Below are 56,357 nucleotides of genomic sequence, written 5' to 3'. Positions count from 1 at the left end.
TGCGGTAGTCGACCCGCATCCCGGCCAACCGCTGCTCCGTCATGGACCCCCCATCTGCCCGGCCCGCAGCCGCGTATAGCGGCCGACGGACCTGCCGACAACACCGGTGACCGATGCCACCCGGCTGCACCGTTGCCTACCGCGGGTGGCGGAGGCAGGGTGACGCCAACCACGTTAGCCGTCACGGGCGGTCGTGGTCAGCACGCGATCCGGGCTGATTCGGCTCGGCACGTGGGCGATCCTGATCGGGCGGCGCCGCACCGGCCCGCCGGGCAGGTGCCGACAATCGGGGACCACGACGAGGAGGACGCGGTGACGACCGTGTCGACGCAATCGGGTACATCCGCACCGGGCGACGGGGCGGTACCCCCGCCCCCACCGGGATTCAAGTCAGGGCTCGAAGGACACGTCGCCTTCCGCACGGAGATCGCGGAGCCGGACAAGGACGGCGGTGCGCTGCGCTACCGCGGCGTCGACATCGAGGATCTGGTCGGCAAGGTCACCTTCGGCAACGTCTGGGCGTTGCTGGTCGACGGCCGGTTCGGCCCGGGGCTGCCGCCGGCCGACCCGTTCCCGATCCCGGTGCACACCGGCGACGTCCGGGTCGACGTGCAGGCCGCGCTCGCGATGCTCGCGCCGTACTGGGGCTACCGGCCGCTGCTCGACATCACGCTGGAGGAGGCGCGCGACCAGCTCGCGCGCGCGTCGGTGATGGCGCTGTCCTACGTCGCGCAGTCGGCGCGCGGGATCGGCGTGCCCGCCGTCCCGCAGAAACGCATCGACGAGTGCACGACGATCACCGAGCGGTTCATGGTCCGCTGGCGCGGCGAGCCCGACCCGGCGCACGTGCGTGCCGTCGACGCCTACTGGGTGTCGGCCGCCGAGCACGGCATGAACGCCTCGACGTTCACCGCGCGCGTGATCGCTTCCACCGGTGCCGATGTCGCCGCGTCGCTCTCCGGCGCGATCGGCGCCATGTCCGGCCCGCTGCACGGCGGCGCACCCGCGCGCGTGCTGCCGATGCTGGAGGAGGTCGAGCGCACCGACGACCCGAAGGCGCTGGTCACCGGCATCCTGGACCGTCGCGAGAAGCTCATGGGCTTCGGGCACAGGGTCTACCGGGCCGAGGACCCCCGCGCGCGCGTGCTGCGGCGCACCTGCAAGGAGCTGAACGCCCCGCGCTACGAGGTGGCAGCGTCGTTGGAGCAGGCGGCGCTCGCGATCCTGCGCGAACGCCGTCCCGACCACCCGATCGAGACGAACGTCGAGTTCTGGGCCGCGGTCATCCTCGACTTCGCCCAGGTGCCGCCGCACATGATGCCGGCGATGTTCACCAGCGCCCGCACGGCCGGTTGGTCGGCGCACGTCATGGAGCAGAAGCGCGAGAACAAGCTCGTCCGCCCGTCGGCGCAGTACATCGGCCCTGGCCCGCGCAAGCCCGAGGACGTCGAGGGCTGGTCCGACATCCAGCACGGCTGAAACCTCCCCACCGTTTTGCCAACCTGCACACCCTGGAACGTGTGCAAGTAGGCAAAACGGTGGGGAAGTTCGGGTCAGATCGCCGGCGCGGCGGGGTTGGCGGCCGCTTTGGGGGCGCGCCGGATCATGAGCGAGAGCAGGCCGGCCACCACCGCGAGCGCGCCGCCGATGTACCAGGCGGAGTCGTACGCGCCGAGCTCGTCGCGGACGATGCCGGCGCCGAGCGCCATCAGCGCCGCGCCCACTTGGTGGGAGGCGAACACCCACCCGAACACGACGGGCGCGGTCGCCGGGAACAGCTCCCGGCACAACGCCATCGTCGGCGGGATCGTGGCCACCCAGTCGAGGCCGTAGAAGATGATGAACGCCAGCATGTTGGCCTGGATGTCCGGCCCGAACAGCGCCGGCAGCGCGAGCAGCGAGAGCCCGCGCAGCACGTAGTAGGCCAGCAGCAGGTACCTCGGGTCGATCCGGTCGGTCAGCCAGCCCGACGCGATCGTGCCGGCGACGTCGAAGATCCCGACGAGCGCAAGCAGCCCGGCCGCGACGGTGTGCGGCATGCCGTGGTCGTGCGCCGCGGGGATGAAGTGCGGCTGGATCAGGCCCATCGTGGTCGCGCCGCAGATCATCATGCCGGCGGCGAGGTACCAGAACGGGGCCGTGCGCGCGGCGTCGAACAGCACCTTGACCGCGAGCCGCGCGGCACCCGTGCGCACCGGCTCGGGGTCGTCGGCGGCGGTGCCACCGTAGGGGACGACGCCGAGGTCGTGCGGGCGGTCGCGCAGCAGCCACATCACCAGCGGGGCGACGGCGAGCGCAGCCGCGGCGACACCGAGCGCGGCCGGGCGCCACCCGAACCGCTCCGAGACGATCGCGACCAGCGGCAGGAACACCAGTGCCCCGGCCGCCCCGCCCGCAGTGAGCACGCCGGAGACCAGGCCGCGCCGAGCCACGAACCAGCGCCCGGTCACCGTCGCGACCAGCGCCAACGCCATCGAGCCGGTGCCGAGCCCGACGAGCACGCCCCAGCACAGGACCAGCTGCCAGCTCGCCGTCATGAACACGGTTAGCCCGCTGCCGGCCGCGACGACGAGCAGCGCGGCGCTGACGACCTTGCGGATCCCGAACCGCTCCATCAGCGCGGCCGCGAACGGCGCGGTCAGCCCGTAGAGCGCCATGTTCACCGCGACAGCACCGGAGATCGTCGCGACCGACCAGCCGTACTCCTGCTGGAGCGGGTCCATCAGCACACCGGGCACCGCCCGGAACCCGGCCGCGCCGACCAGCGCCAGGAACGTCACTGCTGCGACCCACCACGCCGGGTGGATCCGGCGCACGCGCGGCGCCCTTTCCGGGGAACGGAGCTCTGTCACGGGTCCAGGTTCGGTGACGCCGCAGACCGACACCAGTGGCCGGAAGGCCATCATGTGCAAGAATTCGGCCATGGTCGACGTCCATGAAGTGGCGGTGCTGGGCCTCCCCGAGGTGATGGCGTTCGAGATCGGGCTGCCGCACAAGCTGATGGGCAACGCCGTCGACGACGAGGGCAACCGGCTCTACCGCGTGCGAACCTGCACGCTCGACGGCGGCCCGATCCGCACGTCCGCCGGCTACCGCGTGCTCCCGGACTACGACGGCTCGATCCTGTACGAGGCCGACACCGTCGTGATCCCGGGCATCTACCGCGACCGGGTCGTCGACGAGGGAGTGCTCGACCCGGCCGTCGCCGAGGTGCTGACCAGCCTCGACGCCCGCCTGATGTCGATCTGCACAGGCGCGTTCGCGCTCGCCGCCGCCGGGCTGCTGGACGGTCGGCCGGCCACGACGCACTGGATGCACGCCGAGCGGCTCGCCCGGCTGTTCCCCGCGGTGAAGGTCGACCCGGACGTGCTCTACGTCGACGACGGCGACGTGCTCACCTCGGCGGGCAACGCCGCGGGGATCGACCTGTGCCTGCACGTCGTGCGCCGCGACCACGGCGCCTCGGTGGCGAACCGGGTGGCTCGGCGCAGCGTCGTCGCACCGTGGCGCGACGGCGGGCAGTCGCAGTTCATCGAGCCGCCGCCGGACCCGGCGGGGCCCGGCACCGACCCGACCCGGGCCTGGGCGTTGCAGCGCCTCGACGAGCCGCTCACGCTGGCCGAGCTGGCGGCGCACGCGTCGATGAGCGTCCGGACATTCACGCGGCGCTTCCGCGACGAGACGGGCCAGAGCCCCGCACGTTGGCTCATCGCCCAGCGGGTGCACCTCGCCCGACGGTTGCTGGAGACGACCGACCTGCCGGTGGAGCGGATCGCCGTCGACGCCGGCTTCGGCACCACGGCGTCGCTGCGCCAGCACCTGCACGCGGCGATCGGCGTCGCACCGATCGCCTACCGGCGCACCTACCGCGGCGCGAACGACCCCTTCGGCGCGAGGGCGAAGGCGCCCGCGTAGAGCAGCGCTGCCACGATCAGCAGCCCGGGGAAGCCGACGAGCAACGCGAGGTACTCCAGGCAGCCGCCGACCATCGCGCCGAGCAGGTTCGCGCCGAACGCGGCCGTGCCGTCCTCGGTGTCGGTGAACCGCTTCGCGAACACGACGTTCGCCGCGAAGACCGGCAGGAACGCGAGCACGACGGCGGTGAGCGCGCGCAGCGGCACCGGCATCGCGAGCAGCCACGCGTCAGGCACGAGCCAGCTCAGCAGCAGCCCCGCGAAGAGCACCACGTACATCGTCTTCAGCGGGGGCGTGCGGAACCGTCTCGTCACCTCGACCGCCGCCAGCACGGCCAGCAGCACTCCGGCGAACACGATCGCGTTGACCACCCACGTCGTGCCGAAGAGCAGCGCGAACCCGGCGATGCTCTTCGTCTGCAGCAGCAGGAAACCGGCGCCGAGCAGGAACAGATCGGCGTACGGGCGCATCCGCCGGTACGAGCCGCCCCCGACCACACCCACCGCCACCACGCTGACCAGCAGGATCAGCCCGATCGTCACGAGGTACAGCGACGGGATCGTCGCGCCGTACAGGTAGAGGAACGGGCGCTGGTCGGTTGCGGGGTCGGGCGTGCCGGGAGCGGGGCCGGCCCACGTCGACGCGCAGGTCTGGTCGGCCGGCGCGAGCCCGGAGGTGATCACGGCCTGGCCGAGCGCGCCGCCGACCACGTCGACGCACGGACGATGGCCGAAGACGGTGGACGCGGTGTTCGCGAGGCGCTCGATCAGCCACGTCTCGCGGTAGTAGTTGTACATCGAGAACGCCCCACCCGGCGCGAGGTGCTCGCGCGCCGAGGCGAACGCCTGCTCGGTGAACAGGTAGCTCTCCAGCCGCAGCGAGCTCGCGCCCTGCACGAGCGTCAGTGAGTCCGGCAGCGCGAAGAGGATCAGGTCGTACTTCGTGTCGGTGCGGGAGAGGAACGCGCGGCCGTCGTCGACGTGCACGTCGACGCGCGGGTCGGCGTAGGGCCGGTCGGGGTGTCGCTCGCGCCCGATGGCGAGCAGCTCGGGGTCGATCTCGACGGCGTCGACGTGCTGGGCACCGTTGCGCAGCGCGATCGCCACATCGGTGCCGCTGCCGGCGCCGACGATCAACACGTTGCGCAGCTCGTTGCCCGGTGTGCGCTGGTAAGGCAGCCCGTACTGGGGTTCGAACCGCACCCGCGCCTCGGCCGGGATCGCCTGCTGGTGCGGCACGCCGTTGGCCGAGATGTCGACGATCGGGGTGCCCTGCCAGTCCCACGGCGTCGTCTTGATCTTGTAGTAGGGCGACCACGTGACGCCCTCGGCCGTCGACTCCAGCTGCAGCGCGCTCACCATCAGCGCCGAGGGCACCCCGATGAGCAGCACGCCGACCAGCACCGCGATCCGTTCCGGCGCCGGCACGAGCAGCACGGCGAACGCGAGCGTGACGATCACGCCCCACCACACCGGCGGCGCGCCGATGAACGAGAGCGCCGTGAACGACACGATCCCGATCAGGCTGCCGACCAGGTCGAACCGGTATGCCGTGAGCCGCGGCAGCTGTGCGAAGCACTGGCCGGTGAGCTCGGCGGGCCCGGCCGTCACGACCGCGGCGGCGACGAACACGATCGGCAGCACGACCCACGTCGGCGGCCCGGTCGTCGAGAGGCTCGTGAAGTAGATGACGGTCGGGTCGTGGCCGCGGTCGACCGTCACCGGGAAGGCCTCGACGAACAGCACGAGCGCCGCGAGCGTGATCGGCGAGTAGAACGGCCGGTGCCACGCACGTCCGGCGCGGAGGAAGCCGAGCCCGATCCCGAGGAACGAGCCGAGCAGCACGAAGTTCGAGAAGTACGAGAGGTGCACGACGTTCGACCCGGCCCACCGGATCAGCGCCAGCTCGACGAACAGCATCAACGCGCTCGCGACGACGAGCTTCGCCCGCAGCCCGAGCACGGTGTTCCCGGATGCGGCGGTGCTCGGCAGCATCGCCCGACCCTACGGGCGCCCGCCGCACCCCGCCGGGACCGCACCCGCCGCGGCGCGTCCCGACTTCCCCACCGTTTTGGGTGGATGCGCGCCTGCGGAGCGCGCAAGTGCACAAAACGGTGGGGAAGTTCGCGCTGCTTGTGATCCTTCCCATGGGCGACGGCCGGGCGCTGGCCGAGCGCCGCTCGGCTGCGACACTGGGGGCGTGACGGCATCGACCTCCACAGACCCGCGGATCCCCGCCGACCTCCTGCCTGCCGACGGTCGGTTCGGCTGCGGCCCCTCCAAGGTGCGCCCCGAGCAGCTGGCCGCGCTGGCCGGCGCCGGCGCCGCTCTGATGGGCACCTCGCACCGCCAGAAGCCGGTGAAGTCGCTGGTCGGACGGCTGCGGGCGGGGCTCGCCGAGCTGTTCTCGCTCCCCGAGGGCTACGAGGTCGTGCTCGGCAACGGCGGCTCGACGGCGTTCTGGGACGCCGCGGCGTTCGGCCTCGTGCGCGAGCGCGCGCTGCACCTGACCTACGGCGAGTTCTCGGCCAAGTTCGCCGATTCGACGCGCGGCGCCCCGTTCCTCGCCGACCCGGTCGTGGTGAAAGCGGATCCGGGCAGCGCGCCGGCGCCGACCACCGACCCGAGCTGCGACGTGCTCGCCTGGGCCCACAACGAGACCTCGACGGGTGTCTCGGTGCCCGTCGTCCGCCCCGAGGGCACCACGGCCGACCAGCTCGTGCTGATCGACGCGACCTCCGGCGCGGGTGGGCTCCCCGTCGACGTCAGCAACGCCGACGCGTACTACTTCGCGCCGCAGAAGGGCTTCGCCGCGGACGGCGGCCTGTGGACAGCCCTGTTGAGCCCTGCGGCGCTCGCCAGGATCGCCGAGGTCGCAGCGTCGGACCGCTGGATCCCGCCGTTCCTCTCGTTGTCCACAGCTGTGGACAACTCCGTCAAGGAACAGACGTACAACACGCCCGCGATCGCCACGCTCTTCCTGATGGCCGAGCAGGTCGAGTGGATGCTCGCGCTCGGCGGCCTCGACGGGTGCGTCGCCCGCACCGCGCAGTCGTCCGGCCACCTCTACGCGTGGGCCGAGAAGTCGGATTTCGCCACCCCGTTCGTCGTCGACCCCGCGCACCGCTCGCAGGTGGTCGGCACGATCGACTTCGCCGACGAGGTCGACGCCGCGGCCATCGCCAAGACCCTGCGCGCGAACGGCGTCGTCGACACCGAGCCCTACCGCAAGCTCGGCCGCAACCAGCTGCGGATCGGGATGTTCCCGGCCGTCGAACCGGCCGACGTCGAGGCGCTGACCGCCTGCGTCGACTGGGTTGTCGCGCACCAACAGTGACTGCCGCCATCCCTCTGTAGTCACACCGGTAACATCCGCATCAGCTTTATCTGACGACACGGTCATGGAACGCTGCGTGCACGAAAGCACGCGGTGCGCAGTTATCCGACGTCGGGCGGGGTGCGAAAGCCCCGGCGCGCCTCCGACGGCGGAGCTGCGGTGGCAACTACCGTCACCCGGACGGGGAGAAGAGAGCGGGGAGGCCGCCGATGCGGGCGCTGCGGGTCGTCGGGATCACCGAGGGCGGCGGAGAGATCTCCGTCATCCTCGAGGACCCGGACCGTCGCGAGCGCTTCACCGTGCCGGCCGACGAGCAGCTGCGCGCTGCCGCACGGGGAGACCGGACCCGGCTGGGACAGATCTCGATCGAGTTGGAGAGCCAGTTGCGCCCACGTGAGATCCAGGCACGCATCCGCGCCGGAGCGTCCGTGGAGCAGGTCGCGTCGATGGCGGGCGTCCCGCTGCAGAAGATCGAACGGTTCGCGTACCCGGTGCTGCTGGAACGATCCCGCACGGCCGAGGTCGCGCAGCGAGCCCATCCGATGCGCGCCGACGGCCCCGATTCACGCATGCTCGGCGACGTCGTCGCGCACACGTTCGGCCTGCGCGGCCAGGAGTACACCGAAGCCGAGTGGGACTCCTGGAAGGGCGAGGACGGCCGCTGGGTCGTCGCGCTGTCGTGGCGCGCGGGCCGCTCGGACAACCGGGCGCACTGGACGTTCCAGCCCGGCGCGCACGGCGGGACCGTCACCGCGGTCGACGAGCACGCCAGCGACCTCGTCGAAGGCCTGCCGGCGCGGCCGCTGCGCACCGTCGGCCCGGTGATCGACATCGCCCGGCAGGAGGAGCCGGCGCCGGCGCCCGAGCCGGACGCGCGCGAGGAGCTGCGAGCCACCGGCTCCGGCGCCGCGCCCGTCGTCGAGCAGGCGCGGGCGACCGCCCCCGCCGAGACCGCCCGGCCACCCCGGATCGAGCAGCCCCGCGAGGCGCCCGCCGAGCCGCCGCCCGCGCGCCGAGCCGCACCACCCGCGCAGCGCAAGGCCGAGCCGCGCACGGAGCCGCGCAAGCCGGCGCGGCCCGAGGCCCGCCCAGAAACGCGCGCCGAGACCCGCCCGGAACCACGTACGGAAACCCGTGCGGAACCGCGCAAGGAACCTCGCCGCGAGCCGGCCCCGCCGCCGCGCGAGGAGCCGGTCGCGGAGCAGGCGCCCGCGCCCGAGCCGCAGGACGAACCGGCCGCCGAGCAGCCCACCGAGCAGCCGGAGACCGCCCCCGCCGCCAACCGCCGCACCAAGAAGGGCAAGCCCGTCATGCCCTCGTGGGACGAGGTGCTGCTCGGGGTGCGCGGCCAACGCTGACAAACTTCCCCACCGTTTTGCCAACCTGCACACCTTCCAGGGCATGCAGGTTGGCAAAACGGTGGGGAACTTCTACGGGTGGCGGGAATGCCTCTCGCACCCATCCCGCGCACGGCCAAGGCATATGGCGGGGAGACCGCCCGGGCTTACTGGCTCGCCCCACCCGGCCACCGGGTGCGACGGGCGCGGAAGGTCAGCGCGGCGACGGCCGGGTCGACCGTGAACGTGCGGTGCACCGTGGAGCCGATGGCTGCCGCGATTCACTCCACTCCCGACCCGGTGGCTCAGCCCAGCATCCCGAGCAGCAGGACGACCCACCCGACGCCGAGCCCGACGGCGGTGCCGAGCGCGGGCCACCGCCAGAACGGCATGTCGTGCACCAGCCAGAGGGTGGGGGCGAGCCCGAACCCGACGAGCAGGTTCGCGGGTATCCACAGCAGCCCGAACGCCTCGGCGAACCCGTTGCTCAGCACGATGTCGGTGAACCCGACGAGCACGGCAACGAAGGCGGCGACGGTCAGCCCGGTCGTCCAGGGCACCGGGCCGGGGGTCTCGACGGCGAGCCGCGGGATGGGGCCGACGGGGCTCACCCGGACGGTCTCGATCGCGCCCGTGACCGGGTCGACGAACTCCACCGGCCGGCCCAGCACATCGGCGACGCGGGAGGCGAGCTGGCGGCCGCGGCGGCGGAGCAGGTCGACGTCCTCGGGCCGCCCACCGCCCGCGACGGCCGTGGAGAAGGCGCTCCATTCGTCGAGCGCGGCGCGCAGTTCGGCCGGCAGGGGTGGATCACCTGGCAGCCGTTCCCCGAGCTCCACACGATCTCCCGTCCGACCGGATAGCGGGCTAGCGTAGCCGCAAGACACCCACCGCATGCCTTCATGGCGTGGCGACCGCGTGGAACGCGACGGCGGCGGCCGTCGCGACGTTGAGCGAGTCGACGCCCGACGCCATCGGGATGCGCACGCGCAGATCGGCCGCCGCCAGCGCCTCCGCCGTCAGCCCCGGGCCTTCCGCGCCGAGCAGCAACGCGACCCGCTGCCCGTCGAGGCCCGCCCGACCGATCGGGACGGCGTCGGCAGCCGGCGTGAGCGCCGCAACACGCAGCCCGGCCGCACGCAGCACGTCGAGCGAGGCGGGCCATTCGCCGGGCAGCTCCGCGAACGGGACCCGCAGCACGTGCCCCATCGACACGCGGACGCTGCGGCGGTAGAGCGGGTCGGCGCACCGCGGCCCGAGCAGCACACCGTCGACGCCGAGCGCAGCGGCGTTGCGGAAGACCGACCCGAGGTTCTCGTGGTCGTTCACGCCCTCCAGCACGGCCAGCGTCCCGGCGGTGCGGGCGAGCTCGGCGGCCGCGGGCTGGACGGCCCGGTCGGCGACCGCGAGCACCCCTCGGTTCAGGTGGAACCCGACCACCGTCGCCATCGTGTCGGCGTCGAGGGCGAACGCCGGCACGTCCAGCGGCGCAAGATCGTCAGCCAGGTCGGCGAGGCGCCGCGGGACGCCGAGCACCGACCGCACCGGGAACGGCGAGTCGATGAGCCGGCGCACCACGACGACACCCTCCGCGATGACGAGCCCACGCCCGCCGGGCCGATCCGGACGGCGGTCCGCTGCCGTCAGGTCGCGGTAGTCGTCCACCAGCGGGTCCGCCGGGTCGTCGATCGTCGTCTCGAACGCCACAGGTCGAATCGTTCCAGGTTGTGATCAGCGCGATGTACCCGTCATCCGGACAGCCGTAGCGGCAAGGTCGACCGTGTGTCACGGTGGACAACCCCGACCGAAGGCCACCGCTCGTCACCACGAGCGTGGGCAGCCATGGTCCGGGTCAGGCCCGGGTCAGGGAGGCAGCACACGCATGGGCCAGGACGTCGACCGGACCACGTTCAGTCGGCGGGATCGCCAGAACTATCGGGCGAAGGTCCAGCGGTGCCTCGACGCGCTGGCCGTGATGTTGCGCGAGCACCCGTTCGCCAAGGACGAGCCGATGACCGGCATCGAGGTCGAGCTCAACCTCGTCGGTGACGATCTCGAACCCGCCCTCACCGGCCCGGACGTGCTCGCGGCCATCGGCAGCGACGAGTTCCAGTCGGAGCTGGGCCGGTGGAACCTCGAGCTGAACCTCCCGCCGCGGCCGCTGCCGGGCGAGCAGTGGCGGCACCTGGAGAACCAGCTGGTCGACGAGCTCCGGCTGGCTCGGCACGCCGCAGCCGAGTGCGGCTCGCGGCTCGCCGTCATCGGCATCCTGCCGACCATCGAGCGCCGCCACCTCGTCTTCGAGTCGCTGTCGTCCGACCAGCGCTACGCCCTGCTCAACGAGCAGATGCTCAACCTGCGCGGCGAGCCGATCCGGCTCGACATCACCGGCGACGACGCCTCCGGCCGGCATTCGGTCTCGCCCGACCGGCTCATCGCCGACTTCGACTCGATCGCGCCGGAAGCGGCGTGCACGTCCATGCAGCTGCACCTGCAGGTCCACCCCGACTCGTTCGCCGCCTACTGGAACGCCGCGCAGGTGCTCACCGGCGTGCAGCTGGCCGTCGGCGCCAACTCGCCGTTCCTGCTCGGGTCGCGGCTGTGGGCCGAGACGCGCATCCCCCTCTTCGAGCAGTCGTGCGACGTCCGCTCGGTCGAGCTGCGCAACCAGGGCGTCCGGCCACGGGTGTGGTTCGGCGAGCGCTGGATCACCTCGATCCTGGACCTCTTCTCCGAGAACGGGCGCTACTTCCCAGGCCTGATGCCCGTCACCGAGGACACCGACCCGATGGCGGACCTCGACGCCGGCCGGGTGCCGGAGCTGGACGAGCTGAAGCTGCACAACGGGACGATCTGGCGGTGGAACCGCCCCGTCTACGACATCGCGGGCGGGGTCCCGCACGTCCGCGTCGAGAACCGGGTGCTGCCGGCCGGACCGACGGCCGTCGACATGGTCGCCAACGCGCTCTTCTTCTACGGCCTGCTGCGGGTGCTCGTCGAGGCCGAGCGGCCGCTCTGGAGCTCGATGTCGTTCGAGGCCGCCGAGGAGAACTTCACCACCGCCGCGAAGCACGGGATGGACGGCCCGCTCTACTGGCCGGGCAGCGGCTGGATCCGGCCCGACGAGCTCGTGCTGCGCAAGCTCCTGCCACAGGCCGCCGAGGGGCTCGCGACCTGGGGCGTCGCGTCCGGCGTGATCAACCGGTACCTCTCGATCATCGAGCGGCGGTGCGTCACGCGCCGCACCGGCTCGGCGTGGCAGCTCGACGCCGTCGCCGCGCTGGAGGACCGCGGCGCCGACCGCGAGAAGGCGCTGGCCGGGATGCTGCAGCGCTACCTCCACCACTCCGAGGCGAACGAGCCCGTGCACACCTGGAAGCTGCCGTAGCGCGAGGCGCCCCGAGGGTTGCCTGGAAAGCCACTTTCCAGGCGCCTGAGGCCGGGAAGGTGGCTTTCCAGGCACACCCCGTGCGGACCTTCTGACGGCACCCGTTCGCTATCGCAAACGCTGTTCCCGTTTCCGGCACACGGCCTCCTAGCGCGTTCCTACGGTCGAGCCGTTCGCGGTGGCTACCGCCACCGCACCGGCATCCGGGGGAGCCCATGTCCGCACATCGCATCCGGCACCGGCGATGATCGCCGTGCCACGATTCCGCCTCTTCGGCCGCGCGCAGGCGGAACCGCCCGCGCCGCCACCGGGCTTCCCGGTTCGCGTCGGCCCACCCGGCCCGCCCCCACACCGACCGCCGCCGCCCCCGCCCGGCAGCGGCCCGGCAGTCCGCCCCACGAGGCCTGCCACACCGCACAACCCCTACGCCGACCCGCCGACCGACCCCACCGGCTTCCCACCCATCCCCGCGCCGCGCATGCCCGACGGGGTGGCGCCGAGGCCCGACCCCGCCGAGGCCGCCGCGCTCGCCGGTGCGTTCGCCGTCGACTACCTCTCGTGGGACGAGGAGGATCCGCAGCGCCGGGGCCGGGTGCTCACCGACCACCTCTCCGCACCCGGCAGCGACCCCGCCCGGCTGGGCTGGTCGGGCACCGGCCGGCAGCGGGCCGATTTTGCGCTCACCGGGCTGGTCCGCCCCGACGGTGACGGGCGGGTGCTCGTCGACGTGCGGGTGCGCGTCACGCCGTACCGCCTCGTCGGGAAGCGCGCGGAGCCCCCTGCCGAGCCGGAGCGCGAACCGGACATCGCGGGCGTCCCCGCCGTCGCGCCGCCGCCGACCGGACGTGGGTGGCGCAGCCTCGCGGCGTACTGGATCCGGCTGAGCGTCCCGGTGGTGCTCAGCGGCGGCCGGCTCGTCGTCGACGCCTGGGAGGAGACCCTCGGCGAGGAACCGGACCCGCCTCCCGCACCCGGCCGGAGCGACCACGCCCTGGCCGACGACGACCCGATCGCCGAGCAGCAGCTCGCCGGAGGCCCGTGGTGACGAGGATCCCGCAGGTGACCGGCCTCAGCAGGGGTTCCGGCGCCAGCACGCTCGCGGCCGCCCTGCACGCCGTCGACGCAGGCCATCGCGACCAGCACGCCGACGTGCTGGCCTGTGGCGCGCACCCGGAGGCGCTGCGCCTCGCCCGTGTGGTGGCTTTCCCACCGTCGGGACCGCGTCCTGTGCTGGCCGTCGTGCCGGTCCGCGGTGCCGAGGAGCCGTCGCTGGAGACGCTCAGCCACCGCTTCGGCGCCGTTGTGCTGCTGCCCCACATTCCCGAGTGGGCCCGGGCGAGCGGGCCGCCCGCGGACGCCGCGCTCGTCCTCGGCCGCGACGTCGCGACGCTCACCCCGCAGCTGCGGGTGCTGGCCGACGCGCTGCGCCGGATCGTCGCGGCTGTGCTCGGCTCCGGCCAGCTGGAGAGCGCCGTTCCGCCGATGGTGATCCGGCCACGCCCCGCGGTGCTTTGGCGAGGGCTGCAACCGGTCGAGCGCGAGCAGCCGGGACGGGCCGGGTGAGCGGCCGGTGCGTGTGCTCGCGGCCCTGGTCGCAGCTCTGGTCGCCACTGTGACCGGCCTGATGCCGCCCGGACCGGGCGGCACGGGCGTGGCGGCATCGGGCGTCGACTCCCCGAAGGTGCCGGCACTGGCCCGCGAGATGCTGCCGCTGATCGTCGAGCTGACCTCCGACGGGTGTCCCGAGCTGCCGCCGGTGTGGGTGGTGTCGCACGTGCAGGCCGAGTCGGGCTGGGACCCCGGCCTGCACGGCGACGCCGCAGGTCGACCGGCGGGGCTCTTCCAGTTCGGGCAGCGCACCTGGCAGGCCGCCGGGGGTACGCCGTGGGCGAGCGATCCGCCCGCGGCCGGCTCCGACGTGCTCACCACCGAGGCGCACCTGCGGGTCGCCGTGCCGTGGATCTGCGCGAACCTGCGCGCCGCCGCCGCGCACCTCACCGCTACGGGCAAGCCGGCCGACCCGCTCGACGCGATGCTCGTCTGCCACATCGCCGGCTGCGGCCGGGTCACCGGCAGCGCGACGGGCGTGCCGGTGGCCGGCGAGGCCGGGTGCTCCGCGCGCTGCGCCGCCGTGATCGCCCGGTACATCGGCGCGGTGCGGGCCAACGTCGAGCGGTTCACCGCCGCCACGGCACCCGCGCTGCATGCGCCATCGCTCGCCGCGCCGGCCGCCTGGACCGGCGGGGCGACGGGTTGCCAGCCGCCCGACCCCACCGGCGACGGGTGCCTCACCGGCGCGACGCGCCACGGTCTCGAAGCGGCCGAGGCCGCGTTCGGCAGCTGGAGCGGCGGCCCGGTGATCCGTTCGGCGGGGTGCTGGGACGAGCACGCGTGGAACCCGAGGAGCGACCACTCCCGGGGCCGCGCCTGCGACCTCTTCGCCACCGCGCCGGGAACGTTCGCGAAGGGTGCCGAGCTGGAGGCGGGGTGGCGGGTCGTCGGCTGGTTCCGGGAGCACGCCGAACCGCTCCGCGTCGGATACCTGATCTGGCAGGGCCGCTACTGGGACCCCGGCGTCGCGGACGACGACGGCGCGTGGGGCCGCCGCTACACCGGCGGCGGGGTCTACGACACCTCGAACGCCACCGGCGGACACTTCGACCACGTCCACGTGAGCTTCCGGGAGTGACGCCATGAGCCGACCCGTGCTCGCCGCGCTGACGGCCCTCGCCGTCACGATCGCGGCACTCGCGCTGCTCGGCGGCGCAGGTCCGGCCGAGCGGCCGCCGGTGGTGAGCAACGAGGACCGCGACGCCATCGCGGCGATCCCCGTCGAGCGCGGTGCCGATCCGCCGCAAGCCGACCCGGACGTCGACATGTCCGATCCCGAGGCGGTCGGGCGGGCGTTCCTCGCAGCAGCGCACACGGTCGAAGCCGCGGACCGCGGCCGTACCCATCTGCGCGGCGCCCCGTACGCCGAGCCGGGCAGCGCCGCCGGGACGGTCGGCACGGTAGTGCTCGACCCGCCGCCGCCAGGGACGCAACGCACCGCCACCGTCACCGCGATGCGGCTGGTCGCGAGCGACCCCGACGGCCTGTGTCGCGGCTACCGCGCCGAGCTCGGCACGGCCACCGGGCCGCCGGGCGGGCCCTACGCGTTCACGACGGCGGCCCGCCACGTCGTGCTCGTCCGGCAGCCGGACGGGCGCTGGCTCGTTGCCGTCGACTCCGCCGCCACCACCGACCTACCAGCAGGGGAAGGCTGACGATGACGTTCGACGAGATCGAGGAGCTGGTCAAGAAGTACCTCGCGACCGGGGTCGCCGTCGTGGTCGTGTTCGCCGGCGACGGGACGACGAACGAGGCCGGCGCGCCGTCGGTGGTGACGATCACCCCAGAACCATCGACAAGTCCATCCACAGGTCCATCCACAACGCCGACTTCACGTGGGAAGAAGCCTGATCGGTCGGAGCCGCCCGTCCGCAGCGGACCGCCGTCCCCCACGGCAGAACCGGAGCAGGACCACACCGGCGCCGCCGACACCGATCCCGCCGCCGCGCCGTCACCCAGCGGGGAGGAAGGTTCCACCGCAGCGGCGAAGCTCGGCTGGGGCGCGCCCTCCCGCGAGGAGACCTTCGACGCGGACGGCGGCGACTGGCGCCTCTACGACGGCACGGGGCACGCCGGGAAGGGCAAGCGGTCGCCGGCCGCGGTGTCGCGCGAGGGCGGGATCCTCACGATCACCGGCGACGCGCAGGGCACGACGGGCGGTATGGCGTGGATGCCGGGCCAGAAGTACGGCCGGTGGGAGGGTCGGGTGCGGGCGCCCGCGGCCGACCCCTCCTACAACGCGCTGCTCCTGCTCTGGCCCGACGCCGACGACTTCCCCTCCGGCGGCGAGATCGACTTCATGGAGATGCAGGATCCCGCCCGCCGCACGACGAAGGCCTTCGTGCACTACGGCGAGAAGAACGCGCAGGTCGACGGCTCGGTCGAGGTCGATGCGAGCACCTGGCACAACTGGGCCGTCGAGTGGGGGCCCGATGCGATCGTCACCTACCTCGACGGCGAGGAGTGGTTCCGCACCACCGACAAGGCGATCATCCCCAGCGGCCCGATGCACCTGTGCGTCCAGCTCGACTGGTTCCCCGGGGACGGCACCGCGGCCGTCAAGGAGTCGAGCATGCAGGTCGACTGGGTCCGGCAGTACCCGTTCGAGCCCGGCCAGGCGGCGCGGCCGGAGCCGACCCGGACCCCGCAACCTGAGACGACCGAACCCGGAACGACGGAGAGCGAGGCCTCCGATACCCCCGAGACCGAGGCCCCGGACGCCGAACCGGCGGAAGAGGCGGACGACGACGTCAGCGACACCGTGCGTCGCATCTTCTCGTGGCGCTAGCTGGCTACTGGGCGCGCGTCATGGGCAGCCGGGATACGTGCCCGCGTGCGAGGGCAGGAAAGCCACTTTCCGGCCCTCACAGGGCCGGAAAGTGGCTTTCCTGCCCTCCCCAACACCCTCGCGGTTCCGGCCCTCGACGCAGGTTCGTCCTAGCCCTTCCAGGCGCCCGCGACCTGGCGGGTGGCGGCGTTGAGCCGGTTCCACACGTTGACGGCGGCAACCGAGAGGATCAGGCCCGCGACCGACTCCTCGTCGAAGTGCTTGCGGGCTTCCAGCCACACGTCCTCGGAGACCGCGTCGCTGCGGCCGGCGAGCACCGTCACCTCCTCGGTCAGCGCGAGCGCCGCGCGCTCGGCTTCGGTGAAGAACGGCGCGTCGCGCCACGCGCTGATCGTGTCGATGCGCTCGGCCGGCTCCCCGGCCTGCCGCAGCTCGGCCGCGTGCATGTGGACGCACACGCTGCAGCCGTTGATCTGGCTGGCGCGCAGGTGCGCCATCTTGTGGATCACGTGCGGCACGTCACCGGCCTTCTCGGCCGACTTGGCCAGCGCGAGCAGTGCCTGCATCGCGCCGGGAACGACCATCGCCGGGTTCTGCATCCGAGCTTCCATGGTTCCTGTCCTCCCGTTGGGCCGGTCGATCCGGCCGTTACTGGTCTGACGGAACGCACGACGGAGATGTGACAGGCGCCGGAAACGCGGATCGGGGCCCTGGCCCGTAGGCCAGGACCCCGATACCGTTTCCCGAACTGACGCGCCGCTCCCACCACGAAGCGACGAGCAAAGGTTAGCCTAACCTCTCTTCTGATGGCAAGGGCTACGCGAAGAGAGCTTGGATCGGGCCGATCGCGAAGTACCCGACGAAGGCCACCGAGATCACCCACATCAGCGGGTGGATGGTGCGCGCCCGGCCCGTCGCGGCGGCGATCACGACGTAGGAGACGAAGCCCGCGCCGATGCCGTTGGCGATCGAGTACGTGAACGGCATCACCACGATCGTCAGGAACGCCGGCAGCGCGATGCGCAGCTCCGAGAAGTCGATCTCGGTGATCTGCCGCATCATCAGCGCGCCGACCACCACCAGCGCCGGGGCGGCCGCCTCGATCGGGACGATCGTGTAGAGCGGCGTGAAGAACATCGCGAGCAGGAACAGCACGCCGGTCAGCACGTTCGCGAGGCCGGTGCGCGCGCCCTCGGCGATGCCGGAGGCCGACTCGATGTAGACGGTGTTCGACGAGCTCGACGCGGCGCCGCCGGCGACGGCTGCCGCCGCGTCGACCATCAGCACCTTGCCGATGCCCGGCAGCTGCCCGTCCTTCGACATGAGCTCGGCCTGCTTGCCGAGGCCGGTGACGGTGCCCATCGTGTCGAAGAAGTCGGCGAGCACGAGCGTGAACACGAGCAGCAGCACCGTCAGCAGGTCGACGTGGATGAACGCGCCGAAGGAGAACGAGCCGACGAGCGAGAGGTCGGGCAGGCCGATGATGCTCTCCGGCAGCGTCGGCACCGAGAGCGACCAGCCCTGCGGGTCGGTCCCGCGCGACGGCCCGACCTGCACGATCGCTTCGACGACGATCGCGAGCACGGTCGTGATCGCGACCCCGATGAGCAGGCCGGCACGGACGCCGCGGGCGACCAGCAGCCCCGTGACCAGCAGCCCGACGCAGAAGACGAAGGTCGGCCACGACGCGATCGAGTTGGCGATGCCCAGCCCCACCGGGACCGTCGTGTTGGCGGCGTCGGCGATGCGGCGGACGAACCCGGCGTCGACGAACCCGATGAACGCGATGAAAAGGCCGATCCCGACCGCGATCGCGGCCTTCAGCGAGGGCGGGATCACGTTGAACACCGCGGTGCGGAAGCCGGTCGCGGCGAGCGCGAAGACGATGATGCCGTCGACGACGACCAGGCCCATCGCCTCCGGCCAGCTCATCAGCGGCGCGATCGTGAAGACGACGAACGCGTTGATGCCCAGGCCGGTGGCGATCGCGAACGGGTAGTTGGCGATGAGACCCATCAGGATCGTCATCACGCCCGCCACCAGCGCCGTGACGGCCGCCACCTGCGACACACCCAGGACGTTGCCGAGCGCGTCCGTCTTCGCGCCCGGGCCCGACGGGGCGAAGCTGCCGACGATCAGCGGGTTCAGCACGACGATGTAGGCCATCGTGACGAAGGTGACGAGCCCACCGCGCAGCTCGCGCCCCACGCTCGACCCGCGCTCGGACACCCGGAACAGTCTCTCGATCACGCGCACACCGTAAGGGCTGATCAGCGCCATAGACTCGAGTCGTGATCGAACCTCCACCACTGCCGGCCCGGTTCAGCCGCGTGAGCACCGTCATCGCCATCGGTACGACGGTGTGGCTGGTCGGCGCGGTGGTGCTGCTGGTGGCGTGGCTGGTGGGGGCGTGGCCGCTCGACATCTGGTTCACCACGTGCGTCGCCGGGGCCGGGCTCGGTGCGTTCGGCTGGGGTGTCTTCACATGGCAGCGGGCGGCGGCGCGGCGCGGGTCCCGGACGGCGCAACAGGGCGTGGAGTAGCGATCGATCTAGGCTGGTCGCATGACTGAGCGCCCCACCGCTGTCGTGACCGGAGCCAGTTCGGGCATCGGCGCCGCCACCGCCCGAGCGCTCGCGAAGTCCGGGTTCCACGTCGTGCTCGGGGCCCGCAGGGTCGACCGCTGCGCCGAGATCGCCGCCGAGATCGACGGCACGGCGGTGCGGCTCGACGTCACCGACAACGAGTCGGTCGACGCCTTCGCTGCGGCCGTCCCCGACGCGAAGCTGCTGGTCAACAACGCCGGCGGGGCGAAGGGTCTCGAACCGGTGGCGCAGGCCGACGAGGACGACTGGCGGTGGATGTTCGAGACGAACGTGCTGGGCACGCTGCGGGTCACAAAGGCGCTGCTGCCGGCCCTGATCGCCTCCGGCGACGGCCACATCGTCACCGTCACGTCGATCGCGGGCGTCGAGATCTACGACAACGGCGCCGGCTACACCGGCGCGAAGCATGCGCAGGGCGTTCTGCACCGCACTCTGCGCGGCGAGCTGCTCGGGCAGCCCGTCCGGCTGACGGAGATCCTGCCGGGGATGGTGGAGACCGACTTCTCGCTGGTCAGGTTCGACGGCGACGCGCAACGCGCGGCGGATGTCTACAAGGGCATCACGCCGCTGACCGCCGACGACATCGCCGACGTCATCGCGTTCGCCGCCACCCGCCCCAGCAACGTCAACCTCGACCAGATCGTCGTGAAGCCCCGCGCGCAGGCCAGCGCCACCCGCGCCTACCGGGAGGCCTGAGGCTCAGGCGCAACTTCCCCACCGTTTTGGGTGGATGCGCGCTCCGCAGGCGCGCAAGTGCCCAAAACGATGGGGAACTCCGTGGCCGGCCCCCAACTTCCCCACCGTTTTGCCAACCTGCACGGCCTTGCGGGTGTGCAGGTTGGCAAAACGGTGGGCAACTTCTGCGCTCCGGCGTGCTTGCGGTCACCCCACTGGGTCGAGCCGGCCCGAACTTCCCCACCGTTTTGGGCGGATGCGCGCCGTACGGGCGCGCAGGTGCACAAAACGGTGGGGAAGTTCTACGGGGGTGGGGTGGTTTCCGCGCTGCTGCGCGACTCGTCGGCCGCGTCGCCGGGCGTCGGGGCGTCGACGGCCTCCTCGACCCGCTCCTCCGAGTCGCGCAGGATCTCCGCCGCCTCCGCGCGGCGGTCCTCGTCGCCGTGCTCGGCCGCTCGTTCCTCCGGCAGCGGTTCGGCACGGCTGTTGATCTGCTGTCCCAGCTCGTCGGGTCGCATGCCAGATCCGTACCCGCCCGCGCCCCGGTTCAGTCGAGCGCGGAGAGCGCCTTCCACTGCTCCCAGCTCAACGTCCAGTCCCAGATGTCGCCGTCGCGCGCCGAGAGCGCGATCGGGGTGCCCGTGACCTCGACGGGGTCGCCGTACTGCGCCATGTTGTAGTACGCCTCGGCGTCCTCGATCGAGAGGTTGACGCACCCGTGCGTGACGTTCGCGGAGCCCTGCGCGCCGGCCGAGGCCGGGTTGGCGTGGATGAACTCGCCGTTGTTGCTGATCCGGACGGCCCACTTCTCGATCAGGTCGTAGTCGTAGCGCTCGCTCACCATGCGCTTGTCGGTGAACTTCTCGCTGACCACGTGGATGCCGGAGCGGGTGTTGCGCTCGGGGTCGGACGCCAGGCCGTAGCTGGCGGGGAAGTCGGCGACCTGCACGCCGTCCCGCATGACGATCATGCGGTGGCTGTTCACGTCGGCCTTCACGACCTGCGCGGAGCCGATGCGGAACGTCGAGGAGATGTCAGCGGCACCCGCAGCGTCGTCGCCGTAATTGACGCCGCGCAGCTTCGCGGTGACCGTCACCTTCGTCCCCGTGGGCCAGTACTCCTTGGGCCGGTAGTCGACCCGGGAGCCGCCGCCCTCGTCGGGGAGCCAGCCCCACGAGCCCTCGACCGGCACCGACGTGGTGATGGTCAGCGCGCGCTCGACGGCCGCCCGGTCGGTGACGTGGGAGTTGAACTGGATGCGGATCGGGGCCGCGACCCCGACCGTGCGCCCGTCGCCGATGTTGAGCGTGCCCCGCACGAGCCTCGACGGCGCCTTCGTCGCGAACGAGCCCTGCAACGGCACGGTGTTGCCGTCGCGGCCCTTGACGGTGCCGCCCCAGGTGTAGGACGTGCCGGCGGCGAGCGGCGCCGTACTGCTCCACTGCGTGCGCTCGGCGTTGAGGGCGCCTTCGGCGGGTGCGCCCTCGGCGGTGAGCGTGACCTCCTCGAAGGTCCCCTCCTGAACCGTGACCGACGCCGGCGCGGCGGCATCGACGTCGGCGGCACCCGCGGCCGGCGTGTAGGTCACCACCGCGGGCGGGACGGGCGGTGGCAGCACCTGCGGGAGACCGCTGCCGCCGGCGGCGGCCACGGCGGTGACCACGCCGACCGATCCCACGAGGATCACGGCGAGCAGTAGCAGGATGCGGCGCATCGTTGGTCGTCCCCTTTCGCCCGAAGGCTCTCTTCGAGGCTACCGACGCCGCGAGGCCACCATCGTTGTCAAAGATCACAGCCGATCAGCACCGGTTCGGGGCGCAGCTCGATGCCCGTCTCGCGGCGGGCGCCGTCCCGGACCTCCGTCGCGAGGGCCAACAGGTCGGCCGTCGTGCCGGCACCGCGGTTCGTGAGCGCAAGCACATGCCGCCCGGACAGCGCAACCCGTCCACCAGGGCCGGGATGGCCGCGGCGGAACCCCGAGCGCTCGATGAGCCACGCCGCGGGCAGCTTCACCAGGCCCGCGCCGGCCGGCCACCGCGGGGCGCCCTCCGGCGCCTGCGACTCGGGAACGATCGGGTTGGTGAAGAACGAGCCGGCGCTCCACGTGTCGTGGTCGGCGGCGTCGAGCACCATGCCCTTCCCCTGGCGCAGGCCGAGCACCGCTTCCCGGGCGACGTGCGTCGGTACCGTCGCGCCGGTCTCGACGCCGAGCGTGCGCGCCAGTTCCGCATACGCGATCGGGGCGCTCCGCGCGCCGCCGGGCAGCGCGAACCGCACCCGCAGGACGATCGCGTCGGACCGACCCTTCAACGTGCTCGTGCGGTAGCCGAGGCCCAGCTCGGCGGCGGGGACGTGGGAGCGGACGACGTCGGCGCGCCGGTCGTAGAGGTCGACGTCGACGAGCAGCTCCGACACCTCGACGCCGTACGCGCCGACGTTCTGCACCGGCGTCGCGCCCGTCCGCCCGGGAATGCCGGAAAGGCATTCCAGCCCGCCGACGCCGTCGGCGACGCAGCCCGCGACGACCTCGTCCCAGTCCTCGCCCGCCTCGACGGTGAGCAGCAGCCCACCGTCGGGGTTGCGGTCGATCCGGCGGCCCGTGCTCGCGACCCGGACGACCGTGCCGGGCCAGCCGGAATCGGCGATCACGACGTTGGAGCCGCCGCCGAGCAGCAGCACCGGCTCCTGCGCGGCGTCGGCGGCCCGGATCTCCTCGACGACGGCCTCCGCGGTGGTCGCCTCGACGAACCGGCGCGCCGGGCCGCCCATCCGCAGCGTCGTCAGCGGCGCGAGCGGCACGGCGGCGAGGTCGGAAGCAGGCACGCCATGCACCGTAGCCGGGCCGTCCGCACCCGTCGGCGGCGGTCAGCAGCTGGTACCTGGTGGTCAAGTATGGTCTGCGCCCATGGCCAGTCCGCTCGACTTCCGGTCGTCGTTCCCCAAGCCGGCCGACGCCGCCTACGCGACCTTGGTCGATCCCGCCTATCTCAACGCCCGCCTCGCGCAGCTCGGCGGCAAGAACGCGGCGCTGCTCGAGCACCAGGCCGATGAGCAGAGCGCCCGCTACCGGCTGCGGCACGGCATCGACTCGCGTGACGTCCCGTCGGCGCTGCGCAGCTTCCTGCCGGGCGACCTGGAGATCGAACGGTCGGAGACCTGGAGCCGCCGCGGGCCGGGCAGCTACGCCGGCACCGTCGAGGTCTCGGTGCGGGCGATGCCGGGTTCGGCGTCGGGCGGGATGGAGCTGGTGGACGCCCCGGGCGGCTCGGACTTCCGGGTGAACGTCGCGGTCTCGGTCAACGTGCCCATCTTCGGGGGCCGGATCGAGGGATTCGTCGCCGAGCAGATCAAGAACCTGCTGGTGGCCGAGGTCAAGTTCGCGACCGAATGGATGTCGAAGGAGCACTGACGCCCGTGGACGCAGCACCGGAACGGCAGTACGTCATCACGCTGGCCTGCCCCGACACCACCGGCATCGTCGCGAGGATCTCCGGGTTCCTCGCCGAAGCCGGCGGCTGGATCGTCGAGGCCGGTTACCACTCCGACCCCGCGACGGGCTGGTTCTTCACGCGGCAGGTCGTGCGCGCCGACTCGCTGTCGTTCGACGCGACGGAGCTGCGGCAGCGGTTCGCCGAGGTCGCGGCGGAGCTGGGCGGCAACGCCGACTGGCGGGTGACCGACACCGGCGAACCGAAGCGGGCCGTCGTGCTGGTCAGCAAGGAGTCGCACTGCCTCCACGACCTGCTGGGCCGGGTGACGGCGGGTGAGCTGCCCGTCGAGCTCGACGCCGTGATCGGCAACCACGACTCGCTAGGCGACATCGTGCGCGCCCACGACGTGCCGTTCCACCACGTCGACTTCCCGTTGCCGGGCAACGGCAGCAGAGCGGCGGCGAAGGCGAAGGCGTTCGCCGAGCTCACCGACCTCGTCGAGAAGCACAGCCCGGACGCGATCGTGCTGGCGCGGTTCATGCAGATCCTGCCGCCGCAGCTGTGCGAGCGGTGGGCCCGCCGGGCGATCAACATCCACCACAGCTTCCTGCCGTCGTTCGTCGGCGCCCGGCCGTACCACCAGGCGTACGCGCGCGGCGTCAAGCTGATCGGCGCGACCTGCCACTACGTGACGCCCGACCTGGACGCCGGCCCGATCATCGAGCAGGACGTGATCCGGGTCGACCACGGCGACACGGCCGCCGACATGGTGCGCCGCGGGCGCGACATCGAACGGCTCGTGCTCAGCCGCGGCCTGCGCTGGCACCTGGAGGACCGGGTGCTCGTCCACGGCAACAAGACCGTCGTCTTCCGCTGAAGTTCCCCACCGTTTTGCCAACCTGCACGGGCGAAACGGCGTGCAGGTTGGCAAAACGGTGGGGAAGTCGGCGTCCGCACCCGCAAGTTCAGAAGCCGCGCACGCGGGTGGGGCGGAAGCGCAGCGGCACCGAGTAGATCGACCCGAACTGCTCCGCCGTCCCCCAGCCCTTGGTGATCCGCTCGCCGTACTTGGCGAGGTAGGTCGGGTTCTCGGGGATGGCCGGGTCGTCGGGGCTCTCGGCGATCTCGCCGGTCAGCACGACGACGTCGTCGCCGTCGGCGCTGTCGAGGTTCAGCGAGACCCGTGGGTTGGTGCGCATGTGCACGAGCCGCTTCGCGTCGGCGCGGCTGTACAGCAGGGCCGTCTCCCCGTCCCACACGAACCAGATCGGTCCCGGCTGCGGCGTACCGGACGAGTCGACGACCGTCAGCCACACGACGACGTCGTCGCTGAGGCGCTTCGCGACGCGGGTGCCGAACTCGGTGGCCGGATCAGGCAGCTCGAAGGTCATGCACCGACAATGCCCGGGCCGGCACACCGCATGCCCGGCGGTCGCGCTCAGGCCGGCTTGATGTTGGCGTTCAGGTGGAGGAGGTTTCCGGGGTCGTACTCGCCCTTGATCCGGGCGAGCCGCTCGTACTTGGCGTTGCCGTACGTCGCGCGCATCCGCTCCTCGCCGTACTGGTCCAGCATGTTGACGTACCCCTCGCCGTTGCCGATGGCGTGCGGTCGCAAGGCGTCCCACACCTCCCGCACCCAGTTGCGGTCGAGCGCGAGCAGGTCCGGGTCGGGCGCCATCCCGACGATCGCGACGGAGTAGCGCGGGGACCGGCCGCCGCCGAACGCCGTCTCGTCGTCGCCGACACGGCTGTAGGCACCGTCGAGGCGCGTCAACTGCATGAGGGAGAGCGGCGAGTTCTTGCGCCGGCCGTGCTCGACGATCACGTCGATGACGTCGTCCGTCAGGTCCTCCACGTAGGTGGCCTTCTCGTAGACGTGGAACCCCCACGCCGTGGCCTCGTCGATCAGCTGCTGCAGCGCGACGTACGGCATCGGCGTGACCAGCTCGAACAGCGGCGGCAGTGCGTCGCGGATGGCGGCCACGATCTCCGCGTGGGCCTGCGACGCCCCGAAGCCGGGAAGGACCAACGCGTACCCGGCGGCGAAGTGGTGCTGTTCGGGGACGAACGGCGCCGGCGGGGCGTTCATCAGCAGGATCGCCGACGAGATGTCCTCCGGGAGCCCCGCCACGACGTCCCGCACGTGCGTGAGCACGTCGGCGCCCTTTTCGAGGCTCCAGAACAGCAGCGCGAAGTCGATCATCGGGCCGACCTCGTGCAGGCGGAACTCGAACCGGGTGACCACGCCGAAGTTCCCGCCGCCGCCGCGCAGCGCCCAGAACAGGTCGGGGTGCTCGTCCGCGGCCGCACGCACCACCCGCCCGTCGGCCAGGACGACCTCCGCCGAGAGCAGGTTGTCGATCGTCAGCCCGAGCTTGGGCGTCAGCCAGCCCATGCCGCCGCCGAGCGTGAGCCCGCCGACGCCGGTATGGCTGACGACGCCGGCCGGGACGGCGAGACCGTGCGCCTGGCAGGCCGCGTCGACGTCGCCGAGCAAAGCGCCGCCGCCGACGAGCGCCGTGCGCGCTCCCGGGTCGACGGTCACCGCGTTCAGCCGGCTCAGGTCGATCATGAGGCCGCCGTCGCAGACCGCGGTGCCGGACGTGTTGTGCGCGCCGCCGCGCACGGCCAGTTCGAGGTTGTACTCCCGCGCGAAGTCGACAGCCGCCACGACGTCGGCCGTCGAGGCGCAGCGCGCGATGACGCCGGGACGCCGGTCGATGCCGCCGTTCCACACCCGCCTGCCGTCGTCGTACGCGTCGCCGTCGCCGGGGATCAGCACGATCCCCTCCATCGCCGATCGCAGTGCCGCGAGCCCGTCGCCGATCGTCTGGGTCATGTCTCCTCCTCAGGACGTCCGGGGTGACGTCGCTGCTGGAAGGAGCAGCATTAACCGGCCCGCGATACGCAAACGGGTGGTCGCGTGGAGAACCACGCGACCACCCGTCAGGCGGTGATCAGGATCAGGCGGCCACGGCCACCTTCGCCGGCTCGAGAGCCAGCTCCAGCACCTCCGCCACATCGGCCACGGGGTGCACCCGCAGCTCGTTGCGCACCGACTCCGGCAGGTCGTCGAGGTCGGGCTCGTTGCGCTTCGGGATGATCACGTCGGTCAGGCCCGCCCGGTGCGCGGCCAGCAGCTTCTGCTTGACCCCCCCGATCGGGAGCACCTTGCCCTGCAGCGTGACCTCGCCCGTCATGCCGACGGTCGCCTTCACGGGCCGTCCCGACGCGAGCGACGCGAGCGCCGTCGTCATCGTGATGCCTGCGCTCGGGCCGTCCTTCGGGACCGCGCCGGCCGGCACGTGGACGTGCAGCTTGCGCGAGGCCAGGTCGCCGGCCAGCCCCTTCGACCGCAGGTAGCTCAGCGCGATCGAGACGGACTCCTTCATGACGTCGCCGAGCTGTCCGGTCAACGTCAGGCCCGGGTCACCCGCCATCGAGGTGGCCTCGATGAACAGGACGTCACCACCGGCGCCGGTGACCGCGAGCCCGGTCGCGACGCCCGGCACCGACGTCCGCTCCGCCGATTCCGGCGTGAACTTCGGCCGGCCGAGGTAGGTGACCAGCGCGTCGGCGTCTACGTGGACGGGCGATTCGGTGCCCGAGTCGAGCGCCACGGCGACCTTGCGCAGGACCTTCGCGAGGCCCTGCTCCAGCTGCCGCACGCCGGCCTCCCGCGTGTACTCCGCGGCGATCATGCCGAGGGCCACGTCGGAGAAGTCGACGTCGGACGGCTCCAGCCCGGCCTTCTCGACCTGGCGCGGCAGCAGGTGGTCGCGCGCGATGGCGACCTTCTCCGCCTCGGTGTAGCCGTCGAGCGTCACGACCTCCATGCGGTCCAGCAGCGGGCCGGGGATGGTGTCGTAGGCGTTGGCCGTCGCCAGGAACAGCACGTCGGACAGGTCGAGGTCGACCTCGAGGTAGTGGTCGCGGAACGTGTGGTTCTGCGCGGGGTCGAGCACCTCGAGCAGCGCCGCGGTCGGGTCGCCCCGGAAGTCGCTGCCGACCTTGTCGATCTCGTCGAGCAGCACGACCGGGTTCATCGAGCCCGCCTCGCGGATGGCCCGGACGATCCGGCCGGGCAGCGCACCGACGTAGGTGCGCCGGTGGCCGCGGATCTCGGCCTCGTCGCGCACACCGCCGAGGGCGACACGGACGAACTTGCGGCCGAGCGCCCGCGCGACGGACTCGCCGAGCGAGGTCTTACCCACCCCGGGCGGACCGACCAGCGACAGCACGGCACCGGAGCCGCGGCCGCCGACCTTCTCCATGCCCTTGCGCTCGCGCCGCGAGCGGACGGCCAGGAACTCGATCAGCCGCTCCTTGACGTCGTCCAGGCCGGCGTGGTCGGAATCGAGGATCGCGCGGGCGGCGACGAGGTCGTCGGAGTCGTCGGTGGTGGTCTTCCACGGGATGTCGAGCACGGTGTCGAGCCACGTGCGGATCCAGCCCGATTCGGGACTCTGGTCCGACGCCCGCTCCAGCTTGCCGACCTCGGTCAGCGCAGCCTTGCGGACGTGGTCGGGCAGGTCGGCGGCCTCGACGCGGGTGCGGTAGTCGTCGGCGCCCTCGGGCTCGTCCTCGCCGAGCTCCTTGCGGATCGCGGCCAGCTGCTGGCGCAGCAGGAACTCCCGCTGTGTCTTCTCCATGCCCTCGCGGACGTCGCTGGCGATCTTCTCGGAGACCTCCTGCTCGGCGACGTGCTCGCGGGTCCACTCGATCAGCAGCTCCAGCCGCTTGACCACGTCGGTCTCTGCGAGCAGCTGCGCCTTGTGCTCGAGGTCGAGGTAGGACGCCCAACCTGCGGTGTCGGCGAGCTGGCCGGGGTCGGTGATCTGCTGCACCGAATCGACGACCTGCCACGCGCCGCGCTGCTGCAGGATCCCGACGACCAGCGCCTTGTACTCCTTGGCCAGCTCGGTGGCCTTGCCCGTCACGGGCTGCTCGGGCACCGGGGTGGCCTCGACCCACAGTGCGGCGCCGGGGCCGGTCACGCCGGACCCGATCTGCGCGCGGCCTTCGCCGCGGACGACAGCGGCCTTCTCACCGCTGGGGAGCCTGCCGACCTGCTCGAGGACGGCGATCGTGCCGACGGCGGCGTACTTGCCGTCGAGCCGTGGAACGATGAGCACCTGGCGATCGACGCTCTGAGCTGCGTCGACCGCTGCCTGGATGTCCGGCTGGTCGAGCCGGACGGGAACCACCATGCCGGGCAGCACCACCGAGTCGGCGAGCGGAAGCACCGGCAGCTTCAGCGTCTCTGTCATGCCCCGTCCAACAGTTACACCGTTGAACTTGTTCCAGCGCTCAAGCAAGTCCGCTGCGAGTGAACGCAGGAACTTTGAGCCTACTCGGCTCAATACCCGCCGGACGCCCTGTCAGACGCCCTGTCACCTGCTGATCCGGCGGACGATCACGATGAGCAGCACCGCGGCGCCGATCTCCAAGAGGGCCGACACCGTGCTCAACAACCCGAGCGCCGCGGGCGATCCCGGCACCCGGGCGGAGATCCAGCTGACGGCCCACGACCCGAGCCAGCACGCCCACCACCAGCCGACCCTCGGGTCGGTCGGCTGACGGGACAGCTCGGCGGCCTCCAGGCCGAGGCCGGGCCTGCTGGCCGTCCACACCTCGCCGACGATCTTGAAGGGGACGACCAGGTTCATGATCGGGACGAACCAGGAACCGATCGCCCAGCCGGCGCCGTACCGGAAGTGCCCGGCCGGGTAGAGCTGCTCGGCGTTCGCCCTCGCCCTGCGCAGCCACACGATGACGGCGACGCCGGCAACCACGTGCAGGCCCAGCCCGACCAGCCAAGCGGCTGCGATGTAACTGATCGCGCTGACCGTCCAGGCGGCCGTCGCTGCGTCCAGCTCCAGCGGTGTCCGCGCCGTATCGAAGAGTCCCGTGACGAAGTGGGCGAACGCCCCGGATCCCCAGGCCGTGTTCCAACCGATCATCGGCGGCGACACCCCGGCCGGCGCCCATCGCGCGAGAACACGCCACATGTCGTGCAGGTCCGCTGGCGGGAACCTTGTCCAGACCACCCAATCAGGGCTGGTCCGCAAGGCTCCGAGCGAGTTGGTGCGCGCTTCCCCGCACCATGTGACGAACATCAGGTCGGCGGCGATGAAGGCGAACGTGCAGCCCAAGGTGAGGGCTGCGACCAGGCTCCCGCAACGACCAGGTCCGTGCTGGGCTCCTACTCACGGGCCGGGACGGACCCAAGAAGGTCAGCCCTCCACACGAGTGGCATGGCTGAGGCGAGATCGATCGCGGCGATGAGCGCGACCAGCACGATCACCACGGTGCCGGTGACGCTCATCCTGAAGCAAGGACCAGGGTTGGGTAATCCCACGATGCGCCTCCGCCATCTCCGATGCAGGCGGAGCGTGGCGGTGACGCGCGGTAGGACTCCCGATCAGCGGGCGAGGCCCTCGATCACCTCGGCGCCCGGGAGGGCGGCGGCCAGCGAGCCGGGCAGCGCCAGCTTCGAGTGCCGCACGCCGCTGCCGATGACGACGGCGGGCGCGGCCGCAACGGCGGCGTCGACCAGCACCGGCCACCCCTCGGGCAGCCCGACGGGCGTGATGCCGCCGTACTCCATGCCGGAGAGCGCGACGGCGTCGTCCATCGGCGCGAACGACGCCTTGCGGGCGTTGAGCCGCTTGCGGACCAGCCCGTTCACGTCGGCGCGGGTGCTCGCGAGCACCAGGCACGCCGCGTAGCGGGTGTCCTCGCCGCGACGGCCGGCGACGACGACGCAGTTGGCCGAGCCGTCCATCGGGGAGCCGTACGCCTCGCAGAACTGCGCGGTATCGGCGAGACCGGGGTCGATCTCGGCGACGCCGACGCGTGCGGCGTCGGCGGGGTCGAGCAGCTTCAGAGCATGCGCAACGGGGTCGGCGAGCAGGTCAGGACGATCGAGAGCGGGCACCGCGACGAGGGTGCCGAGCACGGACCATTCGTTCACCAGCGCTGGCCGCCGCCCTGTACGCCGACGACTGCCGGCTTGACGTCGACGATGTAGACGAGCACGGCGACGAGCGCGGCGAGCCAGAAGAGGGTGCCGCTGCCACCGGGGCCGTCGCGGAAGACGATGAGCACGAGCAGGCTCGCGCCGGTGATCCCGAGCCACGCCGGTTTGGTCAACTTGTCGGCTGCCGTGAAGGCCTCGGCTCGCTGCATGAGTGCGTGGATGAACGCGTAGGCCCCCACCGGCATCGCGAGTATCCAGAGCCCGTACAGCACGTAGTCGTCGAGGTCGTACAGCAGATTCACGCCTTCAGACTACGTGCAAGGGCCGTATCCGGACAGGGCAGCGCCCCCGAGGCGCGGGAGACCTCGGGGGCGCATGGTATTGCGGAACCAGCTCAGCTGGTGGTCTTGCTCCCGTTCGCGGCACCCGTCGAGCGGGTGGCCGGCTTGCGGGCTGCCGGCTTGGCCGGCGCCTTGGCCTCGGTCTTCGGCGCGGTCTTCGGCGCGGTCTTCGGCGCGGTGCGGCTGGCGGCCTTGCGGGTGGCGCTGCGGGTCTCGTGCGCCGCCTCGTCACCGGCCTCTTCGATGTTCTCGGCGACGGTCTTGCCCGCCTCCGTCACGGCCTCGGCGGCCTGGCCGCTGAAGCGCTGGGTCGCACGGGCGACACGCTCGCCGGTGGAGCGGGTCTGGGTGGTGACGGCGGCAAGCGCCTTCTCGGCGGCGTCGTGCGCGTCGTCCACCAGGACGTCGACGCGGGCGTCGAGCTTCTCGCTGTAGCCCTCGAGCGTCTCGATGGCCTGCTTGACCTGCGGCTGCGTGCGGATCTTGCCCCACGCCTTCTCGCCGCGCTCCGCGAAGTCGACGTAGGCCTGCTCGGCCTGCGTGCGCAGCTCCGCGACGATCTTGCGCAGCTCGTCGGCGGTGAAGCGCTGCGGCAGCTCGGCGACACGCGCCTGCACACCCTCGGCCTGCGCGGTGGCGCGGGCCCGGGCCTCGATGACGGCCTTGGACACGGACGTGACCGCGAGGTCACCGGCGCCCAGGACGGCCAGCAGCGGGGTGCGGGCGATCTCGGCACGCTCTGCGGCGTTCTTGGCAGCCTGCTCACGGACCTTGCGGACGTCAGCGGCGGTCGGCAGCGATACGGCCATGATGGTCACTCCTTCTCTGTAGCTTCTGCACCGCCAGGGACGACGTTCGCGTCGTTCTCCTTGCGGAATGACTGGTAGATGTCGAGGAGCACCTGCTTCTGGCGCTCCGTCAGGGTCGGATCGGCGAGCACGGCGTCCGTGACGACGCTCGCCGGCCTCTCGTCGAGGATCCCGGCCTTCACGTACAGGGCTTCCGCGGAGATCCGCAGGCCCCTCGCGATCTGCTGGAGGATCTCGGCCGACGGCTTGCGCAACCCGCGCTCGATCTGGCTGAGGTAGGGGTTGCTGACACCGGCCGTTTTGGCGAGCTGGCGCAGGGAGACCTGCGCACCTTCCCGCTGGCTGCGGATGTAGCTACCGATGTCGTCGACCGCTTGCCCGACGGCGTGACCGGCCTGCTCGACCACCTGGCCCACCTGCTCGACCCTGTGCACGACGCGTTCGGCCTGCTTCTCGGCCATCGACTGCGATTTGCCGGACTCTGTCACTGCCGCTCACCTCCGTCCCTTGCGAAAACCACGCTACCTCCGTGTGCTAGCTCTTGCAAGCACCCTGCTTGCGCTGGTGGGGTGGCCTCACTCACACACCGCATGCACGTGATCACCAGCCGCTCCGCTGTGTTAGACCTACGTCATGGTGCCGAGCGGGCAGTGGCGCGTCTTCGCCGCGGTGGCCGCGGGCGGCGCGACCGGCGCGCTCGCCCGCTACGGCGTGGGCTTGTCGCTGCCCTGGCCGATGGCCACGTTCGCGATCAACGTCGCCGGCTGCTTCCTGATCGGGGTTGTGATCGTCCTGCTCGGCGAGCGGCATCCGCTCGCGCGGCCGTTCCTCACGACCGGTGTGCTCGGCGGCTTCACGACGTTCTCCACTTACTCGGTCGACGCTCAGCAGCTCCTGCTCGCTGGCCGGTACGTGGAAGCGGGCGGCTACGTCGCCGGCACGCTGCTCGCCGCCGTGCTCGCGACCTGGCTCGGCATCCGGGTGGCGGAGAGGGGCCGGGCGTGATCGCGCTGATGGTCGTGCTCGGCGCCGCCGTCGGGGCACCGCTGCGCTACCTGACCGACCTGGTGCTGCGACGGCGGCTCGGCGACGCCTTCCCCTGGGGGACGTTCGTGGTGAACGTCGTGGGCTCGTTCGTGCTCGGGGTGGTGCTCGGCGCGGGCTCGTCGCCCGTCGTCGCGGCGTTGCTGGGCACCGGCTTCTGCGGCGCGCTGACCACGTACTCGACGTTCGGCTACGAGACCGTGCAGCTCATTTCGCGTGGTCGGAGGTGGACGGCGCTGGTCAACGCCATGGGATCGGTGCTGGCCGGCCTGGCCGCGGCCGGGCTGGGCCTGGCGGCCGGGGCTGCGGCGGCCTGGAGCTGACCGCGAATCCGCGCATGCCCCCGACTGTAGTGCGGCGGCCCGACAGCCCCGACCCGGTCACGTCACACCCGGTCATATCCGGGTGGCCGGCGGGGTGCCAGGAAAGCCACTTTCCTGTCCTGTGGTGCCAGGAAAGCCACTTTCCTGGCACCACCCGCGCGTGCCGCCCGCGCCGGCTCAGGCTGCGACCACGCCGCGCTGGCCCACCGCGCCGCGCAGGCCGACGCACCCGACGCAGCCGATGCACCCGACGCAGTCCACGCACCCGACGCACGCGATGCAGCCGCGGCAGTTGATGCACGCCACCGTAGCGATGCAGGCGCGGATCGCGACCCCGAGCAGCGTCACGACGCTCCCGGCCACCCCGGCGCTGCCCGCCGTCGCCACGCTCCCGGCCACCGCGACGCTGCCCGCCACCGCGACGGACCCCGCGACGCCGGCGCTGCCCGCGACGGCGATGGACCCGGCCACCCCCGCACTGCCCGCAACGGCGACGCTGCCCGCGACGCCGACGCTGTCGACGACGGAGCCGGTGTCCCCGCCCGCCCCGTCGAAGGGACGGTCGCGGCGGAGCTCGGTCACGTTCCTGGATGTCGACGACTTCTGCACGGTGCCGAGCTTTCCGGATACGGCGGGCGGTGACCAGTCCCGCGCCGGGATCATGGTGACGTGGACCAGCACACGCGATTCCTCGATGCCGTCCGCCGGAACCCGATCAACGTCGCGGTCCTCGGAAGGGCCCCGGACCTCGCCCTCCCAGACTGGTGGTTGACGGCAGGGGCGGTGTTCCAGACCGTGTGGAACGTCCTCGACGGGCGTGATCCCCGCGCCGGGATCTCGGACTACGACTTCTTCTACTTCGACGACTCGGACCTCTCCTGGGACGCCGAGGACGCGGTGATCCGAAAGGCCGCGGCGCTGTTCGCGGACCTCGACGCGACGATCGAGGTGCGCAACGAGGCACGGGTGCACCTCTGGTACGAGGAGAAGTTCGGAGTGCCCGCCGCTCCGTTCACCGGCTCGCGGGACGCCATCGACCACTTCGCCTCGACGACGTGCTGCTTCGGCATCGGAGCGAAGGAGGAGGTCTACGCGCCGCACGGCTTCGACGACCTCTTCGCCATGCGCGTGCGGCCCAACCCCGTGCTCGCGCCGCGGGAGGTGTACGAGCGCAAGGCGCGGAGGTGGCGGTCGGAGTGGCCTCGGCTCGTCGTGGATCCGTGGCCCCTGTGACGAGGAGTTGCAGGGCCGCGCGGCCACCTGAACCCGGGCCGCCGCCCGGGCGGAGGTGCCGAAACGGCCACGGCTGGCGGTAGAGGCAGCCCCGACCCGGCGCGCGAGGATCAGCCCCATGCGTCCATCGCCCGGCGAGGTGCTGCATTTCTCCGAGGACCCCACGATCACCGGGTTCGCCCCGCACGTCGCGGCCACGGCTCGAAAGGAGACGGCGTACGTGTGGGCCGTCGACGCCGAGCGGGCGCCCGGCTACTGGTTCCCGCGGCAGTGCCCGCGCGTGATGGCGTGGACCACCGGCACGACCATCGCGGCCGACGCGGCGCACGTCATCGGCCCCGGCGGCGGGAGCAGGGTGCACGCCGTCGAGTACGGGTGGCTCGATCGGATCCGCACCACCTCGGTGTTCGCCTACCGCCTGCCGGCCGGACCGTTCGAGCCGCTCGGCGAGCCCGAGCCGCACGCGCACGTCTCGACGCAGGTCGTCCGGCCGCTCGGGCCACCCGAGCGTGTCGGCGACCTGCTCGCGCTGCACGACGAGGCGGGGATCCAGCTGCGGGTGCTCCCCCGCCTGCAGGAGTTCTGGGCGGCGGTGGTGGACAGCACGCTGGGGTTCGGCGGGATCCGCCTGCGCAACGCGGCCGGCACGCCGCCGTTCACGTGATCGAGCGCAGCGTTCGGCACGCTGACGTGCTGTGGACCTTCGTGAGCTGACCGACCGGGTCGAGGCGATCTCGCAGCGCTACGCCGCCGGATTCGGGTTCGACCGCACCGCCGACTGGCACGTGATGAAGCTGCACGAGGAGGTCGGTGAGCTCACGCAGGCGCACCTGATGCGGACGGCCCAGGCGCGCGCGAAGGGCATGGGCCAGGCGGAGCTGGACGCGCTGTTCGCGGCGGAGCTCGCCGACGTCCTCTGCCACACCCTGCTCATCGCCCGCCACCACGACGTCGACCTGCGGGCCGAGGTCGAACGGAAGTGGCTGTCCTACGAACTCGGGAGCGCCGACGACGGTCCCGATGACAAGATCCGGTAGTGCCGGCATCCCGCCTCGAACTGCTGCGGTGGCAGTTCGACCTGACCTGGTCGCTCTTCGAGTTCCACCTCGACCGGCTCGACGCAGAGGATCCGCTGTGGCCGCCCGCGCCGCTGCACTGGACCGTCCACCCCGCTGCCGACGGGAGCTGGGTGCCGGACTGGTCGGAGGAGGACCTCGACCCGATCCCGGTGCCGACGATCGCCTGGACCACCTGGCACATCGGCTGGTGGTGGTCGGTGACCATCGATCACCTGCGCGGACGCACGCCCCGCGAGCGGAGGGAGGTCGGGTGGCCCGGCGATGCCGTCCAGACGGTGGAGTGGCTCCGCGAGCTGCGGAAGGACTGGGTCGACGTCCTCGACGGGCTGAGCGACGCCGACCTCGACGCGGTCGCGACGTTCCCGTGGCAGGGCGACCCCGCATTCACGCTCGGGCACACGCTCGCATGGGTGAACACGGAGCTGACCAAGAACGTGGCCGAGATCGGGCAGCTCCGCCTGGTGCGCGCCGCCACCTGATGCCTGAGATGGGCTGCGCCCCTGCCGCGGTTGCAGCAGAACGAAGTCCCGAACCCGAGGAGCCGACATGCCGCTGGTCAGGATCGATGCCGTCGCCGCCGACCCGGAGCGCCTGCGCGCGCTCGGCGACGCCGTGCACAACGCGCTGGTCGAGTCGATCGGCATCCCGCCGGACGACCGCTTCCAGGTGCTCCGCGGCAGTGGCGGCGAGGTCGTCTACGACCCCGGCTTCCTCGGCGTCTCCCGCGACGACGGCGTGGTGTTCGTGCAGGTCTTCCTGCGGCAGGGGCGCGGCGACGAGCTGAAGCGCGCCTTCTACAGCGCGCTGGCGAAGCACGTGGCCGCAGCCGGGACCGACCCGCGCAACCTCGTCGTCGCGCTCGTCGAGAACGGGCTGGGCGACTGGTCGTTCGGCAACGGCGAGGCGCAGTACCTGGACAACCCGCCGCGGTGAACAAGCCGAACGTCCGCCTCGCCACCGAGGCCGACGGCGCAGCGATCTTCGCGATGCGCCGAGCGCGTGAGGACTGGCTGGCCGCGCGCGGGATCCGGCAATGGCCGATCGGCATGGTCGATGTCGAGCACGTCGCCGCGCAGGTGCTGGCCGGGCAGTGGTGGCTGCTCGCGCCCGGCGGTGAGCTGCAGGCGGCGATGCGCGTGCTCTGGTCGGACGAGGCGTTCTGGGACGACACCCCGGGCACGGCGGTGTACGTGCACGGCCTGATGGTCGGGCCGGGCCACAGCGGGAAGGGACTGGGCCGGCGGATGCTCGACGCGGCCGGGCGGATGGGGCTCGACGCCGGCGCCGAATTCTTCCGACTCGACTGCGCGGCGGACAACGAGCGGCTCAAGACGATCTACCGGAGCTACGGGTTCACCGAGGTGGGCCGCAAGGAGCTGCCGGGGTTCAGCGCCGCGCTCATGCAGCTCCCGCTGACGACGCCGGACCCCCGTCACCCTCCGTCGCCCCCGCGAGGAGTCAGGAAAGCCACTTTCCTGCAATGACGTTGCATGAAAGTGGCTTTCCTGAACCTCCCGCGGCCGCGGGTGGTTGCGGAGGGTGAGCGGAGGCGCTCAGCCCGGCTGCGTCTCCCGCGCCCGCAGGTCCTTGCGCAGGATCTTGCCCGACGCCGACTTGGGGATCTGGTCGATGAACTCGACCACGCGCACCTTCTTGTGCGGCGCGATCCGCTCGGCCACGAACGTCATAACCTCGTCGGCGGAGAGGTCGGCCGCCGACTCCTGGCGCACGACGAACGCCTTGGGCACCTCCTCGCCCTCCGCGTCGCGCACGCCGATGACGGCGGCGTCGGCGATCTTGTCGTTCGTCAGGAGCAGCGCCTCCAGCTCGGCCGGCGGCACCTGGTAGCCCTTGTACTTGATCAGTTCCTTGACCCTGTCGACGATCGTGAAGATGCCGTCGTCGGTGACCGTCGCGACGTCGCCGGTGTGCAGGTAGCCGTCCTCGTCGAGGGTGATCGCGGTGGCCTCCGGGTTGTTCAGGTACCCGACCATCACGTTCGGGCCCTTCACCCACAGCTCGCCGCGGCCGCCCGGCTCGATCTCCTCACCGGTCTCGGGGTCGACGAGCTTGCACACCACGTTGGGGATGGCCACGCCGACGCTGTTGAGGTCGGTGTCGGGGCGGTCGGCCGGGATCACGTGGCTCACCGGCGAGAGCTCGGTCATGCCGTAGCCCTGCAGCACCCGGCAGCCGAGCCGCTTCGCGACCGCGTGCCCGAGCTCGGCGTCGAGCGGGGCGGCGCCGGAGAAGACGGTCTCGATGCACGAGAGGTCGTACTGGTCGACGATCGGGTGCTTCGCCAGCGCGACGGCGACGGGCGGGGCGATGTAGACGTTCCCGACCTCGTACTCGGCGATGATCCGCAGGAACTCGGGGAGGTCGAACTTCGGCATCGTGACGACGGTCGCCCGGTTGTGCAGGCCGTTGTTCATCATCACGGTCATCCCGTAGATGTGGAAGAACGGCAGCACCGCGAGGAGCTTCTTCTCGGGTGTGACGTCGAAGACGGGCTCCACCTGGCACAGGTTCGCCACCAGGTTGCGATGGGTGAGCACTACCCCTTTGGCTAGGCCCGTCGTACCGGACGAATAGGGCAGAACAGCGACGTCGCCCGGAGCCACGTCCGGGGCGGGCGGCTGCGCAGTCGTGGCGAGCAGATCGCGCAGCGACGTGTACCCCTCCGCGGGGTCGAGCGTGATGATCGCGTCCTCACCCAGCCCCACCTCCTTCGCCGCCGCGACGGCGCGGTCGAGGAACGGCGAGACGGTGATCAGCATCTTGGCGCCGGAGTCGCGCAGCTGATGGGCCAGCTCACCGGGGGTGTAGAGGGAGTTCGCACTGGTCACGACGCCGTTCGCGCGCAACACGCCCTGGAACGCAGCCACCCAGTACGGGTTGTTCGGCGCGAAGATGCCCACGACATCGCCCTTGCCGACACCCCGCTCGGCCAGCGCCGCCGCGATCTTCAGCACAGCGCCCTTGAGCTCGGTGAACGTCACCGACGCCCCCGTGCTCCCGTCGATGAGCGCCGGAGCGTCCGCGCGGTCACCGAAGTCGGTGAACAGGAAGTCGAAGAGCGACACGTCGGGGATCTCGACATCCGGATACGGGCTGCGAACGGGCATGGCGGGCTCCCTTGCGTGCGTCTGTGCCAGCCGACGGATCATGCCAGTGCAACCCCGGCGGCATCGACAACTCGACACCCCTTGATCGCACTGATCGTCCACGGCCCGTCACAAACTACGGCCGAAACACCCGAACGGGGTAGCTCGAAACGCTTGTCGATCGCCGTCACCGACTGTCATCGTTGGGCTCCGTCCGCAGGCGAGCCCCACTCGCCGGGACGGACCGGCCATGGCGTCCCCTCGCCACAGCCGGTGCCCAGACCGTCCGATGCCCCCGATCGCACGGTTTCTGTGGCGGCACTACACGGAGTGGCCCGAGTTCATGACTCCCCCTCAGATCCCGGGCCACTCCGTCCCGCCCCCCGGCTGGCCTGGCCCTATGGCGCCCCGTCAGGTCCCGGGCCACTCGGTGCAGCGCCACTAGGTGCGGCTCCACCCGGTGCAGATCCACTCGGTGCAGATCCACTCGGTGCCGATCCACTCGGTGCAGCACCCGCCCCGGCCAGCGCAGGCGTCGGCGCCGGACGTGCCTTGATCGTCCGCCGCAGGTACCAGACGATCGCGCCGATCACCAGCAGGACCGGCAGGAACGGCAGCACGAAGCCGGCGACCGCGCCGATGATCGTGCCGAGCGCCATCAGACCGCGCCACCCGGCGTCGATCCCGGCCAGGAAGCCCGTCGGGCCAGGCTCCTCGGCGTCCGGCTTCGCGCCGTCCTTCTGGCGGAGGTCGACGGTCAGCGTGGAAAGCTCGACCTGACCCTGCAGCGCGGCGAGGCGGCCGGTGAGCGAGTCGAGGTCGGCCTCCCTGCGCGCCAGCTCCGACTCGATCGACACGACGTCGCCGATCGTGGTGGCCTGCGCGAGCAGCGTGCGCACCCGCGCGACGCTGGCCTGCTGGGTCGCGACCCTCGCGCCGAGGTCGACGACCTGCTCGGTGACGTCGCTGACCTGTGTCGACCGGCTGGTCGGCGTGCCGAGGGCCGAGACGTCGTCGGTCACCTTGTCGAGCGTGGCGGCCGGCACCCGCAGCACCATCGACGCGTTGGTGCGGTACGTCTGCTCCTCGGCGATGTACCCGCCGGCGGCGACGACGGCGGTGCGCACCTGGCTGTGCGCGATCGTGACGTCGTCCACCTCGACGGCGAGCTGGGCCGTGCGGATCAGCGAGCGCCCGACCGGCGTGATCGGCTGGTCCGGGGAGGGCGCCGGCGCCTTCTGCGGCGATCCCGCGGTGCCCGCGGGTGGGGCGGCCGGAGCGGACCCCGCCAGCTCGCTCGGGCTCGAGAGCGAATCACCGTCGCGGGCGACAGCGGGCGACGGCGCGCTGCTGTCGCCGCCGCCCGAGTTGCTGGCGCCGCACGCGCCGAGCGCCATCGCGGTGGCGCACACGACCACCACCGCACCCGCGGCTCGAATCGACCGCTTCCGCCAACGCAACCACCGCGGCATCTCCACAGCTACCCCCTCCAGGTCGGGTCCTCAGGAGGGATGACGAGGTGCAGCGCCGTTCGGTTGGTCGCCGCTAGTCACGATCGGGTGACGGACTCAGTGCCCTCCGGCGTTGGGCTCTCCGGCGTCGGCGAACAGGTGCTCGAAGGCCCGCAGGTTCGCGATCGACTCGCCGCGATCGGTCCGCCAGGCGTACTCCCGCCGGATCGACGAGGCGAAGCCCAGCTCCAGCAGCGTGTTGAAGTCGCCGTCGGCGGCCTCCAGCACCTGGCCGAGCACCTTGTCGAGCTCCGCGGCAGAGACGGCGTCGAGCCCGATCCGGCCGATGAGGTGGATGTCGCCGATCCGGTCGATGGCGTAGTGCACGCCGTAGAGCCGCGCGTTGCGCTGCAGCAGGAACCGGTAGACGACCTCGTGGTCCTCGTCGGGCTGCCGGCACACGAACGCCTGCACGAAAACGGAGTGCTCGCCGACCACCAGCCAGCAGTGCGTCTGCAGGCGGTTCGTCCCGGGCAGCGTGACGAGGAACTGGCCCTGCTCACGGGCGTGGTGGTCGACCTCCAGCTCGGCGAGGCCGGCGGCCACCGTCGAGATCACGTGCTCGCGGTCCATCGTCAGATCATGCCGCCGAGCACCGGAGAGGACATCTTGAGGAACTCCACCTTCGCGTCGGCGTAGGTGCGCAGCAACGCGTCGGTGGTCCGCTCCCACGAGAAGTCGCGCGCGTGCTCCGTCGCGGCTGCGGCGTACCGCTCGTGGCGCGCGCGGTCGAGCGCCACGGCGGCGAGCGCGTCGGCCCACTGCGCGGCGCCGTGGCCGTCGACGAGCAACCCCGTCCGCCCGTCCCGCACGGCGACGGGCAGACCGCCGACCGCCGCGGCGACGACGGGCGTCCCACAGGCCTGCGCCTCCATCGCCACCAGGCCGAACGACTCGTTGTGGCTCGGCACGGCGACGACGTCGGCGGCGCGGTAGAGCGCCACGAGGTCGGCGCCCGCGAGCGGCGGCAGGAACCGCACGACGTCGGTGATGCCCAGCGACGTTCCCAGCTCGTGCAGCGCCATCGGCTCCTGCAGGCCGCTGCCGGAGGGCCCACCGGCGACGAGCACCACCAGCCGCGAGCGCAACGACGGGTCGCGCTCGATCATCTCCGCCGCGGCGCGCAGCAGCACGTCGGGCGCCTTGAGCGGCTGGATCCGGCCAACGAAGGCGAGCACGACGGCGTCGGCGGGCACCCCGAGAGCGCGCCGGGCGGCGGCGCGGTCGCCCGGGGCGAACCGGTCGAGGTCGACGCCGGGCGGGATCGTGACGGTGCGCCGGGGATCGGCGCCGTACAGCTCGACGAGCTGGCCGGCCTCCTCCTCGGTGTTGGCGACGAGCCGGTCGGCCTCAGCCACGACCTGGTCCTCCCCGATCACGCGCACATGCGGCTCCGGGGTGTCGCCCTCGGCGAGCGCGGCGTTCTTGACCCGCGCCAGCGTGTGCGCGCTGTGCACGAGCGGGACACCCCACCGGTCCCTCGCCAGCCAGCCGACCTGCCCGGAGAGCCAGTAGTGCGAGTGCACGACGTCGTAGTAGCCCGGCTCGTGGCGGGCTTCGGTGCGCAGCACACCCGCCGTGAACGCGCAGAGCTGGCTGGGCAAATCGTCCTTGCCGAGCCCCTCGAACGGCCCGGCCTGCACGTGCCGGACGGACACCCCCGGCATCAACTCCACGACCGAGGGCAGGTCGGACGACGTCGCGCGCGTGAAGATCTCCACCTGCACGCCGCGCCGCGCCATCCACCGCGCGGTGTTCGCGACGTAGACGTTCATGCCGCCCGCATCGCCCGTCCCCGGCTGTTCGAGGGGGGACGTGTGGACGGACAGCACGCAGACCCGACGTGGGGTCGCGGTGCCGTTGTGGGGTGTCACGACCTGTGTGTAGCACGCACGGCGCGGCGCGTCGTGCCCGACTGCTTCACATGCGAATCACTCGACGGCGAGCAGGGCGAGCAGCGCGCGCAAGGGATCCTCCGCATGCCACGTCCCGCGCTCGTCGACCCAGGTGGGGACGCGGTGCCTGCCCAGCTCTGGGCGGGTGACGGCGATCCACAGCTCGTCGTGCAGGCGCAGCGCCCCCTCCGGGACGGGCACACCGAGGGCGTGGCACGCGACGACGACCTCGGCGATCGCGGCCCACCGCACCAGCTCGCCGGCGCTCTCCACTGTGCCGGCGACGACCTCCGTGGCCAGCGGTAGGTCGAGCAGCTCCGCGAGCGCCACCGGGTCGTCGCCGCCGATCACGAGCTCACCGGCGGGCAGCACGGCCGCCGGCCACGGCGCGTCCAGCACGACGGCGACCTCGACGTCGACGACCGTCCCGTCGAGCGCACGCACCTCGGCCGGCAGGTCGAGGTCCTCTGCATCGACCCGGCCCTCCGCCACGGCGGCTGCCAGCGCGGCGTGCGCGTCGGCGACCACCGCCGACTCGGGGTGCCGCTGCGGGTCGGAGAGCCGATCGAGGAGGTCTGCGGCCGACCGGACGTCGGCGACGACCAGGTCGGCACGCAGGCCGAGCGCGGCAAGCACCTGCTCGTCGGGCAGCGCTTGCTCGTCGGGCGCCGAGCCGACGGGTGGCGGGTCGAAGAGGCTGGCCAGCGCGGTCGCGGAGGGCAACCGCCAGTGCTCCGGCGGGTGACCGCCGATCCGGGAGTGCCGGCGCAGCCACCATGCGGTGTACCCGCCGGGCTCGGTGACGGCCGCTCTGGTGTCGCGGTCGGCAGCCAGCGCGACCAGCGCGGCGGGCCAGCGCCCCTCGTCGACCAGGTCGAGGTCGCGCACGGCGGTCATCCGCCGCGGCGGCTCGGGCAGCGCGTCCCACCAGCCGTCCTCGTCGTCGAGGTCGTGGTCGGGCGAGCGCGGCTCCTCGTCGACGATCACGGTGAACCCGTCGAGCACCCCGACGGCGACGAGCGCGGCGCGCGGGAACCGGGCCGCCCACGCGGGGTCGAGCACGTCGAGCGGGGCGTCGGCGGCCAGCAGCGGGCGCAGCGCGGCGTCGGGCAGCATCAGCTCGTCGGCCCGCGCGGGCCGGCCGGCGTCATCGGGCAGCGCGAGCGCGCGCAGCTCCGCCGGCGCGCTCCCGTGCTCGCCGACCAGCGCGAGCACCGCCTCGGCGAGCGCGGTGGGGTCGAGCCCGGCGTCGGCGTCGTCGACCGAGCGGGCGACGGCCTCGGCCAGCGCGGGGTGCTCCAGCAGCACGGCGTCGTCGGCGGCGCCCGCGCCGAGCCGCGAGAGCAGCGGGTGCACGGCCTCGGCGTGCGCGATGTACAGGCCGGGCAGCGCCAGCTCGGCGATGAGCGTGACGGCCGGCGCGGCACCGGACGGGAGCAGGGCCGTTGCCGGGCCCGCGGCCGTCCGGCCGTCGGCGAGCGGCACCGGGAGCGCACGCAGCTCGTCCAGCAGGCCGGGCACGGTCTCGGCGAGCGGTGCCAGCTCGGCGTAGAGCGCGTGCCACCACGCCGGCGGCCGCTCGACGCCGAACAGCCGCGCGACCAGCTCCGCCGCCGGCACCCGGTGCACACCCAGCCTGGCCAGCGCGGTCGGATCGCCGTCGACGGTCACCAGGCGCTCGAACCCGGCCTCCGCGAGCAGCCCGGCGAGGCGCGGGCCGGCGCCGGGCACGTCCAGCAGCTCGGCGCGGCCGGGAGCGACCTCACCGCCGCCTGCCGCCGGCAGCCACACCGCGCCGCGCAAGGCGTCGACGAGCAGCTCGTGCAGCCGCCCGTCCAGCTCCGAGCGCGGGAAGCCCGGCTCCGGCACGAGCGCCGTGCGGTGCGCGGGCTCGACGGCGAGCACGAGATCGACGTACGCCGCCGTCGCGCCGCTGAGCACCTGCTCGGTCGCGGGGCCCTTGCGGATGCGCCTGCGGTCGGGCTCCAGCGGGAACGTCGCGAGCAGCCTGGCGGGCAGCGCCAGCCGCTCGGCGGTGGCCGTCGGCGCGTGCGCGACGTCGTCGCCGTGCGGCGCCGGCCGGCCCTCGTCGTCGAGCGGCAGCGCCCAGGTGGCCGCCCAGTCGCGGCGGCCGCGCTGCTCGGCGGCCTCGTCGAGGGCGTCGTCGGCGAGCGTGCCCGCGCGGCGCGCGAGCAGCCAGGAGCGATCCCCGATCGTCACCCGGCCGGCAGGCCCGTCGGTGCGGCGCACGACCCGGCCGTCGACCTCGATCTCCACCAGCGCGGGCAGCGCGAGCAGCAGGTCGGGCGCGGCGTCGCGAGCGTGCGTGAGCAGCGCCTGCGGGTCGACGCCGGCGCGCAGCGGGAGCCGCACCTCCGTGGCGTAGCCGGGTGGCGGCTCCTCGTCGGCCGGCCACACGAGCCGCAGCACCGGCGGCTCACCTCGACGGGCCAGCTCGGCAGCGGCCACCGGGAGCTCCGCGACGGCCTCCGCGGTGCGTTGGGCCGAGAATGCGACGCCGCCACCGGTGCTGATCACCCGCGGCGCCGAGCAGATCGCCAGCACCGCAGCGAACCCGACGCCGAACCGGCCCACCGAGCCGAGCTCGTCGCGCTTGGCCGAGGCACGCAGCGACGCCAGCGCGGCCACCCCCGCCGCGTCGAGCGGACGGCCGGTGTTCGCAACCCGCAGCTCACCGCCGACCAGCGAGATCCGCAGCGTGCCCGGCCCTTCGGCGGCATCGGCGGCGTTTTGCGCCAGCTCGACGAACCACGCATCGGCATAGCCACCGAGGCGCAGGTCCTCCTCGGCGTTGGCGTCCTCGCGGAACCGGGTGGGCGACGACGCCCATGAGTCGATGACGGCGGCGCGCAGCACCGCTGTCCCGAATGGATCGTGCACGAGGGGGCCTTCCGGTCGGCAGGCTTGGCCCACTCGTCAGGAGGAAGCGGGCTCCAGATCGACGCCGTCGTCGTAGACCAGCTCGGCGACCGCCACCGGGGAGATCTGCTCCGGCTGGACGTCGGAGTGGGCGCCGCAGCCGAACTCGACCTGGACGACGGCGCCGTCGGCGGGAGCGTACTCGTTGCCGCACACCCCGTACGCGGCGCGCAGCGTGCCCGCGAGCGGCAGGTAGAAGCCGCAGGTGCCGCAGTGCGCGGGCGCGGCGCGGGCCATGTCGGCACCCGGCCCGAACTGCCCGTCGTGCCAGCGCTGCGCGGCGGTCTCGCGGCCGAACCGGGAGAGCACACGCGTGCGGCCCAGCCCGATCTCGATCGCGACCTCCTCGACGGCGGGGTCGTCGGACGCGACGTAGGCGGGCACGAGCCGCTCGTCGTCGGGCGGGGTGGGCAGCAGGTCGCCGACGCCGAGGTCACCCGGCCGGATCCGCTCCTCCCACGGCACCCAGGTCGGCGCGACCAGCGCCTCCTTGCCGGGCAGGAGCACGACCTCGCTGACGGTCACGGGCTCGTCGTCGCCGCCGGTGGCGAGCGTGACCGACCAGCGCCAGCCGCGGTAACCGCCGCGGGTGCAGTCGAAGAAGTGGGTGGCGGCGCCGTCTTCGCCGACGACCTCGAGGTGCTCACCGACGGCGGCTTCCGCCTCGTCCGCACCGAGGTCGAAGGCGGCCTCTTCGACAGCCGCCGCCCGCGCTTCGGCCGCGGCGTCCACGAGCCGGGCCGGCAGGTCGAGTGTCGGAAGGGCGCTCACCGGTGGCATTGTGCCACCCTCTGCCACGTGGCAGACCTGTGCCCGCCCGCGGTGCGCGCGCTGGCGGCGGCCCTCGTGCTGGTGATCGCCGGTTGCGGTGCCGGATCGGTGCGGTTCGAAGAGCTGCGGCCCGAGGTGCTGGAACAGGTCCCGCACGACGCGACCGCGTTCACACAAGGCCTCGAGCTGCGCGACGGCGGGCTCTACGAGACCACCGGGGTCTACGGCAGCTCGCAGCTTCGTGAGCTGGACCCGGCGACGGGCGGCGTGCGCCGGGCGGTGCCGCTGCCGCCGACCGCGTTCGGCGAGGGCATGACCGTCGTCGACTCCCGGATCTGGCAGGTGACCTGGAAGGAGGGCGTCGCGTACGAGTGGGACCGCGCGACCTTCGGGCTGCTGCGAGAGGTCCCGATCACCGGCGAGGGCTGGGGGCTTTGCTACGACGGCGGCAGGCTGGTCCGCAGCGACGGCACCAACCGGCTGCGCTTCCACGACCCCACGACGTTCGACGAGCAGGGCTCCGTCGAGGTGACGTTGCGCGGCGAGGCCGTGCCCGGGCTGAACGAGCTGGAGTGCGTCGACGGCGCGGTGTGGGCGAACGTGTGGCCGACCGAACGGATCGTCCGCATCGACCCCGGCAGCGGCGAGGTCACCGGCCTCGTGCAGGCCGCGTCGCTCGTGCCACCCGGCCCGCTCACACCGGGCGCGCTGCTCAACGGCATCGCGGCGGCAGGGGACGGCGAGTTCTGGATCACGGGGAAGTACTGGCCGACGATGTACCGGGTGCGGTTCGAGCCGGCGGCGTAGCGGGTCCCGGGGAGGGCAGGAAAGCCACTTTCCTGCCCCCACAGGGCCTGAAAGTGGCTTTCCTGCCCGAACCCAGCGCCGGACCCCGACGTCAGTGGGTGATCCTCCGACGGGCCCGCGGCAAACCCGGACGGCTGCGGAGGCGATGGGACAGAATGAAGGCGTGTCCCGCTCCGACCCTCCCCAGCCGCGCCGCGGGCGTTGGGGCGGCCGGCGGACGGGGGTCCCGGACGCCGGGGACGGCACCGCGCACTCCTCGCCGGCCCCACCTGGGCAGCAGCCGCGCCCGACCAAGCGCCTGCCCGTGCCGACCGAGCACGACTACACGCCGCGGCGCCGCTACCCCTGGCACGACGACCCCGACTACGACCCCACCGCCCACCGGCGCGTCCAGCCACCGCAGTCGTGGAACCCGCCGCCTGCCCCGCCTCCCGTACAGCCCCCGACACCCCCGCCCCAGCCGCAACAGCAGCAGCGGGGCCCGCGCGACGAGCAGCCCACCGACCCCGTCGAGCAGCCGACCCCGCGCATGCCGCGCAAGCTCACCGTCACCAGGGTGGCCGCGCTGCGCAGCAAGCAGCTGACGCAGAACGGCATCCGCGCGTTCAAGCGCGCGGCGACGGCCGACGGTGCCGACCGCTCCGGCCTCACGGCGCTCACCTACGCGACGATGATGACCTACGCGGTCGACGCCGCGGTCGCCGTCGCGCTGGCCAACACGCTCTTCTTCGCTGCCGCCACGGCGGAGAGCAAGGCGAACGTCGCGCTCTACCTCGCGATCACCGTAGCCCCGTTCGCGGTGGTCGCACCGGTGATCGGGCCGTTGCTCGACCGGTTGCAGCGCGGCCGGCGCGCGGCGCTCGCGTTCTCGTTCGCCGGACGTGCGGTGCTGGCGGTCGTCATGGCGTTCAACTACGAGACGTGGCTGCTCTACCCGGCCGCGCTCGGTTCGCTGGTGCTCAGCAAGACGTTCGTCGTGCTCAAGGCGGCGATCACGCCGAGGGTGCTGCCCGCGGCGATCACGCTCGTCACGACGAACTCGCGACTCACGACGTTCGGGCTGGTCGCGGGCGGCGTGTTCGGTGCGCTCGCGGCCGGGATCGTGCCGCTCTTCGGCTCCCCCGGCGCGCTGTTCTACACCGCGGTGCTCGGCATCGGCGGCACGTTGCTCTGCCTGCGCATCCCGAGGTGGGTCGAGTCGACCGCGGGTGAGGTGCCGGCCGCGATGCGCAGCACCGCGCGCGGCAAGCGCAGGCCGATGGGCCGAGCCGTCGTCGTCGCGCTCTGGGGCAACATCTCGATCAAGATCCTGACCGGCTTCCTGACGCTCTTCGTCGCGTTCGTGGTGAAGGCGCAGACCGGCACCGACGCCACCCGCCAGCTCGCGCTGATCGGCATCGTCGGCGCCGCGGCCGGCCTCGGCACGTTCATCGGCAACGCCGTCGGCTCCCGGCAGCGGTTCGCGCGGTCCGACACGGTGATCGTCTCCTGCATCGTGGCCTCAGTGCTCGTCGCAGTGGTCGCGGCGGTCATCCCGGGCATCGCGACGGCCGCCGTGGTCGGGCTGGTCGGCGCGACGGCCAGCGCCCTGGTCAAGGTGTGCCTCGACGCCGTGATCCAGCGCGACCTGCCGGAGGAGTCGCGCGCCTCGGCGTTCGGGCGGTCGGAGACCGTGCTCCAGCTCGCGTGGGTGTTCGGCGGCGCCCTCGGCGTGCTGCTGCCGCACGACACGTACTGGATCGGGTTCACCGTGGTCGCGGCGCTCGTCGCGCTCTCCGGCGCGCAGACGACGCTGCTCAGCAAGGGCCGCAGCCTCCTGCCCTTCCTGCACCGGCGGCCCGCCCGCGTCACTCCCTGAGCCGTCATCCGTATGGTGGTCGGGTGCGCCGCCTGCTCCTCGTGCTCCCCGTCCTGCTGCTGGTCGGGGCGTGTGGCGGGGAGACGCAGCCGCTGGTGACGTTCGCGACGGGCGCCGCCAGCATCGTCGCGAAGCCCGCGCAGTTCTGCGACCTCAAGGTCACCGACTGCCAGAAGGACGACACCGCACCCGTCGAGCTGGCGGTGCCGCCCGGCACGCCGTTGACGATCACGGTGCCGGCCGACGTCGCGTCGACACCGTGGATCGTGGTGTTCGCCTACCGCGACGCCACCGGCCAGCAGGTGGAGGGCCGCGGCCCGCTGCTGGGCGCCGGCAAGCCGAACGAGTACGCGCTCGAACTGCCCGCGCCCACCGACCGCCTGCTGGGGGCGCAGGTGCAGCAGTTCGGCGCGCTGCCGACCGCGAACGAGGGCACCACCGAGATCAGCTTCCCGATCCGCGCGACCTGGGTGCTGACGGCGGCACCGGCGTAGGCCACCCACTCGCCGGTCCACAGGCGGGATGCGTGCGTTCCGCACGCGTTGCCAGGAAAGTGGCTTTCCTGGCGCCACAGGACAGGAGAGTGGCTTTCCTGGCACTGACTCCCGGCCGGCCGCCGCTTATCCGCGCCGGCCAGGTCGGTTCAGCCGTCCAGGTCGCGCGCTACGGCGCGGACGACCTCGGCGGCGAGCTTCGACGTGCGGCGGTCGGGGTAGCGGCCGCGGCGCAGGTCGGGCTGCACCTTCGTCTCCAGCAGCCGGATCATGTCCTCGATCAGGCTGTGCAGGTCCTCGGCCGGGCGGCGGACCGCCTCGACGACGGACGGCGGTGCGTCGACGAGCCGGACCGAGAGCGCCTGCGGGCCGCGGCGACCCTCCGCCATCCCGAACTCGACGCGCTGCCCCGGTTTCAGCGCCGTGAGCCCCGCCGGCAGCGCGGCCTTGCGGACATAGACGTCCTCGCCGCCGTCCTGAGCGAGGAAACCGAAGCCCTTGTCCGCGTCGTACCACTTGACCCTGCCGGTCGGCACCTTGCTCACCCGTTCCTCGATTCGACCCACGCCGTGCCCCACCACGTGCCACACGACGAACGCGCCCCGGAGCGACACCGGGACGCGTGCGACCACCCTACTGCGCACAACCGTTTGTGCGTAGCGATTCTTGCGAGGAGAAGGGGTCTTGGAGCCGTCGCTCAGGCGTTGCGGGCGGCGGCCGCATTTCCCAGGTCGAGCAGCTCGACGCTCTTCTCCCGCATCTCCACCTTTCGCACCTTTCCCGTCACTGTCATCGGGAATTCCTCCACGACGAGCACGTACCGGGGGATCTTGTAGTGCGCGAGCTTGCCGGTGGAGAACTCGCGGACAGATTCGGCGGTGAGCGGTTCAGCTCCTTCCCGCATGGTCACCCACGCGCACAGCTCCTCGCCGTACTTCGCATCGGGAACGCCGATGACCTGCGCGTCCAGCACATCCGGGTGGGTGTAGAGGAACTCCTCGATCTCGCGCGGATAGATGTTCTCGCCGCCGCGGATCACCATGTCCTTGATCCGGCCGGTAATGTTGACATACCCGTCGGAATCCATGACGCCGATGTCGCCGGTGTGCATCCAGCGGGCCCGGTCGATCGATTCCGCGGTCTTCTCCGGCTCGTTCCAATAGCCGAGCATCACCGAATATCCGCGCGTGCACAGCTCGCCGGGCTCGCCGCGGGGCAGCGTCAGCCCGGTCTCCGGGTCGACGACCTTGACCTCGACGTGCGGGTGCACCCGCCCCACCGTCGAGACGCGCAGCTCCAGCGAGTCGTCGGCGCGGGTCTGCGTGGAGACCGGCGACGTCTCGGTCATGCCGTAGCAGATCGTCACCTCGGTCATGCCCATCCGGTCGACGACCTGCTTCATCACCTCGACCGGGCACGGCGAGCCGGCCATGATCCCGGTGCGCAGGCTGGACAGGTCGTACGACTCGAACTCGGGGTCGTTCAGCTCGGCGATGAACATCGTCGGCACGCCGTACAGCGACGTGCAGCGCTCCGACGCGACGGCGTGCAGCGTGGCCTTCGGGTCGAACCCGGGCCCCGGGATGACCATCGTCGCGCCGTTCGTCGTGCAGCCGAGGTTGCCCATCACCATGCCGAAGCAGTGGTAGAAGGGCACGGGGATGCAGACGCGGTCGGCGGGGGTGTAGCCGCAGATCCGGCCGACGAAGTAGCCGTTGTTGAGGATGTTGTGGTGGCTGAGCGTCGCGCCCTTCGGGAAGCCCGTGGTGCCCGACGTGTACTGGATGTTGATCGGGTCGTCGGGGCTCAGCGCGGCCTGCAGTTCGGTGAGGCGCGCCCGGTCGCCGTCGCGGCCGGCGGCCACCAGCTCGTCCCAGCCGGACGTCCCGATGAGGACGACCGCCCGCAGCCCCGCGCACCGCGGCCGGACCTGCTCGATCATCCCCGCGTAGTCGGAGGTCTTGAAGCTCGTCGCCGCGACCAGCAGCGAGATCTCGGCCTGGTTGAGCACGAACTCCAGCTCGTGCGTCCGGTAGGCCGGGTTGATGTTGACGAGGATCGCGCCGATCTTCGCGGTGGCGTACTGCACGAGCGTCCACTCGGCGAGGTTCGGCGCCCAGATGCCGACCCGGTCGCCCTTCGCCACGCCGTTCGCCAGCAGCCCGAGCGCGACGGTGTCGACGTCGTCGCGCAGCTGCTGGTACGTCCACCGCCGGCCGGTCGGGACCTCGACCAGCGCCTCCGCGTCGGGCTGCGCGGCGACGGTCCGGTCGAAGTTGTCGCCGATGGTGTCGCCGAGCAGCGGGACGTCCGAGATCCCGGACGCGTACGAAGGCACAACGAGTGCGGACACAGCACGGCCTCTCCGTCTATGAGTGGTGCGCCCCACATCGTGCGACGCAGCGTGCGGGGCACAACACCTCCGGATGGGGAGGCGGCCCGAAATCCGCTTCTCCCTCGCCGATACCCTGGGGCGATGCACGACCCTCGCGTCCTGCTCGACCCCGCCACCGATGCCGTCCGCAAGCTTGCGCGGCGCGGCTTCTCCCTCGACGTCACCGCGCTGGAGAAGCTGCTTTCCAGCCGCAACTCCGCGATCCAACGCGGGGACGATGCGCGCGGCGAGTCGAAGCGCGTCGCCACCTCCGTCAAGGGCGCGGCACCCGAGGAGCGGGCGCAGCTGGTGGAGCGGGCGCGCGAGCTGAAGGGCGTGGTCGCCGCCGCGGAGGAGGAGCACCGCACGCTGGAGGCGGAGCTGCAGGACCTCCTGCTGGGCATCCCGAACCTGCCGCTCGACGAGCTGCCCGACGGCGCCTCGGAGGACGACGCCCAGCTGGTGCGCACGTGGGGCGAGCCGCCCACGTTCGACTTCGCGCCGCTCGATCACGTCGACCTGGGCGAAAGGTTGGGGATCCTCGACCTGCCGCGCGCGACGAAGCTGTCCGGGCCCCGTTTTGCGGTGCTCAAGGGAAAGGGTGCCGCGCTGGAGCGCGCGATCGCGCGCTTCCTGCTCGAGCTGCACACGGAGCACAACGGCTACACCGAGTTCTCGGTGCCGACGCTCGTCAACAGGGTCTCGATGACCGGCACGGGCCAGCTGCCGAAGTTCGAGCACGACCTGTTCAAGACCGGCGTCGGCGAGACCGAGCTGTACCTCATCCCGACGGCCGAGGTGCCGCTGACGAACCTGCACGCCAAGGAGACCCTCGCCACCGAGGAGCTCCCGCTCGCCTACACCGCGCACACGCCGTGCTTCCGCTCCGAGGCCGGCTCGTACGGCCGCGACACCCGGGGGCTGGTGCGGCTGCACGAGTTCTCGAAGGTCGAGCTGGTGCGGGTGGTCGAGGCCGAGCGGTCGCGCGCCGAGCTGGAGGTGCTGCTCGGGCACGCCGAGGCGGCGATGCAGGCGCTCGGGCTCGCGTACCGCGTGATCAAGCTGCCGGCCGGCGACATCGGCTTCTCCGCGCAGATCACCTACGACATCGAGGTGTGGCTGCCGGGGCAGCAGAAGTACCGCGAGATCTCGTCCTGCTCCGACTTCGGCACGTTCCAGGCCCGCCGGGCCGGCATCCGAACGAAGAGCAAGGAGGGGGCACGCGGCTTCGCCGCCACCCTCAACGGCTCCGGTCTCCCCATCGGCCGCACCCTCGTCGCGATCCTGGAGCAGGGGCAGCAGGCCGACGGGTCGGTGCAGATCCCGGACGTCCTGGTGCCGTACACGGGCTTCGACAAGCTCAGCTGAACCGCCACCGGAAGCACCGGACGGCCCGCGGTAGGTGTGCCCTTTTGGCGGTCAGAGGCCGCCGGTGTTGAGGAGGCGGTTGGGGGTGCCGCCCACGTCACCGCCGATCACGACGCCCGGCGTCGCGTTGTCGATGATCCACTGCTCGATGGTGCGGCTCGACGCGTCGCCGTGCACCTGCTTGTACATCGCGGCGACGCCCGCGGCGAACGGCGCGGCCATCGACGTGCCGGTGTAGGAGGCCGTCTTCCCGCCGGGGACGGGCGCGACGATGCTCGTTCCCGGCGCGTAGATGTCGACGCACGGACCGGTCGAGGACGTCTCGTTTCGCTTGTCGTCGATCCGCGAGTTGGCGACCACGAGCACGCCGTCGGCTGCACGCGGCGCGGCGCCGCAGTCGTTGCCGCCGGTGTTGCCGGCCGAGGAGGCGATGAAGACGCCCTTGCCGATCAGCTGCGTGATCGCCGTGAGCAGGAGGTCGGACGCCCCGTAGGCCCAAGACATCACCGCGACCGACGGGCCCGCGATGTCGCCCGCGACGAACTCGATGCCCGCGAGCAGCGAGGAGAGCGTCCCGGCACCGGTGCAGTCGAGCACCTTCACCGAGCGGACCCGCGCCTCCTTGGCCACCCCGTAGTCCTGCGACGCCGCGATGCCGGCGACGACCGTGCCGTGGCCGTCGCAGTCGCCGGCGAGGTCGTCGATCGTGTTCACCGCGGTGCTGGCGCGCCCGCCGAACTGCGGGTGCCCGATGTCGACGCCGGTGTCCAGCACGAAGATCGTCACGCCGGCGCCGGTCGCGTTGGCCGTGTAGGACTTGTCGAGCGGGAGGTTGCGCTGGTCGATCCGGTCGAGGCCCCAGTTGCGCGGATCGGCCTGCACGCCCTCGCTCAGCCGGACGCTCTTCGGCCCGAGCGGGTTGATCGTGCGGTCCTCCTCGACCTCGACCACGCCGGACCGGCCGCGCAGCTGCGAGAGCTGCCTCGCGGTCAGCGGCGCGGCGAAGCCGGCGAAGGCGCGCTCGTAGGTCGTGGTCGGGTGGATGCCGAGCTCCTTCGCGGCTGCGGCGGCGGTCGCGGGGGAGTCGGTGCGCACGACGTAGGCGGACGTCGCCGTCGCCGCAGCGGCCATCGCGCTGCCCTGGCCCGCGAGCAGCACGACGAGCTGCAGGGTGATCACCACCAAGGCGATCCGCAGTAGCCGGGACGTCACGTGTAGCAACGCTACGGATCTGCAACTGGAGCGACCAGAGACACGATCGTGGCTGGTGTGACTCCTGTGCACTATGGGGTGACCGTGGGTTGCCGCCCCTCCGGACCGGCAACGAACCTGCCCACCGTTTTGCCAACCTGCACACGCTGGAGCCCGTGCAGGTTGGCAAAACGGTGGGGAACTTCAGCCCGCGGCGTGCACCTGCACCTCGGTGGCCTTCACCGCGAACCAGAGCTCGACGCCCGGCTCGGCGCCGAGATCGGCGACGGCGGCCGGGGTGACGTCGGCAGCGAGCCCGTCGACCCAGGCCGGCCCGCCGGCGACCGCCGCGGCGCGCAGCCGCACGACGTCGCCGTGCGGCTCGATCGCCGCGAGCCGGACGGGCACCACGTTGCGCGGGCTGCCCTCGGGGCGGCTGTTGTAGACGGCCACCGCGGACGGCGGGAACACCGCGACGGCGGACTCGCCATCCCGCAGCCCGGCGGAGAGCCCGGCGACGACCAGCCCGTCGGCCGTGCGCAGGCCGTCGGCGCAGGCCTCACCGGGCACGAGGTCGAGCCCGGCGATCCGCGCGGTGAACGGGCTGCGCGGCCGCGCGAGCACCTCACGCGCCGGCCCCGACTCGACGACGGATCCGCCGGTCAGCACCACCACCCTGTCGGCCAGCACCAGCGCGTCCAGCGCCGAGTGCGTCACCAGCACCGCCGTCTGCTTGCGGTCCTTCACCACCCGCCGCAGCAGGGAACGCATCGCGGGCGCCGAGTCGACGTCGAGCGCGGCGAGCGGCTCGTCGAGCAGCAGCAGCTCCGGACCCGGGGCGAGCGCGCGGGCGAGCGCCACCCGCTGCTGCTGGCCACCCGACATCTGCGCGGGCCTGCGGTCGGCGAGCTCGGCGACGTCGACCGCGGCGAGCAGCTCGCGGGCCCGCTCCTCGGCCTCCTGCCGGGCGACGCCCTGCGCCCGCGGGCCGAATGCGACGTTCGCCAGCGCCGTGAGGTGCGGGAACAGCATGGCCTGCTGGGCGAGCAGCCCGACCCCGCGCCGGTGCGGCGGCACGTGCACGCCGTCGCCGGTGACGATGCGGTCGCCCAGGCGGACCGTGCCGTCGTCGGGCCGCAGCAGCCCGGCGAGCACGCCGAGCAGCGTCGACTTGCCGGCGCCGTTCGGCCCGAGCACGGCGAGCACCTCCCCGGGCTGCGCCGCCACGTCGACCTCGAGCGTGAACGACGGCCTGCGCACGACGATCCGCGCCGCGAGACCGCTCATCGCAGCCCCTCCACACCCCGCGGCCGCGCCACCGCGATCACCACGACCGCGACGACGACCAGCAGCAACGAGAGCGCGACAGCGGCGTCGACGTCGCTCTCCCGCTCCAGGTAGACCAGCAGCGGCAGCGTCCGTGTGGTGCCCTGCAGGCTGCCGGCGAACGCGATCGTCGCCCCGAACTCGCCGAGGCAACGCGCGAACGCGAGCACCGCACCGGACGCCAACCCCGGCAGCACGAGCGGCACCGTGACCCTGCGGAAGGCGTAGGACGGCGATGCGCCGAGCGTCGCCGCGACCGCCTCGTACCGCTGCCCCGCGGTGCGCAGCGCGCCTTCCATGCTCACCACGAGGAACGGCAGCGCGACGAACGTCTGCGCGAGCACGACCGCCGCCGTCGTGAACGGGATGGTCACGCCGAACCACACGTCGATGCCACGGCCGAGCAGCCCGGTACGGCCGAGCAGGAACAGCAGCGCGAGCCCACCGACGACGGGCGGGAGCACGAGCGGCAGCAGCACGACCGAGCGCAGCAGCCGCAGCCCGCCGAGCCGGCCGCGGGCCAGCACCGTCGCGAGCGGCCCACCGAGCAGGATGCACAGCGTGGTCGAGATGGCCGCGGTCTCCAGCGAGAGCCGCAGCGCGTCCAGCGCCGATGTGCTGAGCAGCAGTTCGGGCAGCCGCAGCCAGTCGGCCCGGACGGCCAGGCCGACGACGGGCAGCGCGATCAGCGCGAACGCGAACCCCGCCGGCACCCAGAGCAGCGCGGGGAGCGCTACGCCCGTCTCGTGCGTGTGCGACCTGCTGCGCGTCACGTCGTCCCGAAACCGGCCGCCCCCAAGACCTTCTTCCCGTCCTCGCCGGTCACGAGCTGCTGGAACGACGCCGCGAGCTCGGCCTGCGGCGCGTTCTTCACCACCGCGATCGGGTAGTTGGTGGTCGCCTGCGCCGCGTCGGGGAACGGGACGCCCTGCACGGTGTCCTTGGCCGCGGCGACGTCGGTGACGTAGACGAGCCCGGCGTCGGCGTCGCCGGAGGCCACCTTGCCGAGCGTCGACTTGACGTCCGGCTCCTCGCTGACCGGGGTGAGCGTCACGCCGGTCGCTTTCTCGATCTTCTCGGCGGCCGCGCCGCAGGGCACCTGCGGCGCGCAGACGACGACCTTCAGGCCCGGCTTCGCCAGGTCGGCGAACGCCGCGATGCCCTTCGGGTTGCCGGGCACGGTGGCGATCTGCAGCACGTTCGTCGCGAAGATCGTCGGCGCGGCGGTGGTCAGCGAGGCGTCGGTGACCGTCTTCATGGTGGCGTCGCTGGCGGCGGCGAACACGTCGGCCGGGGCGCCGTTGACGATCTGCTGGGCGAGGTCGGAGGAACCGGCGAAGTTGAACGTCACCGTGACGCCGGGGTGGTCCGTCTCGAACCGCTTGCCGAGCTCGGTGAAGGTGTCCTTCAGCGACGCGGCCGCGAAGACGGTGACCGTCCGCGGGTCGGGCTGGGAGGTCGCTGGAGGAGCGCTCGCGCAACCCGCGGTCAGCAACAAGGCGCCGGCGATGAGAGCGCGGACCTTCACGAGGCTCCCCCGGGGGTCTCCACCACGACGGTGGTGGACTTGATCACGGCGACGGCCAGCACGCCGGGTTCGAGGCCCAGCTCGTGCACCGCCTCCGTCGACATCAGCGAGACGACACGATGTGGGCCGCACTGCATCTCGACCTGCGCCATCACCTTGTCCGTGACGACTGACGTCACCAGCCCGACCAGCCGGTTGCGCGCGGAGCGCTGCACGTCGGACGGGTCGGGCGCGGAGCTGGCGTGCTCGCGCGCGAACGCGGCGAGCGCGGCGCCGTCGATGACCTTGC

General features: G+C 72.3%; 58 protein-coding genes (2 of these 58 running past the window's edge). 26 read left to right on the top strand and 32 right to left on the bottom strand.

Annotation, left to right across the window (positions count from 1 at the left end):
- Positions 1–43, bottom strand: the 5' portion of a protein-coding gene (pdxH, locus tag LL648_RS08215; RefSeq protein WP_255684557.1) for a pyridoxamine 5'-phosphate oxidase. 611 nt of this gene lie to the left of the window's left edge; only the first 43 of its 654 coding nucleotides appear in the window; its start codon is at positions 41–43; its stop codon lies off the left edge, out of view.
- Between the two features lie 278 nt (positions 44–321).
- On the opposite strand from pdxH, the gene LL648_RS08210 reads away from it, so the two are divergent.
- Positions 322–1,479, top strand: coding sequence for a citrate synthase 2 (locus LL648_RS08210; RefSeq protein WP_232661877.1), 1,158 nt, complete (start codon positions 322–324; stop codon positions 1,477–1,479).
- Between the two features lie 74 nt (positions 1,480–1,553).
- Here LL648_RS08210 and LL648_RS08205 read toward each other — a convergent pair whose 3' ends face one another.
- The gene (locus LL648_RS08205; protein WP_232661799.1) at positions 1,554–2,924 is read right to left on the bottom strand and encodes an MFS transporter; all 1,371 of its coding nucleotides are present in this window, start codon (positions 2,922–2,924) and stop codon (positions 1,554–1,556) included.
- On the opposite strand from LL648_RS08205, the gene LL648_RS08200 reads away from it, so the two are divergent.
- Complete coding sequence (locus LL648_RS08200; RefSeq protein ID WP_232661798.1) at positions 2,923–3,915, top strand: GlxA family transcriptional regulator; 993 nt, start codon at positions 2,923–2,925, stop codon at positions 3,913–3,915. The two genes, LL648_RS08205 and LL648_RS08200, sit on opposite strands and share 2 nt — an antisense overlap.
- Here the strand turns inward: LL648_RS08200 and LL648_RS08195 are convergent.
- Positions 3,864–5,909, bottom strand: a complete 2,046-nt coding sequence (locus tag LL648_RS08195; RefSeq protein WP_232661797.1) for a methyltransferase domain-containing protein — start codon at positions 5,907–5,909, stop codon at positions 3,864–3,866. The genes LL648_RS08200 and LL648_RS08195 overlap by 52 nt on opposite strands.
- A 205-nt stretch (positions 5,910–6,114) precedes the next feature.
- On the opposite strand from LL648_RS08195, the gene serC reads away from it, so the two are divergent.
- A complete protein-coding gene (gene serC / locus LL648_RS08190) occupies positions 6,115–7,251 on the top strand; it encodes a phosphoserine transaminase (protein ID WP_232661796.1) in 1,137 nt (378 codons plus the stop codon).
- A gap of 209 nt (positions 7,252–7,460) precedes the next feature.
- Positions 7,461–8,609 (top strand): septation protein SepH, encoded by a 1,149-nt coding sequence (sepH, locus tag LL648_RS43855; protein WP_255684556.1) that lies wholly within the window; start codon positions 7,461–7,463, stop codon positions 8,607–8,609.
- 284 nt (positions 8,610–8,893) lie between these two features.
- On the opposite strand, the gene LL648_RS08180 is transcribed toward sepH, so the two are convergent.
- Together LL648_RS08180 and LL648_RS08175 are read right to left on the bottom strand one after the other, a co-directional pair.
- Positions 8,894–9,427 carry a DUF2537 domain-containing protein gene (locus LL648_RS08180; protein ID WP_232661795.1) on the bottom strand — a complete coding sequence of 178 codons (534 nt, stop codon included), beginning with the start codon at positions 9,425–9,427 and terminating at the stop codon, positions 8,894–8,896.
- A gap of 61 nt (positions 9,428–9,488) precedes the next feature.
- Complete coding sequence (locus tag LL648_RS08175; RefSeq protein ID WP_232661794.1) at positions 9,489–10,295, bottom strand: TrmH family RNA methyltransferase; 807 nt, start codon at positions 10,293–10,295, stop codon at positions 9,489–9,491.
- A 175-nt stretch (positions 10,296–10,470) separates the two neighbouring features.
- Here LL648_RS08175 and LL648_RS08170 point away from each other — a divergent pair, with 175 nt between their 5' ends.
- From LL648_RS08170 to LL648_RS08145, 6 genes are all read left to right on the top strand, one after another.
- Positions 10,471–11,976 carry a glutamate--cysteine ligase gene (locus LL648_RS08170; protein ID WP_232661793.1) on the top strand — a complete coding sequence of 502 codons (1,506 nt, stop codon included), beginning with the start codon at positions 10,471–10,473 and terminating at the stop codon, positions 11,974–11,976.
- A 253-nt stretch (positions 11,977–12,229) separates the two neighbouring features.
- Positions 12,230–13,021, top strand: coding sequence for a hypothetical protein (locus LL648_RS08165; RefSeq protein WP_232661792.1), 792 nt, complete (start codon positions 12,230–12,232; stop codon positions 13,019–13,021).
- A 14-nt stretch (positions 13,022–13,035) separates the two neighbouring features.
- A complete protein-coding gene (locus LL648_RS08160; protein WP_232661791.1) occupies positions 13,036–13,539 on the top strand; it encodes a hypothetical protein in 504 nt (167 codons plus the stop codon).
- 7 nt (positions 13,540–13,546) lie between these two features.
- Positions 13,547–14,665, top strand: coding sequence for a hypothetical protein (locus LL648_RS08155; RefSeq protein ID WP_232661790.1), 1,119 nt, complete (start codon positions 13,547–13,549; stop codon positions 14,663–14,665).
- 4 nt (positions 14,666–14,669) lie between these two features.
- Entirely contained in the window at positions 14,670–15,242 is a 573-nt protein-coding gene (locus LL648_RS08150; protein ID WP_232661789.1) for a hypothetical protein, read from the top strand.
- A 2-nt stretch (positions 15,243–15,244) separates the two neighbouring features.
- The gene (locus tag LL648_RS08145; protein ID WP_232661788.1) at positions 15,245–16,375 is read left to right on the top strand and encodes a glycoside hydrolase family 16 protein; all 1,131 of its coding nucleotides are present in this window, start codon (positions 15,245–15,247) and stop codon (positions 16,373–16,375) included.
- Between the two features lie 149 nt (positions 16,376–16,524).
- Here the strand turns inward: LL648_RS08145 and LL648_RS08140 are convergent, their stop codons facing one another.
- Complete coding sequence (locus LL648_RS08140; RefSeq protein WP_232661787.1) at positions 16,525–16,986, bottom strand: carboxymuconolactone decarboxylase family protein; 462 nt, start codon at positions 16,984–16,986, stop codon at positions 16,525–16,527.
- 205 nt (positions 16,987–17,191) lie between these two features.
- Positions 17,192–18,625, bottom strand: a complete 1,434-nt coding sequence (locus LL648_RS08135) for an NCS2 family permease (RefSeq protein ID WP_374112001.1) — start codon at positions 18,623–18,625, stop codon at positions 17,192–17,194.
- A 41-nt stretch (positions 18,626–18,666) separates the two neighbouring features.
- Here LL648_RS08135 and LL648_RS08130 point away from each other — a divergent pair, with 41 nt between their 5' ends.
- On the top strand, positions 18,667–18,918 hold the full coding sequence (locus LL648_RS08130; RefSeq protein WP_232661785.1) for a DUF2530 domain-containing protein: 252 nt from the start codon (positions 18,667–18,669) through the stop codon (positions 18,916–18,918).
- Between the two features lie 21 nt (positions 18,919–18,939).
- Complete coding sequence (locus tag LL648_RS08125; protein WP_232661784.1) at positions 18,940–19,677, top strand: SDR family NAD(P)-dependent oxidoreductase; 738 nt, start codon at positions 18,940–18,942, stop codon at positions 19,675–19,677.
- A gap of 281 nt (positions 19,678–19,958) precedes the next feature.
- On the opposite strand, the gene LL648_RS08120 is transcribed toward LL648_RS08125, so the two are convergent.
- The 3 genes from LL648_RS08120 to LL648_RS08110 all read right to left on the bottom strand — a co-directional run bounded on the left by LL648_RS08120 (position 19,959) and on the right by LL648_RS08110 (position 22,425).
- The gene (locus LL648_RS08120) at positions 19,959–20,174 is read right to left on the bottom strand and encodes a hypothetical protein (protein ID WP_232661783.1); all 216 of its coding nucleotides are present in this window, start codon (positions 20,172–20,174) and stop codon (positions 19,959–19,961) included.
- A gap of 29 nt (positions 20,175–20,203) precedes the next feature.
- Entirely contained in the window at positions 20,204–21,370 is a 1,167-nt protein-coding gene (locus tag LL648_RS08115) for a L,D-transpeptidase (RefSeq protein WP_232661782.1), read from the bottom strand.
- Positions 21,371–21,438: 68 nt separating this feature from the next.
- A complete protein-coding gene (locus LL648_RS08110) occupies positions 21,439–22,425 on the bottom strand; it encodes a UDP-N-acetylmuramate dehydrogenase (protein ID WP_232661876.1) in 987 nt (328 codons plus the stop codon).
- A 136-nt stretch (positions 22,426–22,561) separates the two neighbouring features.
- Here LL648_RS08110 and LL648_RS08105 point away from each other — a divergent pair, with 136 nt between their 5' ends.
- Together LL648_RS08105 and purU are read left to right on the top strand one after the other, a co-directional pair.
- Positions 22,562–23,065 carry a DUF2505 domain-containing protein gene (locus LL648_RS08105; protein WP_232661781.1) on the top strand — a complete coding sequence of 168 codons (504 nt, stop codon included), beginning with the start codon at positions 22,562–22,564 and terminating at the stop codon, positions 23,063–23,065.
- A 5-nt stretch (positions 23,066–23,070) separates the two neighbouring features.
- Entirely contained in the window at positions 23,071–23,964 is an 894-nt protein-coding gene (gene purU / locus LL648_RS08100) for a formyltetrahydrofolate deformylase (protein ID WP_374112000.1), read from the top strand.
- Between the two features lie 88 nt (positions 23,965–24,052).
- On the opposite strand, the gene LL648_RS08095 is transcribed toward purU, so the two are convergent.
- From LL648_RS08095 to LL648_RS08060, 8 genes are all read right to left on the bottom strand, one after another.
- The gene (locus LL648_RS08095) at positions 24,053–24,478 is read right to left on the bottom strand and encodes a TIGR03667 family PPOX class F420-dependent oxidoreductase (RefSeq protein WP_232661779.1); all 426 of its coding nucleotides are present in this window, start codon (positions 24,476–24,478) and stop codon (positions 24,053–24,055) included.
- Between the two features lie 47 nt (positions 24,479–24,525).
- Positions 24,526–25,926, bottom strand: coding sequence for an FAD-binding oxidoreductase (locus LL648_RS08090; RefSeq protein WP_232661778.1), 1,401 nt, complete (start codon positions 25,924–25,926; stop codon positions 24,526–24,528).
- A gap of 124 nt (positions 25,927–26,050) precedes the next feature.
- Positions 26,051–28,357 carry an endopeptidase La gene (gene lon, locus LL648_RS08085; protein ID WP_232661777.1) on the bottom strand — a complete coding sequence of 769 codons (2,307 nt, stop codon included), beginning with the start codon at positions 28,355–28,357 and terminating at the stop codon, positions 26,051–26,053.
- A 123-nt stretch (positions 28,358–28,480) separates the two neighbouring features.
- Entirely contained in the window at positions 28,481–29,050 is a 570-nt protein-coding gene (locus LL648_RS08080; RefSeq protein ID WP_232661776.1) for a DUF4328 domain-containing protein, read from the bottom strand.
- Between the two features lie 461 nt (positions 29,051–29,511).
- Complete coding sequence (locus LL648_RS08075; protein WP_232661775.1) at positions 29,512–30,063, bottom strand: YbaK/EbsC family protein; 552 nt, start codon at positions 30,061–30,063, stop codon at positions 29,512–29,514.
- Positions 30,060–30,362: a DUF2516 family protein gene (locus LL648_RS08070; protein ID WP_255684921.1), complete on the bottom strand. Its 303-nt coding sequence runs from the start codon at positions 30,360–30,362 to the stop codon at positions 30,060–30,062. The genes LL648_RS08075 and LL648_RS08070 overlap by 4 nt, the downstream gene beginning before the upstream one ends.
- Positions 30,363–30,463: 101 nt before the next feature.
- Positions 30,464–31,219: a hypothetical protein gene (locus LL648_RS08065; RefSeq protein ID WP_232661774.1), complete on the bottom strand. Its 756-nt coding sequence runs from the start codon at positions 31,217–31,219 to the stop codon at positions 30,464–30,466.
- A 5-nt stretch (positions 31,220–31,224) separates the two neighbouring features.
- Positions 31,225–31,635 (bottom strand): helix-turn-helix domain-containing protein, encoded by a 411-nt coding sequence (locus LL648_RS08060; protein ID WP_374112009.1) that lies wholly within the window; start codon positions 31,633–31,635, stop codon positions 31,225–31,227.
- Between the two features lie 217 nt (positions 31,636–31,852).
- Between LL648_RS08060 and LL648_RS08055 the strand changes: the two genes are divergently transcribed.
- Together LL648_RS08055 and crcB are read left to right on the top strand one after the other, a co-directional pair.
- Positions 31,853–32,224 carry a fluoride efflux transporter FluC gene (locus LL648_RS08055; protein ID WP_232661773.1) on the top strand — a complete coding sequence of 124 codons (372 nt, stop codon included), beginning with the start codon at positions 31,853–31,855 and terminating at the stop codon, positions 32,222–32,224.
- On the top strand, positions 32,221–32,586 hold the full coding sequence (crcB, locus tag LL648_RS08050; protein WP_232661772.1) for a fluoride efflux transporter CrcB: 366 nt from the start codon (positions 32,221–32,223) through the stop codon (positions 32,584–32,586). Before LL648_RS08055 ends, crcB begins: the two co-directional genes overlap by 4 nt.
- Before the next feature lie 177 nt (positions 32,587–32,763).
- Here the strand turns inward: crcB and LL648_RS08045 are convergent, their stop codons facing one another.
- On the bottom strand, positions 32,764–33,168 hold the full coding sequence (locus tag LL648_RS08045; protein WP_232661771.1) for a hypothetical protein: 405 nt from the start codon (positions 33,166–33,168) through the stop codon (positions 32,764–32,766).
- Between the two features lie 87 nt (positions 33,169–33,255).
- On the opposite strand from LL648_RS08045, the gene LL648_RS08040 reads away from it, so the two are divergent.
- From LL648_RS08040 to LL648_RS08015, 6 genes are all read left to right on the top strand, one after another.
- Positions 33,256–33,819, top strand: coding sequence for a nucleotidyltransferase family protein (locus LL648_RS08040; RefSeq protein ID WP_232661770.1), 564 nt, complete (start codon positions 33,256–33,258; stop codon positions 33,817–33,819).
- Between the two features lie 118 nt (positions 33,820–33,937).
- Positions 33,938–34,483, top strand: a complete 546-nt coding sequence (locus tag LL648_RS08035) for a DUF6886 family protein (protein ID WP_232661769.1) — start codon at positions 33,938–33,940, stop codon at positions 34,481–34,483.
- 31 nt (positions 34,484–34,514) lie between these two features.
- Positions 34,515–34,856 (top strand): hypothetical protein, encoded by a 342-nt coding sequence (locus tag LL648_RS08030; protein ID WP_232661768.1) that lies wholly within the window; start codon positions 34,515–34,517, stop codon positions 34,854–34,856.
- Positions 34,856–35,377, top strand: coding sequence for a DinB family protein (locus tag LL648_RS08025; RefSeq protein WP_232661767.1), 522 nt, complete (start codon positions 34,856–34,858; stop codon positions 35,375–35,377). The genes LL648_RS08030 and LL648_RS08025 overlap by 1 nt, the downstream gene beginning before the upstream one ends.
- A gap of 67 nt (positions 35,378–35,444) precedes the next feature.
- The gene (locus LL648_RS08020; protein WP_232661766.1) at positions 35,445–35,831 is read left to right on the top strand and encodes a tautomerase family protein; all 387 of its coding nucleotides are present in this window, start codon (positions 35,445–35,447) and stop codon (positions 35,829–35,831) included.
- Positions 35,828–36,382: a GNAT family N-acetyltransferase gene (locus LL648_RS08015; protein ID WP_232661765.1), complete on the top strand. Its 555-nt coding sequence runs from the start codon at positions 35,828–35,830 to the stop codon at positions 36,380–36,382. The genes LL648_RS08020 and LL648_RS08015 overlap by 4 nt, the downstream gene beginning before the upstream one ends.
- 69 nt (positions 36,383–36,451) lie before the next feature.
- On the opposite strand, the gene LL648_RS08010 is transcribed toward LL648_RS08015, so the two are convergent.
- The 6 genes from LL648_RS08010 to LL648_RS07985 form a co-directional block, all read right to left on the bottom strand.
- Positions 36,452–38,026 (bottom strand): AMP-binding protein, encoded by a 1,575-nt coding sequence (locus LL648_RS08010; protein ID WP_232661764.1) that lies wholly within the window; start codon positions 38,024–38,026, stop codon positions 36,452–36,454.
- Positions 38,027–38,403: 377 nt separating this feature from the next.
- Complete coding sequence (locus tag LL648_RS08005) at positions 38,404–39,417, bottom strand: DUF4349 domain-containing protein (RefSeq protein ID WP_232661763.1); 1,014 nt, start codon at positions 39,415–39,417, stop codon at positions 38,404–38,406.
- Positions 39,418–39,573: 156 nt separating this feature from the next.
- Positions 39,574–40,089 (bottom strand): YbjN domain-containing protein, encoded by a 516-nt coding sequence (locus LL648_RS08000; RefSeq protein WP_232661762.1) that lies wholly within the window; start codon positions 40,087–40,089, stop codon positions 39,574–39,576.
- A gap of 2 nt (positions 40,090–40,091) precedes the next feature.
- Positions 40,092–41,390: a D-inositol-3-phosphate glycosyltransferase gene (gene mshA, locus LL648_RS07995; protein WP_232661761.1), complete on the bottom strand. Its 1,299-nt coding sequence runs from the start codon at positions 41,388–41,390 to the stop codon at positions 40,092–40,094.
- Between the two features lie 57 nt (positions 41,391–41,447).
- On the bottom strand, positions 41,448–44,312 hold the full coding sequence (locus LL648_RS07990; RefSeq protein ID WP_232661760.1) for a sacsin N-terminal ATP-binding-like domain-containing protein: 2,865 nt from the start codon (positions 44,310–44,312) through the stop codon (positions 41,448–41,450).
- A gap of 36 nt (positions 44,313–44,348) precedes the next feature.
- Positions 44,349–45,131, bottom strand: a complete 783-nt coding sequence (locus LL648_RS07985) for a DUF3027 domain-containing protein (protein WP_232661759.1) — start codon at positions 45,129–45,131, stop codon at positions 44,349–44,351.
- 18 nt (positions 45,132–45,149) lie between these two features.
- Between LL648_RS07985 and LL648_RS07980 the strand changes: the two genes are divergently transcribed.
- The 3 genes from LL648_RS07980 (at position 45,150) to LL648_RS07970 (ending at position 48,281) form a co-directional block, all read left to right on the top strand.
- Positions 45,150–45,929 (top strand): glutaminyl-peptide cyclotransferase, encoded by a 780-nt coding sequence (locus LL648_RS07980; protein WP_232661758.1) that lies wholly within the window; start codon positions 45,150–45,152, stop codon positions 45,927–45,929.
- A gap of 145 nt (positions 45,930–46,074) precedes the next feature.
- On the top strand, positions 46,075–47,787 hold the full coding sequence (locus tag LL648_RS07975) for an MFS transporter (protein ID WP_441344301.1): 1,713 nt from the start codon (positions 46,075–46,077) through the stop codon (positions 47,785–47,787).
- 23 nt (positions 47,788–47,810) lie between these two features.
- Positions 47,811–48,281: a DUF2771 family protein gene (locus LL648_RS07970; RefSeq protein ID WP_232661756.1), complete on the top strand. Its 471-nt coding sequence runs from the start codon at positions 47,811–47,813 to the stop codon at positions 48,279–48,281.
- A gap of 149 nt (positions 48,282–48,430) precedes the next feature.
- On the opposite strand, the gene LL648_RS07965 is transcribed toward LL648_RS07970, so the two are convergent.
- Complete coding sequence (locus tag LL648_RS07965; RefSeq protein ID WP_232661873.1) at positions 48,431–48,817, bottom strand: cold-shock protein; 387 nt, start codon at positions 48,815–48,817, stop codon at positions 48,431–48,433.
- 161 nt (positions 48,818–48,978) lie between these two features.
- Positions 48,979–50,634, bottom strand: a complete 1,656-nt coding sequence (locus LL648_RS07960; RefSeq protein ID WP_232661755.1) for an AMP-binding protein — start codon at positions 50,632–50,634, stop codon at positions 48,979–48,981.
- Positions 50,635–50,757: 123 nt separating this feature from the next.
- Between LL648_RS07960 and serS the strand changes: the two genes are divergently transcribed.
- Positions 50,758–52,023 (top strand): serine--tRNA ligase, encoded by a 1,266-nt coding sequence (serS, locus tag LL648_RS07955; protein WP_232661754.1) that lies wholly within the window; start codon positions 50,758–50,760, stop codon positions 52,021–52,023.
- Positions 52,024–52,074: 51 nt separating this feature from the next.
- On the opposite strand, the gene LL648_RS07950 is transcribed toward serS, so the two are convergent.
- From LL648_RS07950 to LL648_RS07930, 5 genes are all read right to left on the bottom strand, one after another.
- The gene (locus LL648_RS07950) at positions 52,075–53,235 is read right to left on the bottom strand and encodes a S8 family peptidase (RefSeq protein ID WP_232661753.1); all 1,161 of its coding nucleotides are present in this window, start codon (positions 53,233–53,235) and stop codon (positions 52,075–52,077) included.
- Between the two features lie 183 nt (positions 53,236–53,418).
- Positions 53,419–54,501 carry a sulfate/molybdate ABC transporter ATP-binding protein gene (locus tag LL648_RS07945; protein ID WP_232661752.1) on the bottom strand — a complete coding sequence of 361 codons (1,083 nt, stop codon included), beginning with the start codon at positions 54,499–54,501 and terminating at the stop codon, positions 53,419–53,421.
- Complete coding sequence (locus LL648_RS07940; protein WP_232661751.1) at positions 54,498–55,313, bottom strand: ABC transporter permease; 816 nt, start codon at positions 55,311–55,313, stop codon at positions 54,498–54,500. Before LL648_RS07940 ends, LL648_RS07945 begins: the two co-directional genes overlap by 4 nt.
- On the bottom strand, positions 55,310–56,068 hold the full coding sequence (gene modA / locus LL648_RS07935) for a molybdate ABC transporter substrate-binding protein (RefSeq protein WP_232661750.1): 759 nt from the start codon (positions 56,066–56,068) through the stop codon (positions 55,310–55,312). The genes LL648_RS07940 and modA overlap by 4 nt, the downstream gene beginning before the upstream one ends.
- On the bottom strand, positions 56,065–56,357 hold the 3' portion of the coding sequence (locus LL648_RS07930) for a TOBE domain-containing protein (protein WP_232661749.1). 112 nt of this gene lie beyond the right edge of the window; only the last 293 of its 405 coding nucleotides appear in the window; its start codon lies beyond the right edge, outside the window — the gene reads right to left on this strand; it ends in the stop codon at positions 56,065–56,067. The genes modA and LL648_RS07930 overlap by 4 nt, the downstream gene beginning before the upstream one ends.

Origin of the sequence: Pseudonocardia sp. TRM90224 (genome assembly GCF_021245725.1) — a bacterium.
GTDB lineage: Bacteria > Actinomycetota > Actinomycetes > Mycobacteriales > Pseudonocardiaceae > Pseudonocardia.
This window is presented reverse-complemented; position numbering and strand designations above follow the sequence as displayed.

Coding starts and splice junctions, on each gene's coding strand:
- serS (WP_232661754.1), top strand. CDS start 50,758: ATGCACGACCCTCGCGTCCTGCTCGACCCCGCCACCGATGCCGTCCGC.
- LL648_RS08000 (WP_232661762.1), bottom strand. CDS start 40,089: ATGGACCGCGAGCACGTGATCTCGACGGTGGCCGCCGGCCTCGCCGAG.
- LL648_RS08055 (WP_232661773.1), top strand. CDS start 31,853: ATGGTGCCGAGCGGGCAGTGGCGCGTCTTCGCCGCGGTGGCCGCGGGC.
- LL648_RS07985 (WP_232661759.1), bottom strand. CDS start 45,131: ATGCCACCGGTGAGCGCCCTTCCGACACTCGACCTGCCGGCCCGGCTC.
- LL648_RS08035 (WP_232661769.1), top strand. CDS start 33,938: ATGCGTCCATCGCCCGGCGAGGTGCTGCATTTCTCCGAGGACCCCACG.
- LL648_RS08200 (WP_232661798.1), top strand. CDS start 2,923: ATGGTCGACGTCCATGAAGTGGCGGTGCTGGGCCTCCCCGAGGTGATG.
- LL648_RS08125 (WP_232661784.1), top strand. CDS start 18,940: ATGACTGAGCGCCCCACCGCTGTCGTGACCGGAGCCAGTTCGGGCATC.
- LL648_RS08120 (WP_232661783.1), bottom strand. CDS start 20,174: ATGCGACCCGACGAGCTGGGACAGCAGATCAACAGCCGTGCCGAACCG.
- LL648_RS08205 (WP_232661799.1), bottom strand. CDS start 2,924: ATGGCCGAATTCTTGCACATGATGGCCTTCCGGCCACTGGTGTCGGTC.
- LL648_RS08195 (WP_232661797.1), bottom strand. CDS start 5,909: ATGCTGCCGAGCACCGCCGCATCCGGGAACACCGTGCTCGGGCTGCGG.
- lon (WP_232661777.1), bottom strand. CDS start 28,357: ATGACAGAGACGCTGAAGCTGCCGGTGCTTCCGCTCGCCGACTCGGTG.
- LL648_RS08150 (WP_232661789.1), top strand. CDS start 14,670: ATGAGCCGACCCGTGCTCGCCGCGCTGACGGCCCTCGCCGTCACGATC.
- LL648_RS08145 (WP_232661788.1), top strand. CDS start 15,245: ATGACGTTCGACGAGATCGAGGAGCTGGTCAAGAAGTACCTCGCGACC.
- LL648_RS08110 (WP_232661876.1), bottom strand. CDS start 22,425: ATGGGCGGCCCGGCGCGCCGGTTCGTCGAGGCGACCACCGCGGAGGCC.
- sepH (WP_255684556.1), top strand. CDS start 7,461: ATGCGGGCGCTGCGGGTCGTCGGGATCACCGAGGGCGGCGGAGAGATC.
- LL648_RS08020 (WP_232661766.1), top strand. CDS start 35,445: ATGCCGCTGGTCAGGATCGATGCCGTCGCCGCCGACCCGGAGCGCCTG.
- LL648_RS08065 (WP_232661774.1), bottom strand. CDS start 31,219: ATGGCCGTATCGCTGCCGACCGCCGCTGACGTCCGCAAGGTCCGTGAG.
- LL648_RS08080 (WP_232661776.1), bottom strand. CDS start 29,050: ATGATCGGTTGGAACACGGCCTGGGGATCCGGGGCGTTCGCCCACTTC.
- LL648_RS07945 (WP_232661752.1), bottom strand. CDS start 54,501: ATGAGCGGTCTCGCGGCGCGGATCGTCGTGCGCAGGCCGTCGTTCACG.
- LL648_RS08105 (WP_232661781.1), top strand. CDS start 22,562: ATGGCCAGTCCGCTCGACTTCCGGTCGTCGTTCCCCAAGCCGGCCGAC.
- LL648_RS08095 (WP_232661779.1), bottom strand. CDS start 24,478: ATGACCTTCGAGCTGCCTGATCCGGCCACCGAGTTCGGCACCCGCGTC.
- LL648_RS08090 (WP_232661778.1), bottom strand. CDS start 25,926: ATGACCCAGACGATCGGCGACGGGCTCGCGGCACTGCGATCGGCGATG.
- LL648_RS08010 (WP_232661764.1), bottom strand. CDS start 38,026: ATGCCCGTTCGCAGCCCGTATCCGGATGTCGAGATCCCCGACGTGTCG.
- LL648_RS08115 (WP_232661782.1), bottom strand. CDS start 21,370: ATGCGCCGCATCCTGCTACTGCTCGCCGTGATCCTCGTGGGATCGGTC.
- LL648_RS07975 (WP_441344301.1), top strand. CDS start 46,075: ATGGGACAGAATGAAGGCGTGTCCCGCTCCGACCCTCCCCAGCCGCGC.
- LL648_RS08140 (WP_232661787.1), bottom strand. CDS start 16,986: ATGGAAGCTCGGATGCAGAACCCGGCGATGGTCGTTCCCGGCGCGATG.
- LL648_RS08170 (WP_232661793.1), top strand. CDS start 10,471: ATGGGCCAGGACGTCGACCGGACCACGTTCAGTCGGCGGGATCGCCAG.